This is a genomic window from Candidatus Njordibacter sp. Uisw_039, from assembly GCF_047730075.1.
Classification (GTDB): Bacteria; Pseudomonadota; Gammaproteobacteria; order Pseudomonadales; family Balneatricaceae; genus Njordibacter.
This window is the reverse complement of record NZ_CP159831.1, coordinates 1764729-1821661: the sequence shown is the minus strand read 5'-3', so window position 1 is coordinate 1821661 and position 56933 is coordinate 1764729. Positions and strand designations below refer to the sequence as shown.

General features: G+C 44.8%; 54 protein-coding genes and 3 tRNA genes (1 of these 57 only partly in view). 38 read left to right on the top strand and 19 right to left on the bottom strand.

The features are described 5' to 3' along the window. Window positions 1–214: the beginning of a creatininase gene (locus ABXT70_RS08640; RefSeq protein WP_443640089.1), read on the bottom strand. The gene continues 590 nt to the left of window position 1, outside the view; 214 of the gene's 804 nt are visible here — the first part of the coding sequence; the start codon lies at window positions 212–214; its stop codon lies off the left edge, out of view. A 173-nt stretch (window positions 215–387) separates the two neighbouring features. Here ABXT70_RS08640 and ABXT70_RS08635 point away from each other — a divergent pair, with 173 nt between their 5' ends. From ABXT70_RS08635 to ABXT70_RS08605, 7 genes are all read left to right on the top strand, one after another. Next, on the top strand, window positions 388–1296 hold the full coding sequence (locus ABXT70_RS08635) for a LysR family transcriptional regulator (protein ID WP_443640088.1): 909 nt from the start codon (window positions 388–390) through the stop codon (window positions 1294–1296). A 417-nt stretch (window positions 1297–1713) separates the two neighbouring features. Next, a complete protein-coding gene (locus tag ABXT70_RS08630; RefSeq protein ID WP_443640087.1) occupies window positions 1714–3120 on the top strand; it encodes an amidohydrolase family protein in 1407 nt (468 codons plus the stop codon). A gap of 18 nt (window positions 3121–3138) precedes the next feature. Beyond that, on the top strand, window positions 3139–3771 hold the full coding sequence (locus ABXT70_RS08625; protein WP_443640086.1) for a glutathione S-transferase family protein: 633 nt from the start codon (window positions 3139–3141) through the stop codon (window positions 3769–3771). A gap of 18 nt (window positions 3772–3789) precedes the next feature. Beyond that, window positions 3790–4782 (top strand): dipeptidase, encoded by a 993-nt coding sequence (locus ABXT70_RS08620; protein WP_443640085.1) that lies wholly within the window; start codon window positions 3790–3792, stop codon window positions 4780–4782. A gap of 262 nt (window positions 4783–5044) precedes the next feature. Continuing rightward, window positions 5045–6643: a choline dehydrogenase gene (locus ABXT70_RS08615; protein ID WP_443640084.1), complete on the top strand. Its 1599-nt coding sequence runs from the start codon at window positions 5045–5047 to the stop codon at window positions 6641–6643. Between the two features lie 559 nt (window positions 6644–7202). Beyond that, window positions 7203–7697, top strand: a complete 495-nt coding sequence (locus ABXT70_RS08610; protein ID WP_443640083.1) for a hypothetical protein — start codon at window positions 7203–7205, stop codon at window positions 7695–7697. Between the two features lie 101 nt (window positions 7698–7798). Next, complete coding sequence (locus ABXT70_RS08605) at window positions 7799–8101, top strand: hypothetical protein (RefSeq protein WP_443640082.1); 303 nt, start codon at window positions 7799–7801, stop codon at window positions 8099–8101. Between the two features lie 46 nt (window positions 8102–8147). On the opposite strand, the gene ABXT70_RS08600 is transcribed toward ABXT70_RS08605, so the two are convergent. Further along, on the bottom strand, window positions 8148–8768 hold the full coding sequence (locus ABXT70_RS08600; protein WP_443640081.1) for an alpha-ketoglutarate-dependent dioxygenase AlkB family protein: 621 nt from the start codon (window positions 8766–8768) through the stop codon (window positions 8148–8150). 585 nt (window positions 8769–9353) lie between these two features. Between ABXT70_RS08600 and ABXT70_RS08595 the strand changes: the two genes are divergently transcribed. Continuing rightward, the gene (locus tag ABXT70_RS08595; RefSeq protein WP_443640080.1) at window positions 9354–9722 is read left to right on the top strand and encodes a glutaredoxin family protein; all 369 of its coding nucleotides are present in this window, start codon (window positions 9354–9356) and stop codon (window positions 9720–9722) included. 49 nt (window positions 9723–9771) lie between these two features. Further along, entirely contained in the window at window positions 9772–10308 is a 537-nt protein-coding gene (locus ABXT70_RS08590) for a DUF1643 domain-containing protein (RefSeq protein ID WP_443640079.1), read from the top strand. Between the two features lie 154 nt (window positions 10309–10462). Here ABXT70_RS08590 and ABXT70_RS08585 read toward each other — a convergent pair whose 3' ends face one another. Next, window positions 10463–10690, bottom strand: coding sequence for a hypothetical protein (locus ABXT70_RS08585; protein WP_443640078.1), 228 nt, complete (start codon window positions 10688–10690; stop codon window positions 10463–10465). A 268-nt stretch (window positions 10691–10958) separates the two neighbouring features. On the opposite strand from ABXT70_RS08585, the gene ABXT70_RS08580 reads away from it, so the two are divergent. From ABXT70_RS08580 to ABXT70_RS08560, 5 genes are all read left to right on the top strand, one after another. After that, complete coding sequence (locus ABXT70_RS08580; RefSeq protein ID WP_443640077.1) at window positions 10959–12263, top strand: phenylacetate--CoA ligase family protein; 1305 nt, start codon at window positions 10959–10961, stop codon at window positions 12261–12263. Continuing rightward, window positions 12260–13024, top strand: a complete 765-nt coding sequence (locus ABXT70_RS08575) for an enoyl-CoA hydratase/isomerase family protein (RefSeq protein WP_443640076.1) — start codon at window positions 12260–12262, stop codon at window positions 13022–13024. Before ABXT70_RS08580 ends, ABXT70_RS08575 begins: the two co-directional genes overlap by 4 nt. Before the next feature lie 128 nt (window positions 13025–13152). Further along, complete coding sequence (locus ABXT70_RS08570; protein ID WP_443640075.1) at window positions 13153–14097, top strand: carbohydrate kinase family protein; 945 nt, start codon at window positions 13153–13155, stop codon at window positions 14095–14097. 190 nt (window positions 14098–14287) lie between these two features. Then, complete coding sequence (locus tag ABXT70_RS08565) at window positions 14288–16855, top strand: tetratricopeptide repeat protein (protein ID WP_443640074.1); 2568 nt, start codon at window positions 14288–14290, stop codon at window positions 16853–16855. Between the two features lie 151 nt (window positions 16856–17006). Next, window positions 17007–19367: a tetratricopeptide repeat protein gene (locus tag ABXT70_RS08560; RefSeq protein ID WP_443640073.1), complete on the top strand. Its 2361-nt coding sequence runs from the start codon at window positions 17007–17009 to the stop codon at window positions 19365–19367. Between the two features lie 60 nt (window positions 19368–19427). Here the strand turns inward: ABXT70_RS08560 and ABXT70_RS08555 are convergent, their stop codons facing one another. After that, a complete protein-coding gene (locus ABXT70_RS08555) occupies window positions 19428–19814 on the bottom strand; it encodes a helix-turn-helix domain-containing protein (protein ID WP_443640072.1) in 387 nt (128 codons plus the stop codon). A 221-nt stretch (window positions 19815–20035) separates the two neighbouring features. On the opposite strand from ABXT70_RS08555, the gene ABXT70_RS08550 reads away from it, so the two are divergent. Next, window positions 20036–21211, top strand: coding sequence for a Gfo/Idh/MocA family protein (locus ABXT70_RS08550; RefSeq protein ID WP_443640071.1), 1176 nt, complete (start codon window positions 20036–20038; stop codon window positions 21209–21211). On the opposite strand, the gene ABXT70_RS08545 is transcribed toward ABXT70_RS08550, so the two are convergent. The 4 genes from ABXT70_RS08545 to ABXT70_RS08530 all read right to left on the bottom strand — a co-directional run bounded on the left by ABXT70_RS08545 (window position 21208) and on the right by ABXT70_RS08530 (window position 25725). Next, window positions 21208–21825, bottom strand: coding sequence for an SOUL family heme-binding protein (locus ABXT70_RS08545; RefSeq protein ID WP_443640070.1), 618 nt, complete (start codon window positions 21823–21825; stop codon window positions 21208–21210). The two genes, ABXT70_RS08550 and ABXT70_RS08545, sit on opposite strands and share 4 nt — an antisense overlap. A gap of 45 nt (window positions 21826–21870) precedes the next feature. Then, window positions 21871–23001, bottom strand: a complete 1131-nt coding sequence (locus ABXT70_RS08540) for a DUF1501 domain-containing protein (protein WP_443640069.1) — start codon at window positions 22999–23001, stop codon at window positions 21871–21873. Between the two features lie 2 nt (window positions 23002–23003). Continuing rightward, window positions 23004–24473: a DUF1800 family protein gene (locus tag ABXT70_RS08535; protein ID WP_443640068.1), complete on the bottom strand. Its 1470-nt coding sequence runs from the start codon at window positions 24471–24473 to the stop codon at window positions 23004–23006. 127 nt (window positions 24474–24600) lie between these two features. Then, on the bottom strand, window positions 24601–25725 hold the full coding sequence (locus ABXT70_RS08530) for a putative bifunctional diguanylate cyclase/phosphodiesterase (RefSeq protein WP_443640067.1): 1125 nt from the start codon (window positions 25723–25725) through the stop codon (window positions 24601–24603). Window positions 25726–26078: 353 nt separating this feature from the next. On the opposite strand from ABXT70_RS08530, the gene rpsA reads away from it, so the two are divergent. The 6 genes from rpsA (at window position 26079) to ABXT70_RS08500 (ending at window position 31130) form a co-directional block, all read left to right on the top strand. Then, on the top strand, window positions 26079–27755 hold the full coding sequence (rpsA, locus tag ABXT70_RS08525; protein ID WP_443640066.1) for a 30S ribosomal protein S1: 1677 nt from the start codon (window positions 26079–26081) through the stop codon (window positions 27753–27755). 128 nt (window positions 27756–27883) lie between these two features. Further along, the gene (locus ABXT70_RS08520) at window positions 27884–28516 is read left to right on the top strand and encodes a hypothetical protein (RefSeq protein ID WP_443640065.1); all 633 of its coding nucleotides are present in this window, start codon (window positions 27884–27886) and stop codon (window positions 28514–28516) included. 45 nt (window positions 28517–28561) lie between these two features. After that, on the top strand, window positions 28562–28951 hold the full coding sequence (locus tag ABXT70_RS08515; RefSeq protein WP_443640064.1) for a hypothetical protein: 390 nt from the start codon (window positions 28562–28564) through the stop codon (window positions 28949–28951). Window positions 28952–28955: 4 nt separating this feature from the next. Beyond that, window positions 28956–30353 (top strand): DNA recombination protein RmuC, encoded by a 1398-nt coding sequence (locus ABXT70_RS08510; protein ID WP_443640063.1) that lies wholly within the window; start codon window positions 28956–28958, stop codon window positions 30351–30353. Further along, window positions 30343–30891 (top strand): cupin domain-containing protein, encoded by a 549-nt coding sequence (locus ABXT70_RS08505; RefSeq protein WP_443640062.1) that lies wholly within the window; start codon window positions 30343–30345, stop codon window positions 30889–30891. Before ABXT70_RS08510 ends, ABXT70_RS08505 begins: the two co-directional genes overlap by 11 nt. Window positions 30892–30893: 2 nt before the next feature. After that, window positions 30894–31130: a glutaredoxin family protein gene (locus ABXT70_RS08500; RefSeq protein WP_443640061.1), complete on the top strand. Its 237-nt coding sequence runs from the start codon at window positions 30894–30896 to the stop codon at window positions 31128–31130. Here ABXT70_RS08500 and ABXT70_RS08495 read toward each other — a convergent pair. Further along, complete coding sequence (locus ABXT70_RS08495; protein WP_443640060.1) at window positions 31127–31975, bottom strand: TatD family hydrolase; 849 nt, start codon at window positions 31973–31975, stop codon at window positions 31127–31129. The genes ABXT70_RS08500 and ABXT70_RS08495 overlap by 4 nt on opposite strands. Then, on the bottom strand, window positions 31917–32489 hold the full coding sequence (locus ABXT70_RS08490; RefSeq protein ID WP_443640059.1) for a hypothetical protein: 573 nt from the start codon (window positions 32487–32489) through the stop codon (window positions 31917–31919). Before ABXT70_RS08490 ends, ABXT70_RS08495 begins: the two co-directional genes overlap by 59 nt. Before the next feature lie 232 nt (window positions 32490–32721). Between ABXT70_RS08490 and ABXT70_RS08485 the strand changes: the two genes are divergently transcribed. Further along, window positions 32722–34623, top strand: coding sequence for an ATP-binding cassette domain-containing protein (locus ABXT70_RS08485; protein ID WP_443640058.1), 1902 nt, complete (start codon window positions 32722–32724; stop codon window positions 34621–34623). Here ABXT70_RS08485 and ABXT70_RS08480 read toward each other — a convergent pair. Further along, complete coding sequence (locus ABXT70_RS08480) at window positions 34620–35048, bottom strand: universal stress protein (RefSeq protein ID WP_443640057.1); 429 nt, start codon at window positions 35046–35048, stop codon at window positions 34620–34622. The genes ABXT70_RS08485 and ABXT70_RS08480 overlap by 4 nt on opposite strands. Window positions 35049–35249: 201 nt before the next feature. Here ABXT70_RS08480 and ABXT70_RS08475 point away from each other — a divergent pair, with 201 nt between their 5' ends. From ABXT70_RS08475 to ABXT70_RS08455, 5 genes are all read left to right on the top strand, one after another. Continuing rightward, window positions 35250–35708, top strand: a complete 459-nt coding sequence (locus ABXT70_RS08475; RefSeq protein ID WP_443640056.1) for a hypothetical protein — start codon at window positions 35250–35252, stop codon at window positions 35706–35708. A gap of 146 nt (window positions 35709–35854) precedes the next feature. Further along, window positions 35855–38020, top strand: a complete 2166-nt coding sequence (gene fadB, locus ABXT70_RS08470) for a fatty acid oxidation complex subunit alpha FadB (RefSeq protein ID WP_443640055.1) — start codon at window positions 35855–35857, stop codon at window positions 38018–38020. A 14-nt stretch (window positions 38021–38034) separates the two neighbouring features. Then, a complete protein-coding gene (gene fadA / locus ABXT70_RS08465) occupies window positions 38035–39210 on the top strand; it encodes an acetyl-CoA C-acyltransferase FadA (RefSeq protein ID WP_443640054.1) in 1176 nt (391 codons plus the stop codon). 219 nt (window positions 39211–39429) lie between these two features. Beyond that, the gene (gene topA, locus ABXT70_RS08460) at window positions 39430–42126 is read left to right on the top strand and encodes a type I DNA topoisomerase (protein WP_443640053.1); all 2697 of its coding nucleotides are present in this window, start codon (window positions 39430–39432) and stop codon (window positions 42124–42126) included. 1 nt (window position 42127) lies between these two features. Further along, the gene (locus tag ABXT70_RS08455) at window positions 42128–42655 is read left to right on the top strand and encodes a hypothetical protein (protein ID WP_443640052.1); all 528 of its coding nucleotides are present in this window, start codon (window positions 42128–42130) and stop codon (window positions 42653–42655) included. Between the two features lie 23 nt (window positions 42656–42678). Here ABXT70_RS08455 and ABXT70_RS08450 read toward each other — a convergent pair whose 3' ends face one another. Next, window positions 42679–43380, bottom strand: coding sequence for a hypothetical protein (locus ABXT70_RS08450; protein ID WP_443640051.1), 702 nt, complete (start codon window positions 43378–43380; stop codon window positions 42679–42681). A 274-nt stretch (window positions 43381–43654) separates the two neighbouring features. Continuing rightward, window positions 43655–43783 carry a hypothetical protein gene (locus ABXT70_RS08445; protein WP_443640050.1) on the bottom strand — a complete coding sequence of 43 codons (129 nt, stop codon included), beginning with the start codon at window positions 43781–43783 and terminating at the stop codon, window positions 43655–43657. Window positions 43784–43789: 6 nt separating this feature from the next. Here ABXT70_RS08445 and ABXT70_RS08440 point away from each other — a divergent pair, with 6 nt between their 5' ends. After that, on the top strand, window positions 43790–44419 hold the full coding sequence (locus ABXT70_RS08440) for a ProQ/FINO family protein (protein WP_443640049.1): 630 nt from the start codon (window positions 43790–43792) through the stop codon (window positions 44417–44419). Between the two features lie 75 nt (window positions 44420–44494). On the opposite strand, the gene trxA is transcribed toward ABXT70_RS08440, so the two are convergent. Further along, window positions 44495–44821, bottom strand: a complete 327-nt coding sequence (trxA, locus tag ABXT70_RS08435) for a thioredoxin (RefSeq protein ID WP_443640048.1) — start codon at window positions 44819–44821, stop codon at window positions 44495–44497. A gap of 133 nt (window positions 44822–44954) precedes the next feature. Continuing rightward, window positions 44955–46340 (bottom strand): MATE family efflux transporter, encoded by a 1386-nt coding sequence (locus tag ABXT70_RS08430; protein ID WP_443640047.1) that lies wholly within the window; start codon window positions 46338–46340, stop codon window positions 44955–44957. A 77-nt stretch (window positions 46341–46417) separates the two neighbouring features. Here ABXT70_RS08430 and ABXT70_RS08425 point away from each other — a divergent pair, with 77 nt between their 5' ends. Next, window positions 46418–47005 carry an elongation factor P hydroxylase gene (locus tag ABXT70_RS08425; RefSeq protein WP_443640046.1) on the top strand — a complete coding sequence of 196 codons (588 nt, stop codon included), beginning with the start codon at window positions 46418–46420 and terminating at the stop codon, window positions 47003–47005. On the opposite strand, the gene ABXT70_RS08420 is transcribed toward ABXT70_RS08425, so the two are convergent. Together ABXT70_RS08420 and ABXT70_RS08415 are read right to left on the bottom strand one after the other, a co-directional pair. Beyond that, window positions 47000–47599, bottom strand: a complete 600-nt coding sequence (locus ABXT70_RS08420) for an SCO family protein (protein ID WP_443640045.1) — start codon at window positions 47597–47599, stop codon at window positions 47000–47002. The two genes, ABXT70_RS08425 and ABXT70_RS08420, sit on opposite strands and share 6 nt — an antisense overlap. A 159-nt stretch (window positions 47600–47758) precedes the next feature. Further along, window positions 47759–48619 (bottom strand): prephenate dehydratase, encoded by an 861-nt coding sequence (locus ABXT70_RS08415; RefSeq protein ID WP_443640044.1) that lies wholly within the window; start codon window positions 48617–48619, stop codon window positions 47759–47761. Window positions 48620–48731: 112 nt separating this feature from the next. On the opposite strand from ABXT70_RS08415, the gene trmH reads away from it, so the two are divergent. Genes trmH through ABXT70_RS08400 form a run of 3 tightly spaced genes read left to right on the top strand, consistent with a single transcriptional unit; the run spans window position 48732 to window position 51760 of the window. Then, entirely contained in the window at window positions 48732–49469 is a 738-nt protein-coding gene (trmH, locus tag ABXT70_RS08410; RefSeq protein WP_443640043.1) for a tRNA (guanosine(18)-2'-O)-methyltransferase TrmH, read from the top strand. Beyond that, on the top strand, window positions 49469–50602 hold the full coding sequence (locus tag ABXT70_RS08405) for a 4-phosphoerythronate dehydrogenase (RefSeq protein WP_443640042.1): 1134 nt from the start codon (window positions 49469–49471) through the stop codon (window positions 50600–50602). The genes trmH and ABXT70_RS08405 overlap by 1 nt, the downstream gene beginning before the upstream one ends. Then, window positions 50603–51760 carry an ATP-NAD kinase family protein gene (locus ABXT70_RS08400; RefSeq protein WP_443640041.1) on the top strand — a complete coding sequence of 386 codons (1158 nt, stop codon included), beginning with the start codon at window positions 50603–50605 and terminating at the stop codon, window positions 51758–51760. It abuts the gene before it with no gap. A gap of 68 nt (window positions 51761–51828) precedes the next feature. On the opposite strand, the gene ABXT70_RS08395 is transcribed toward ABXT70_RS08400, so the two are convergent. Then, window positions 51829–53043, bottom strand: a complete 1215-nt coding sequence (locus tag ABXT70_RS08395) for a pyridoxal phosphate-dependent aminotransferase (protein ID WP_443640040.1) — start codon at window positions 53041–53043, stop codon at window positions 51829–51831. Window positions 53044–53192: 149 nt separating this feature from the next. On the opposite strand from ABXT70_RS08395, the gene msrB reads away from it, so the two are divergent. Continuing rightward, complete coding sequence (gene msrB, locus ABXT70_RS08390) at window positions 53193–53609, top strand: peptide-methionine (R)-S-oxide reductase MsrB (RefSeq protein WP_443640039.1); 417 nt, start codon at window positions 53193–53195, stop codon at window positions 53607–53609. Window positions 53610–53652: 43 nt separating this feature from the next. Here msrB and ABXT70_RS08385 read toward each other — a convergent pair whose 3' ends face one another. Further along, window positions 53653–54228, bottom strand: coding sequence for a YajG family lipoprotein (locus ABXT70_RS08385; protein ID WP_443640038.1), 576 nt, complete (start codon window positions 54226–54228; stop codon window positions 53653–53655). 246 nt (window positions 54229–54474) lie between these two features. Between ABXT70_RS08385 and ABXT70_RS08380 the strand changes: the two genes are divergently transcribed. From ABXT70_RS08380 to msrP, 5 genes are all read left to right on the top strand, one after another. Continuing rightward, a tRNA-Asp gene (locus tag ABXT70_RS08380) sits at window positions 54475–54551 on the top strand. A 65-nt stretch (window positions 54552–54616) separates the two neighbouring features. After that, a tRNA-Val gene (locus ABXT70_RS08375) sits at window positions 54617–54692 on the top strand. Window positions 54693–54721: 29 nt separating this feature from the next. Then, window positions 54722–54798: transfer RNA gene (locus ABXT70_RS08370), tRNA-Asp, on the top strand. A gap of 178 nt (window positions 54799–54976) precedes the next feature. Continuing rightward, entirely contained in the window at window positions 54977–55840 is an 864-nt protein-coding gene (locus ABXT70_RS08365; RefSeq protein ID WP_443640037.1) for a TauD/TfdA dioxygenase family protein, read from the top strand. Between the two features lie 154 nt (window positions 55841–55994). Continuing rightward, window positions 55995–56891 (top strand): protein-methionine-sulfoxide reductase catalytic subunit MsrP, encoded by an 897-nt coding sequence (gene msrP, locus ABXT70_RS08360; protein ID WP_443640036.1) that lies wholly within the window; start codon window positions 55995–55997, stop codon window positions 56889–56891. Window positions 56892–56933 lie beyond the last annotated feature (42 nt).

Sequence of the window (56933 nt, the reverse complement as noted above, 5' to 3'; positions counted from 1 at the left end):
ATTTGTATCCATAAGCAATGGGTGGAGCAACCATTGCATTGCTGAGTCTATGGGCCACTGCCTCAGATATAGCTGTGGGAATCAATACGTCAGGATTCATTGACATGTGTGGGCCATGTTGTTCAAGCGCGCCGATAGGTAAAAAGATTATAGAGTTACCTTCAGACACAGATTTTTGATAGGTTACCCAATCAAGATCCGCCATAGAAACCATGTTGCCATCCCACTTTTATTGATACGATAAATCATCTTAACTAAAGGGAATATTAAAAATAAAATGGTATTTTTAGTTTTTAAGACACAGTTTTTCTGTGGTCTAAATATTTTAAGATGGATTTCTGTGGTCTATTGCTACAATATAGACGTTTATAACTAGGAGAAAGTCATGTGAATAGCTCACTCACTCTACGTCATTTACGCTATTTTATTGCCACTGCAGAGACGGGAAAAATTCAGTTAGCCGCAGAAAAAGTTCATATGAGTCCCTCAGCAGTAGCTGATGCGATAAAAAATCTTGAAAGCATATTAGGGATCGATCTTTTTGATCGTCATCGATACGGGGTGATTTTGACTTATGATGGGCATCGGTTTTTGAATAGTGCGCAGAGAATCTTAAATATGGTGGATGAATCGATATTCGCGTTTCATAATCAAAAGAAAAATACTGAAGGTCGATTTATCTTAGGCGCCTCTGTATCTGTAGTGGGTTATTTTTTACCAATCCCTTTAGGGCAGTTTGAAAAGATTTATCCAAAGGTTAAAGTTAATATTGTAGAAAATTCACGAGATGCTTTGGAGGAAAAACTACGGGCAAGAGAAATAGACATTGCGTTTATGATCACCTCTAATATTAAGACTGCCGAAGGTCTTGAGGTGGAAACTCTTTTTCGTTCAACCCGCACTCTTTGGTGCGCTGAAAGCCATCGATTTGCAAAAATGGATAAGGTACCTCTTGCTGAGATAGCAAAAGAATCTTATATAATGCTTGCAAGTGATGAGGCTGAATCAAATACTAACCAATTTTGGAAAATGTTCGCTCTTAAGCCTAATGTTAGAATAAAAACGCAATCAGTAGAAGCCGTCAGAAGTTTTATAGCAAGAGAAAGTGGAGTAGCTATTTTATCCAATATTCTCTACCGCCCCTGGTCACTTGATGGTACAAGAATTTTGTCAAAACAGATTGAAGAGCCTATACCAACAATGAATTTGGGTGTTGTCTGGAATAGTAATAAGCGTTTGCCCTTAATTCAACAACAGTTCATAGACTTTCTCAAGCAGGATTCCTGGCGTTTTTAACCCTGCGTTTTACAATTTTACTAATATAAATCAACGATTTGTGTTTTGTCCGCGCAACACTGGCAGTGTTGAGGTCAGCGGTTCGATCCCGCTAGGCCCACCAATTATTTAGCCTTAAGTTTTATAAACTAGGGCTTTTTTGTGCCTGACAGTTAAGTGTGTTTTTCATATTTTGCAACGAGATCATCACTTGTAGTGTAATTGGTCAATTGGCTAAAGATATTCGATTTGGGTACTATGAATCTTGAAGTTAGGAAGTAGATGCCTAATCCAAACGGCCTTAATTCATAAGAATAAAGCTTAGCGCTAATTGGTGTAGTGGGTTTCAACATAGATATTTGATCGCGTAAAGTGAATAAAGATGTGGAACAGTCTTTGATCGATAAACCTAGTCTAACAAACTAGGAGGAAGCACAAATGACGAAAATAATAGCTGACTATCTCGTTAAGAATACCTTTGTAATTTCCATGAACGAAGAACGAACGTGTTTTGAGCGTGGTGCAATCGCCATCCATGGAAAACGAATTGTGCTGGTGGGGGACGAAGTGGATGTGCTGCCCAAGGTGAGAGCAGCTAAGGTTATTGATGCAGGTGGTGCAGTCACTCACCCGGGGTTTGTTGATGCGCATGTCCATTTTATGAATACTGCGCGAGGAGCCTTCTCTGATGTCCTCGATACGAGCACGATGATGAACACACTACGTCGTTGGTGGGATGCAGTTGAGGAAGAAGATGAGCGAGCTGCCACCTTTCTCAATTGCCTTGAAATGTTATCAAATGGTACTACCTGCTTTCTCGAGGCCGGTACACTGCAATTTCCTGATGCTTCGGCTGAGGCTGCAGAGGCTGTTGGAATACGAGGATTTATTGGTGATCCATTCCTATGGGATTTACCTGCATCCCAAGGCACACAAGACATGACAAGAGCGCCACGAGATCTTGATCGAAGCCTTAATCTTCTGGGTGGGCAGCTCAAACGTAACAAAGAAGATGCATTGATTAAAGGTTGCGTGGTCTTGTTTGGGCTCGGCAGTGCCTCGAATGATCTTATGCGTGCCGCTAAGGAAAGGGCCGATCAAAGCGGTGTAATTTTTAGCCAACATCAATCTTTTGACCATCATGATACCGCGGTGGACGAAGAGCGTCTGGGGTCTCGCCCTATGCGCCATTACGCTGATTGCGACCTTATCGGCGAAAACTGCACCTTCAGCCACATGAACGATCTCGATCCTGATGAGGTTGGCATTGTTCAACAAGCAAAGATGTCGGTAGTTTGGTGTCCGGTTACCTCAATGAATCTTGGTGCTAAAGCTGCGCGAAACGCAAAGCATCTAGAGGTTTCTCGTGGAGGTGGGAATGTCGCCTTAGCCAGTGATGGGGTTTCATCGGGGTGTCGCTATGATGTCGGTTTGCAGGGACTTATGGCGCTTTTGTCAACACGTGCCAAGGCTGATAGCCGGACAACGATGACAGCGTTAGATGTACTTGAGCTCGCTACTATTGGTGGCGCAAAGGCAGTGGGGATGGAACGTGACATAGGTTCAATAGAAGTTGGCAAATATGCCGACATCGTTATCCGAAGATCTGATTTGCCTGAAGCACAACCCTTTTCTGATCCGATTCAATCTCTAGTCTATAACACTGGTTCGAAATCTATTTGGAAAGTGATCGTGAACGGGGAACTCGTTTGGGATGAAGGAAAGCCAGTGCGTGTGGAAGCTGGGTCTATTTACAGTGAGGCACAGCAATCTCATTGGCGCATGATGGATAAGTTAGGTTTGACGTCGCGCTATCATCGCCGTCCGATGCCTGACACAAAATGAATTAAGGACCACATAGAAATGTACAAACTCTATTACTCTCAAGGTCTGGCAAGTATAGTGCCCCATTTTGTCCTTCAAGAAATTGGAGCAGAATTTGATCTGGTGGAGATTGATCGTAGTAAAGGAGAACATCAAACCCCTGAGTATCTTGCCTTGAACCCTAACGGACGGATTCCAACGTTTAAGGATGGAGATAAGGTCTTGTTTGAAACTGCGGCGATATGTTTACATTTAGCAGACCATCATCCAGAAGCAAAGTTGATTCCCCTCCTAGGTACCTATGAAAGGTCTGAGGTTTATCAATGGATCACCTTTTTAACTAATTCGCTGCAGGTGGATTTCTGGCAGTTTTACCGACCAGAATTCTATGTCACTGCAGAACACTATGCTGATTACAAAACTGTGATGGCTGGGCATGTTGTGCGCCACCTCGAGGTCCTTGATGTACATTTGAAAGGCCGGGACTTTATGGTTGGCAATCAGCTTACCATTGTTGATTTCTACTTACTGATGCTTGGCCGCTGGTCACGTCACATAACCCCACCCACGCGCAGTTTTCCACATATTACACGAGTGCTTGAGTCACTGTGTAATCGAACGTCAGTTATCAGGACATTCGACCGAGAAGGCATTAGCTTGCCATATTTCTAACTAATGAGGATTAGGTAAATGACTAAACCAACAACGGCTAAGCGCAGGTTTATTATTGATGGGATGCAAGCAGATGAGTGTGACTCAGAAGTGTTTGAGGAATGGAGTAAAGGAGGTATCTCATGCGTTCATATAACCTGTATGAACTACACATTTGATAACACGCGAGAGGCTATATCAGCATTGTCCCGATGGCGACGTGCCTTTAATGATTACAGTAATTTGATTGCACCAGCCTGGGGTGTCGGTGACGTTGAACGTATTGCTGCTGAAGGAAAAACTGCAGTAATCCTAGGTTTTCAAAATACTCTTCCACTTGAGGATGACCTATCTCTTGTGGAGATATTCTATGATCTGGGTATTCGGTGTATCCAGATGTCCTATAACCATCAGGGTCAGGCAGGATCTGGTTGCCTGGAGCCAAATGACTCAGGTTTATCGCTTTATGGGAAGCGCATTGTCGGTGAAATGAACAGACTTGGAATGATTGTAGATGTATCTCACTGCGGTATCAAAACATCGATGGACTGTGTTGAAAATTCAACTATGCCGATTGCTGTGACCCACTCAAACTCCCTGAGTTTTTCCGCAAATGCTGAGTTGCCACATCGACTAAAATCTAATGAACTGATGCGTGCCGTAGCCGAAAGAGGGGGTATGTTCGGTATGGTGCTGTTTCCAGCGATGCTGCCGGGTGGCACCAGCTGTACCCTCGAGGGCTTTGTTGACTTGGTCGAACACACTGCACAGATCGTTGGTTCTGAGGGTCTTGGCCTCGGTACCGATTTTGTTTGGCGCAGGCCTTTGTCCTACATCCGTCAGGTGCGCACAGGTCGGAGTACCTTTGACTCGGCACCGGTTATTCCACCCGCATGGCCAGAGTGGATGAAGACGCCAGCTGATATCCCACGAATAGCAGACGAGCTTGCCCGCCGTAATTGGTCAGAGCATGATATTGATAATTTTATGGGTAAAAACTGGCTTCGATATTACCAACGTGTAATTGGCTGATGCTAGGGTGTAGTATCAATTGAACCAGCAGCTATTTACAAAATGTGTGGGTTGTCGCTAATTGCTGGAATCGGGCTTTTTGAACACTGCGTTTTCCCGTTTTCCTTATATAAATCAACGACTATAGTTTGTCCACCCCACCAAGCCCACCAAGCCCAGCATGTCGGTTTGGGCCAAGCGGGTAGATACCAACAAAAAACGAAGTGTAACCAAAAAGGGCCGGGGCGCGTATCCGGGTTTGATAATTAATGGAACGAAACTGATGACATCTCAGAACAGTTACGACTACATCATTGTGGGTGCTGGTTCCGCCGGGTGCGTGTTGGCGAACAGGCTTACGGAAGATGCGTCCGTCCGTGTATTGCTGGTGGAAGCCGGCGGCAGCGACCAAAACGTACTTGTTCAGATGCCCGTGGCCTGTGCGCTGGCGGCTCGTGATCCGCGCTTTGATTGGGGTTATCTGGGTGATCCGGAACCCCATTGTGATGGCCGGCAAATTCTGGAACATCGCGGCCGGATTTTGGGTGGATCGTCTTCTATCAATGGTATGGTCGCCAACCGGGGTAACCGGCGGGACTATGATGGCTGGGCAGCGGATGGTTTACCCGACTGGTCATTCGATAAGTGCTTGCCCTATTTTCGCAAAATGGAAACCTCTGATAAGGGGGCCAGTGAATGGCGTGGCGGTGATGGGCCACAGACAATTGAAACCTGTAAAGCCACGCATCCGCTGCACCAGGCATTTCTGAAAGCCGGTGAGCAGGCGGGTTATGCCATTACGCTGGATCAGAACGGTGCCCAGCACGAAGGCTTTCACGTGGCCCAGAGCTTCACGCGGAATGGCAATCGGTGCAGTACGGCGCGCGCTTATCTGCGTCCAGTGATGGGTCGCTCTAACCTGACCGTCGTCACCAACACGCTAACCCACAAGGTGTTCTTCGTTGGCAAACGCGCCACCGGAATTCGTGCCGACCGAAATGGTGAGCAAATCACCTATGAGGCCAGCCAGGAAGTAATCGTGTGCGGTGGCACTATTAATTCACCTCAGCTGTTGTTGTTGTCAGGTGTGGGTGATCCGTCTCATCTGGCCGATCATAATATCGCGTCTGTGGCCAGTGTGCCCGCCGTGGGACAGAATCTAGAAAATCACCCGATCGTGGCCATCACCTACGCGACGCCCAAGGGTGTTTCGCTGGCGGGCCAGTTCAGGGGCCTCGGTAAATATCGCATTGGCCTTCAATGGCTGTTTCTGAAATCCGGCTTGGGTGCCTCCACCATTTGTGAGACCGGGTGCTTTTTCAAAAGCTCTGACGATGTCGACTATGCCGATTTGCAGCACGAGTTCTATCCTATTGCTGCTGATATGGGTGATGCGGAATCGAACTTCGATGACGGCTTCATGTTCTCCATGGGCCTGATGCGCCCCGAAAGCCGGGGGCACGTGATGCTGAAATCCGCCGACCCGACGCAACACCCGTCAATCCAGTATAATTTCTTTGCCGCGGAAAGTGATCTGCGAGCCATGATCAATGGCGTCCGGCGGACCCGCGAGATGGCCGCCCAAAAAGCCTTTGACGGTTTACGCTTGGACGAAACAGCCCCCGGCAAAGACGTGCAAAGCGACGCCGAAATCCTCGCCTGGCTTCGCACTGCCGCCACTACGGAATTCCACCCCAGTTCAACCTGTCGCATGGGAACGGGTGATGATTCGGTCACTGATGCAGAGGGCCGGGTTCACGATACCGAAGGCCTGCGTGTGGTTGACGCATCCATCATGCCGCACAGTGTCACGGCCAATCTTAACGCGCCGGTCATCATGATGGCCGAGAAAATCGCTGACATAATTAAAACCACTCCATAATCTGGTGGGTGTTCATGCCCCATGTGCGGGCCAGTTGGTGGACGGTCTTGTTCACGGGCACGGCCCTTTGAGGAATAGAGGCGATCATATCGACGAACATCTGTGGTGGGACTTGGCAGATATGATCTTTAGTCCTACTTAACTTTTTGAGCTTTGATCCGGTTACTGTGAAGCGGATATTGTCATCAGTGGTCCAATCCAGAGATAAATCTGACCCAGTCACAAGGTCAAGAATTTCAGAAATATTCCTCTATCTATAATGAGCTTATGACAGTAGTATTTACTACTTATCGTATCCTTGTGTTTGTTGTTGTGAATTGAGCAAATAAACACATAGGTGGCTCATTATATTACTTATTCTTCAAGCGATAGGGATATGGTTATCTGCCAAAGCTAGGGCTTATGCAAGGTAAAGTTGATTCTGTTGTTAGCCATGGTTTAGCCTACTCAGTGACTGTATGAATATTTATGTTGTGTATGTTGTGTATGTTCTGTGTGTTTTTTGAGATAGTTTGTGCCCATGGTGCTTCGGTTGTTCAAAATATATAGGAGTGGTGCCATGAAGAATTTAGTTTACACATTGTTAGCTATAACCTTGGCGATACCTGGTGTGGCCTTTTGTTCAAGTTACTACGCACCACCAGAACAAAATTTATATAAGGAACCTTCATCTGATGCACTAATCACGCACTATAAAGGGAAAATTGTCGCAGCAACTTATCAGAATCAATGGCGAGGTGTGATCCTCAAATGCATTCAGGGAACAGTCCTAATCAGTACTATGGAATGGCCCCAAGAGGGCAAAGTATCTGCAATGTTTACCTATGCGGGTAAATCGACCAATATAATGGGGACGCTGTATAAAGGCTCGAATAGTTTTGAAGGTTATCAGAAACTAAATGAGAAGGTTACACTTCATTTAAAGGGAGCTTTTAAGAAAGGCAGTGCAGGTGGGTCAATTTGGTTTGAGCTTAATGTTAGTGGCCAAAGTGCTAATGGTTTATGTGTTTCCAATTTCACAGTGTACCCAGGCAGTCAGTTTTTAGGATCCTGATAACGCGATAGACCTATAATTAGCATACTCTGGAGGCTAGCTAAGTTGCTCACGACTAACAAATATTCATCATATCAAGCATGCCCTTCTTGCTAGATTAATTGTGTATCCACAGACTTGCCAATCTATATATCAGTGATAAGGAAGCTGCAAAGCAGTATACCTTGGCTGCTGAGCAAGGGTATGCTCTGGATCAATATGCTTTGGGGTTTATGTACAGTTCAGGAAACGCTGCTATCAGAGACTATAAACGAGCATATATGTGGTACGACATATCTGCCTCCAACGGTGTTGCGAAGGGTAGTCAACATAAAGAAATCATCGCTAAGAAAATGACTCCCGCTCAAATAACAAAGGCACAAGAAATGTCCATTAAGTGCTTGAGGAATGAGTATGCTGATTAATAAGAGTTGAGTAAAACCATTTTTTAAACTGGATAAACCTCAATGTTTACTCAATAGTATTTGTCTCAATAGTCCTAAAAGTTAAATTAATTCTTGGGAAGTGTATGTTCTTCATTGGTGGTAAGCGATGCATCCAGTGGGTTTGAGTTATGCCTTTCATAATTAGCAAGCTACCATGTTGCAAAACTGAACCATGCGTCTCTTTGGTTTTTTTATGTTTAAAAATAAACTGACGTTCTGCACCTAGACTCACAGAAGCAATTGCTCCGTTTTGTTTTAACTGCTTTTCGCTATCACTATGCCAAGACATACCGTCATCTCCGCTATGATATAAGTTGAGCAGGCAAGAGTTAAATGTTTCCCCACTGATGGTCTCCACTCTATTTTTTAAATCAAGCAGTTCACTCGTCCATGGTAATGCTGATCGGGTTATTTTCGAATAGGTATAGTCAAATGGTTGGCTGGCATACCAGGCAACCTTACGTTTCGTTATCACCTTTTTATTAAAAATAATGGCCTCATCACTTTTCCATTCAATATTAATAAGCAAACATGCCAAAAAGTAATCTGCAACATCAGCGTTTAAAACAACACCGTGATAATTGGCCTCGCCATCTCTGGGAAGCAAATTGATTGGGGGGTCTAACAATTGAGAAAAAAGGTTCATATCAAACGGCTCTAGATCCAGATTGTTTTTGAGATCATATCAGTCAATAGAAATCGAGTGAGCCTACTTAACTTAAGCTGCATGTAATTTATGAACCCGATATCGATGCCACGTAAATAACATAATGATACAAGCCGCGATACTTAACACAAGGATAGTGTAATGATTTAAAGCTGCCTAACCAAATTTATAATGAAAATAACCAGAAGTAAATGCAGTTAAAGTTGTGGCTGAGAACATCATAAGATCGTTAATAACTTTTAGATCTTTCTTTGGAGAGCTGATCCACAATAGAAGGATGACTGTCGTTTCTATTTGCTGTGCCGTTGGAGTGACGGTATTTAAGCTACTCACAAAATGGCTACGTATTCTATTCGCACGTTATGGCGATATTGTCACAAATAAAGAGGGCTGGCTTTGGTTAAACCCTGTAAGCTATAGCCCGTTATGATTGCCTTATAAATGGTTCCTAGTCACCAACAACCACTAGTGAATCAATCATATTTTACAAAAATAGCAATGGCTGTGATTGTGCATTGTATGTTGATGCCTATTTAAATTTATTAATCGTGGTGGAACGAACCAATGACAGTTATTCGATGGATCTTGGGACAAATTATTTTGGTTCTTGATTTTCTTACCTCACCTAAATCTTTGGTTAGAGAGGTAACAGCGCAAAAAGCCATTGATGATGAGACTGCTACTCTATCGATGTATCAGTTTAAGGCCTGTCCTTTTTGTGTAAAAGTTCGCCGCGAATTAAAGCGTCACGCACTGCATATTGAGTTGCGGGATGCTAAGAATGATAGTGCACTTAAGGCAGAACTGGTGCGTGAGGGTGGCCTCCACCGGGTGCCGTGCCTAAGAATCGCAAAACCAGATTGTTCTGTGGAATGGCTCTATGAGTCCAATGATATTATTGCCTACCTTAAAACCCAATTTAACCTGACATAATCTCTACACTTAACATCGGCTGTGATCAATCGCACAGCTTGAATACTGTATGGACCACGATGTGAAAACTGATGCAAAATTGTCAAACTGCAGAAAGTATCGGTATGCACTTTGGCGTACTTGGGATGAGACTAAACCATCCGCAATGATAGTTGGATTAAACCCATCCACTGCTAATGAAACAGATGACGACCCAACACTCATTAGATGTATAAATTTCGCAAAATCTTGGGGTTACGGTGGTGTCTGTATGGCAAACCTATTTGCATTTCGCGCTACTGCTCCAAGTGACATGATGGCAGCAAGTGATCCAGTTGGATTAGAGAACGATGTTTGGCTTTCCAAACTTTCTGCGGATGCTGGTATTGTTGTGGCTGCCTGGGGGAATGATGGGATTTATCTAGGCAGATCAACTGAGGTGAGGGTAGCGCTGACAAACCTGTATTGTATAAAAATGAATATATCAGGTGAGCCAGCACACCCGTTATATCTGAAGAGCGACTTGGTCCCTCTACCTATGGCATTTAACAAGCAAGTAAAACCCGAACTTTGGGCTAAAGCCAATGCAGGTTCAGGGCGGGTCTAATAGGGTTCGCAACCTCAAGGAAGGCTTTGTCTCGTATATGGATAATCAGGATTTTTTAACGCTGCGTTCTCCATTTTTATTTATACAAATCAAAATTTTAGTTATTGTGCGCTCACTGGCACAGTGCTCAGGTCAGCGGGTTGCAGCTACCCTGCTATATCCACTTAGCATCTCCCGTTAAGATAATGGCGTTGCCTGTAATTGGCACGCCGCATAGCTCAGTAGCTTCGTTGTTTAACTTCAGACTTTTCATCAACCCTTCCTCATCTGCTAACACCTGCATGTCTCCCTGTTCAAAAACTAAGGTGACGGAGCCACCTATTAATGCTTCTGCTTGGGCAAGAGTGGGCCTTAGCATCGGTTTATGTATTGTTGGTTTCATGTCGCTTTTACTCATTAAGTAGTTGTTGCAGCGCAAATAACTGCAGGTTCTTAAAATTACATATTTACCAATGGGAATGTGGTTTTTGGTAAGTTTATAGTTTGTGATTGACTGTGACTAGGCTACAGAAAGCTGACATATTTCCTAACCATTGTTGTGGTAATCTACCTAAGTAAGCACTGATATATCTTAAACGTCAAAATATATCACAAGATAAAGAACAAGTGATTGATACACTCTCATTCATTTGCCAGCAGTGGGTGGGATTATGACATTACTAAAAAATGCAATGGAATTATCACAAGACCAGTTGTTCTCTCATCAGCAAACGGCCTGGCAAAAACAAAGCCATTATGTCTTAACTAGTTCGCCTTTCTACCAAAACCTATGGAATGGTATATTACCGCCAAAAGATTTAAAAGATCTCCAAAACTTACCTTTGTCTGATAAATCCCAATTGCGTATTTCTCAGGAAAAACACCCCCCCTATGGTGATTATTTAGCAGCATTACGCACTTCAGTGACACGGCATCATCGTACCTCTGGCACCACGGGCCAGGCAATGAACTTGGCACTATCGGCGCTTGATTGCGAAATTACTGAAATTGTTGGCGGTCGCAGTCAGCAGTCAGCGGGCTTGACCCCAGATCATACAGTTGTGCATTGCTTGAACTATCAAATGTGGATGGGTGGCCTAACAGATCATTTAACCCTAGAACGTACAGGTGCAACTGTTGTGCCGTATGGGGTAGGGGAAACTGAAAAGTTAATAGAAACAATCCTTGCGATTGGCATTAATGCAATATCCTGCACACCGTCTTATCCAGCCGTTTTAGAAAGCGTTCTCAAAGATAAGTACCCAAACCTATCACCTAAGGACTTAGGACTAAAGTTGGGCCTGTTTGGTGGCGAAGCTGGCCTTGATGATCCACTTTTAAGGGAAAAGTTTCGTAGCACATGGGGTATGGAACCGCGTAATGCTAATTATGGAGTATCTGATGTGCTTTCAAATTTTGCGGCCCAATGTAAACATGACACCAGGCTCCATTTTTTAGCCGGTGATGTGTTATATCCTGAATTAATTAATCCAGACAGTGGCGCGCATATAGCACTAAAGGCAGGCAATGAAGGAGAGCTTGTGCTCACCCATTTAAGGCGGGATTGCCAACCCCTAGTGCGATTTAAATCGGGTGATATTATTACTATCGATGAAACAGATCCATGTAAGTGTGGTCGTACTGGGTTTCGCTTTAGGGTGGTGGGACGCAGCGACGATATGATTGTTGTGCGTGGCCTTAATGTATTTCCAACAATGGTTGCTGCTGTTGTTAATGGCTTTGACGAATTATCTGGGGACTACCGAATTGTGCTGGATAAAAAGCCTCCATATGATATTTTGCCAGTACAAGTGGAACTTTCAGAAATTGGGCAAGCGTCATTAGGCTTGGTTGAACGTGTTGAGACAGCAATTAAAACCAAACTTGGGGCAAGTGCAAAAATTACTATTTTGGCGTCGAAAAGTTTGCCTGTAACAGAGGGTAAAACCAAACGAGTTATGAGGACATATAAATGAAGAGTTTTGCTTATGAGTGCATTAAGTCCACGTTAAGTGACAAGGGAGTTCGCACTATTGCTCTAAATCGGCCAGATAGCTTAAATGCAATGAACTGGCAATTGATTGAAGATGTATCGGCAGCATTTAATGATGCAAATGCTGATCCTGATACCTTGGTCATTATCTTTACCGGTGAGGGACGGGCATTTTGTGCTGGAGATGATCGTCATCAACATGTGCACCCAGAAAACGAGGCACAGGCTCGCAGTTTAGTGGATGCCATTCAACGCGCTACTGAGGCAATTACATTTGGTGCTAAACCTGTAGTTGGGGCGATAAATGGATGGGCAGTAGGTGGTGGCTTTGAGTGGGCGATCAATTGTGACTTCCCAATTTGGGGTGAAAGTGCTAAGGCATTCTTTCCAGAGGTCTCTTTAAATTTATTTGTTACAGGTGGAGTGACATCTTTGTTACCTGCTTTAGTGGGGTTAAATAAAGCCCGCGAAATGTTAATGCTTGGAGAGCGATATAATGCAGATGAACTTCTTAAAGCTGGCGTTGCATGGCGGGTGTCAGCAGATGATCAATTGTTAACTGACGCTAATAAAGTTGCAGAAAAGCTAGCTTTGCTGCCGTCATTGTCGTTACACGCCATGAAGCGTGTTTTAAATCAAACAGCATCAACTGATGTTAATACCGCAATTTCACTGGAACGTGAAGCAACAATCAGTGGCTTTATGGACCCTGAAACAACTAAGCTGCTTAAACTTTTTTCATGAGTTAAATACCACCGTCAGCACAGATTCCGGCCACAGCGTCTGCAATATTACTATTGCAAAAACGGGTTTTAGTGAGGGCGCAGTAGTCTAGTAAATTTATTAGAGACGTTAAAAAACGAGGATTAATCTTGATTATTTGTTGTGGTGAAGCCCTTATTGACATGGTACCAGTATTGTCAGAATCTGGGCAAACCAGCTTTACACCCTTAGTGGGCGGAGCGATTTTTAATACGGCTATCGGCTTGGGACGTTTAGGTACTCAAGTTGGCATGTTGTCGGGGGTTTCAAATGACCTCTTTGGTCAGCAACTGCAGCAAGCGTTAGTTGATAGCAAGGTGGATACGTCCTATCTAATCCGCTCAAACTCACCTACCACCTTAGCTTTTGTGACCCTTAACGAAGGTCATGCAAGCTACACGTTTTATGATGAAAATAGTGCTGGCAGGTCTGTAGAGTGTGCTGATTTGCCCAACTTATCTAATCTCAAAGGTAACAGTAACTCGTCGAATAGCTTGTATTTTGGGGGTATTAGCTTAATTAATGAACCTGCTGCTGATGCTTATTGTGCTTTGGCACAGAAGTATTCGGCAGATATGGTAATTGTGTTAGATCCCAATATACGCGCAAATTTTATCAGCAATGAACAAAGCTATCGTCAACGCTTGCAAAATATTATTAATGTGGCGGATATTATTAAAGTGTCTGATGAAGATTTAGATTGGTTGGTGGGAAGCACTCATGATGAACAGCAACAAGTTGCCTTATTGCGCGGTACCAATAAGGCTATTGTCGTGGTAACTAAAGGAGGTAATGGTGTAACAGCTTATTTAAGCACTGGCCAAACTGTGCATCAATATGTGCCTAAAGTATGTGTGGTAGATACTGTTGGTGCGGGTGATACGTTTAATGCGGGTTTGCTGGCCAAACTGGTTGACCTAGAGCTTTTGTCTAAAACTGCATTAGTAAACATTAGCTCTGCAGAACTATTGCAGTCATTGGCTTATGCGACTCAGGTTGCGGGTATAAATGTCTCTCGACAAGGCGCTAACCCACCTTGGCTCAGTGAACTGTAAATGGTTGTGTAATTACGGTCCTAAATTGAAGTGATAAAGTCATAAGATCGGTTTTAGGATTAGAACGTAGACAGGCTTTAACGATTTAGTAGTCTTGTGGTTAATTACAGTTTGTTGTTTGGATAAGTTATTCAAATAGGTCTACTTCATATGGTAGTCTCATACCAACGAATACATCATGGACTGAGTTGTGGAACTGACATTAGACGAAGCTCTTAAGAAGGGCATTGAAGCGCATAAAGCTGGACAGGTTCAAGAAGCGTTGCCGTTCTTTAAAACAGCTTTAGATACTAAGCCGAGCGTTGCCCGATTCTGGCTGAATTATATTGATACTTTGATTAAGCTAGACCGAGTAGCTGATGCGAAAGCTGTATTTGATCAGGCAAAGAACAAGGGTGCTAAAGGTGAGGGTTTCGATCAATTAGAGAAACAGTTTTCAGAACCAAGTACTAATCCACAAGATCCTCCCTCAGACCAATTGCAGGCTATTATCAGCGTCTTCACCCAAGGCCAACTGAAGCAAGCTTTGTCTGATGCAAGTCAAATGCTAGAGAAATTTCCGAATTCAGCCGTTCTCTATAATATTGCTGGGGCTTCCAATGCGGGTTTAATGCAGTTTGACGCTGCTATAGACAAATACAAGCAGTCTTTAAAGATTAAACCTGACTATGCTAAGGCCTATAACAATATGGCTGTTGCCTTGAATGCTAAGGGTGATCCAAAGGCAGCCGTAGATAGCTGCAAACAGGCACTAAAGCTTGAGCCTGACTATGCTGATGCATATAATAATATGGGTATTGCCCTGAATGATAATGGTGATCCAGAGGCAGCTGTAGACAGCTACAAACAGGCTCTAAAGATTAATCCTCATGATCCTGAAGTCCACAATAATATGGGTATTGCCCTCAAGGATAAGGGTGATCTAGTGGCAGCGATAGAAAGCTACCAGCAGGCTCTCAAAATTAAGCCTAGTTATGCTGAGGTCTATAATAATATTGGCAATGCTTTGAATGCTAAGGGTGATCCAGAGGCAGCGATAGGCAGCTATAAAAGGGCTCTAGAAATTAAGCCTGACTATGCCGAGGCGTATAGTAATATGGGGGGTGTCACCTTGGAGGGTATGGACGGGCAAGAGGCAGCTATAGAAAGCTGTAAACAGGCTTTAAAAATCAAGCCTGACTATGCTGAGGCCTACAACAATATGGGAATTGCCCTCAATGCTAAAGGTGAATTAGAGGCGGCTATAGACTGCTACAAACAGGCTGTTCTGATTAAGCCTGACTATGCTGATGCCTACTATAATAAAGGGAATGCCCTAATGGAGAACGGTGCATTAGTTGCCAGCATAAAAAGTTATGAAATGGCTTTAAAAATCAAGCCCGACTATCAGGCCGCTCGTGCTAACAAGTTGGGTCAGCAAGCACATATTTGTGATTGGGCAGCAGTTGAGCAGGACCGAGACTTCATTGCCATATTGGGAACCTCAACTGAGCCCATCCCCCCTTTCGTATTTCAGTCCCTCGAAGATGCGCCAGAGCGTCATCGAGTTCGATCGGAAACCTACACGAAGAAATTATATAGCTCTAACACTCCTTTGCCTCTCGCAGATCGACCGTCGCAAAAACCGCAGCACTTGCGCATTGGGTATTTTTCTGCAGATTTTCACGAACACCCCGTTGCCTATTTAATGGCCAAAGTCCTTGAGACGCATGATCGGGGGCGTTTTGAGGTGTATGGCTATTCTATTGGACCTGCCAAAAATGACGACATGCGGCAGCGTCTTATCAAGGCGTTTGATGTCTTTACTGATGTCAGCGACATGAATGGTAAAGAGGTGGCCCTCTTAGCTCGGCATCACAAGATTGACATTGCAATTGACTTAACTGGATACACAAAAAATAGCCGCCCAGGCATTTTCGCCTGTCGCGCCGCCCCGATACAGATTAATTACCTCGGGTATTCTGGCACCATGGGGGCTGATTTTATTGACTATATTATTGCTGATCCAGTAGTTATTCCAAACGGTTATGAGCAGTATTATAGTGAACGCATACTAAGGTTGCCAAACACCTTTCTGCCCACTGACAATTCCCGACTAATGTCCACACGCCAGATGACCCGCTCCGAAGTGGGTCTGCCCGAGGCTGGCTTTGTAATTTGCTGTTTTAATAATAACTATAAGATATCACCCCGTGAATTTGATATCTGGATGCGGGTCCTTGTTAAGGTCGAGGGCAGCGTGCTTTGGCTGCGCAATTCAAACGCATGGTCTGAAGATAATTTGCGCAGGCATGCCGAGATCCGTGGTGTCGACCCATCCCGCCTGGTTTTTGCGGGCTGGGCACCGATGGAAGAGCATTTGACGCGACAAAAATTGGCTGATATTTTTCTCGATACGTTTGCCTATAATGCCCATACCACAGCGTCTGAAGCCCTTTGGGCTGAGCTGCCGGTGGTCACAAAAGCTGGCAAAGGATTTTCTGCACGGGCTGCAGCAAGCCTGCTGACAGCAGTTGGCCTACCCGAGTTAATCACAGAAACCGAGCAGGAGTACGAGGCGTTGATACTCAATTTGGCGACAAACCCAGAGCGTCTAGCGCAGATCCGAAAAACACTTGCAGACAAACGGCTATCAGCACCTTTATTTGACACTGCGCTTTTTACCAAACATCTAGAAGATGGCTATCAGCAAGTGTACCAACGCTATTATGATGGCAAACTGCCCGATGACATTTTTGTTCTTGAGCTCTCATACTGATGAAAATCACAATACATACGCTAGCGCTGAGTCATCTTATTACCCCTATAAGTCATTTGGACAGTAAACTAGGTGTTCATCATAAAGCAGATATTTTCCTAACCAACAACATGTATAATCTTACATAAAGTAATGCATCATGGACTGATTTGTGGAACTGACATTAAACGAAAGCCTAAAGAAAGGCATTGAAGCGCATAAAACTGGCCAGGTTCAAGAAGCACATAGGCTCTATACTTCTATCCTAAAGGCACAGCCCAAACATCCTGACGCTAACCATAACATGGGTGTGCTATCTGTGGGTGTGGGTAAAATACAAGAGGCACTGCATTTCTTAAAAACAGCTTTAGATGCTAATCCCGGCATAGGTCAATTCTGGCTAAGCTACATTGATGCTTTAATAAAGTTAGGCCGTATAACAGATGCGAAAGCTGTATTTTCTCAGGCAAAGGAGAAGGGCGCAAAAAGTGAGGCTTTTGATCAGTTAGAGAAACGGCTTTCTAAGCCAAGTGCCAATCCGCAAGACCCTCCCGTAGACCAGCTTCAGTCTATCATTAACCTCTATACTCAAGGACGATTACAACAGGCTTTGTCTGATGCCAATCAGATGCTGGAGAGATTCCCAAATTCAGTTGTCCTCTATAATATTGCTGGGGCTTCTAGTGCAGGATTAATGCAATTCGATGCAGCCATAGACAGCTTTAAACAGGCTCTAAAAATCAACCCTAAAAATGCTGAGGTCTATAATAATATTGGCAATGCTTTGAATGCTAAGGGTGATCCAGAGGCAGCGATAGGCAGCTATAAAAGGGCTCTAGAAATTAAGCCTGACTATGCCGAGGCGTATAGTAATATGGGGGGTGTCGCCTTGGAGGGTAAGGACGGGCAAGAGGCAGCTATAGAAAGCTGTAAACAGGCTTTAAAAATCAAGCCTGACTATGCTGAGGCCTACAACAATATGGGAATTGCCCTCAATGCTAAAGGTGAATTAGAGGCGGCTATAGACTGCTACAAACAGGCTGTTCTGATTAAGCCTGACTATGCTGATGCCTACTATAATAAAGGGAATGCCCTAGTGGAGAACGGTGCATTAGTTGCCAGCATAAAAAGTTATGAAATGGCTTTAAAAATCAAGCCCGACTATCAGGCCGCTCGTGCTAACAAGTTGGATCAGCAAGCACATATTTGTGATTGGGCAGCAGTTGAGCAGGACCGAGACTTCATTGCCATATTGGGAACCTCAACTGAGCCCATCCCCCCTTTCGTATTTCAGTCCCTCGAAGACGCGCCAGAGCGTCATCGAGTTCGATCGGAAACCTACACGAAGAAATTATATAGCTCTAACACTCCTTTGCCTCTCGCAGATCGACCGTCGCAAAAACCGCAGCACTTGCGCATTGGGTATTTTTCTGCAGATTTTCACGAACACCCCGTTGCCTATTTAATGGCCAAAGTCCTTGAGACGCATGATCGGGGGCGTTTTGAGGTGTATGGCTATTCTATTGGACCTGCCAAAAATGACGACATGCGGCAGCGTCTTATCAAGGCGTTTGATGTCTTTACTGATGTCAGCGACATGAATGGTAAAGAGGTGGCCCTCTTAGCTCGGCATCACAAGATTGACATTGCAATTGACTTAACTGGATACACAAAAAATAGCCGCCCAGGCATTTTCGCCTGTCGCGCCGCCCCGATACAGATTAATTACCTCGGGTATTCTGGCACCATGGGGGCTGATTTTATTGACTATATTATTGCTGATCCAGTAGTTATTCCAAACGGTTATGAGCAGTATTATAGTGAACGCATACTAAGGTTGCCAAACACCTTTCTGCCCACTGACAATTCCCGACTAATGTCCACACGCCAGATGACCCGCTCCGAAGTGGGTCTGCCCGAGGCTGGCTTTGTAATTTGCTGTTTTAATAATAACTATAAGATATCACCCCGTGAATTTGATATCTGGATGCGGGTCCTTGTTAAGGTCGAGGGCAGCGTGCTTTGGCTGCGCAATTCAAACGCATGGTCTGAAGATAATTTGCGCAGGCATGCCGAGATCCGTGGTGTCGACCCATCCCGCCTGGTTTTTGCGGGCTGGGCACCGATGGAAGAGCATTTGACGCGACAAAAATTGGCTGATATTTTTCTCGATACGTTTGCCTATAATGCCCATACCACAGCGTCTGAAGCCCTTTGGGCTGAGCTGCCGGTGGTCACAAAAGCTGGCAAAGGATTTTCTGCACGGGCTGCAGCAAGCCTGCTGACAGCAGTTGGCCTACCCGAGTTAATCACAGAAACCGAGCAGGAGTACGAGGCGTTGATACTCAATTTGGCGACAAACCCAGAGCGTCTAGCGCAGATCCGAAAAACACTTGCAGACAAACGGCTATCAGCACCTTTATTTGACACTGCGCTTTTTACCAAACACCTTGAAAATGGTTTTGAGCAAGTGTACCAGCGCTATTATGATGGCAAACCGCCCGATGACATTTTTGTGCCTGAACACTGCTAGTAGGGCCGGTATTATTGATTACTTTTGCTATAAAATTTTTTTGGTAAAGAGATATTTGGGTCAGTAGCTTTCGTCTATATCCCTTTGTACCCGTCGTGTATGTCCGCGAAGGTCGGAAACGAGGGCGGATAGTTCATTAACTAGCGAGTCAGCTTTATCTAACTTTTGCTCCAGCATTAATGTTTCAGTTAGGTCGGGTGCAGTGATCTCGGGTGGTGCATCAGAGCCAGCAATTAGCCACAACACGGGTACGTTTAAGATGCCTGCTAGTTCTATCAATCTATTGGCTCTAGGGCTTGAGCGACTGCTCTCCCAGTTTACAAGAGTGCTTTTTTTAACACCTATTCGCATAGCCAGTTGTGCTTGTGTAAAGCCACACGCTTGGCGAGCATTAATAATTCGAGTACTTAAAATAAGGGCGGGGGTATTCGGTTTGCTGTTAGGCATGAAATCTCGTAGGGTTATGAATGAACCTTTACCATACTATGTTAAAGGTTCAAAATCAAAAGGATAGCATTGTCCAGCTTGGCTCAGCTTGGTCGGTTAACATTAAATGGCCCTTGGCTCTAAAAGTATAACGGCACTTTGAAACTGCTGCTGATAAACATAGACTCCAATAAATCGATCGACTAAATACAACCCTTTAGGAAACTGCTATGGACATTAAAATGAATGAATTTCCGCTCCCCTCAAGGCGCTTACGACTTGGTTTTGTTGGTGGTGGGCAGGGGGCTTTGATTGGTGAAGTACATGCAAACGGAGCACGTCTTTCCAATCGCTGGGATATCGTCGCAGGGGCGCTATCATCAAACCCAGAACGCGCTAAAGCGTCAGGCAAGGCGTGGTTGCTGGCGGACGATCGAATCTATCTCGACTACCGTGAAATGGCGAGAACAGAGGCTGCTCGTAAAGACGGCATTGAAGCGGTTAGTATTGTTACCCCTAACCATTTGCACGCCCCCATTGCCAAAGCTTTTATGGAAGTAGGTATCGACGTTATTTCTGATAAGCCCCTCACCACCACCCTAGACGAGGCATTGAGTCTAGCCAAGGTGCACAGTGAAGCGGGTGTGGTTTTTGGTGTGACATACGCATATACGGCACATGTAATGGTTAGGCAAGCCCGAGAAATGGTGCGCCAGGGTGACCTTGGGCACATACGTCAAATCCATGTGGAGTATTTCCAAGATTGGGCGATGGAGATAACTGACCAAGGTGATAACGCTCCTTGGCGGCTCGATACTGCTCAAAATGGACCATCATTTACTGTGGGGGATATCGGCACTCATGCTGAACATTTGGCTCGCTTTGTATCGGGTTTGCAGATTGAGGCATTACGTGCAGATTTCTATGTCACTGGTAAACCCAAGGTATTGGAAGATACCGCGTTTATGCAACTTCGTTTTGAAGGTGGGGTGCCAGGTACTTTAATGGTCAGCCAAACTATGGCGGGCAGTCAATGTGGCTTACGCCTGCGAATATGCGGCTCCAAAGCCACGCTAGAGTGGAATCAAGAACAGCCTGAATTCCTGAACTTGCGTTCTGTAGGGGCACCTGAGAAAATTATTTCTCGTGGCTATGGATCAGGCATGAGTCCGGCAACAGAGCGCTTGTTGCGCATGCCTCGTGGGCATCCTGAAGCTTTAACGGATGCATGGGCAAACCTCTATCTAGAGTTTGCTGTGGCAATTCAGGCGCGCCGAGAGGGTGCTGTGTTAGCAGATGGTTTACTGGCCTACCCAACGATTGCAGACGGCGTCGATGGCGTGCGCTTTGTTGAAGCTTCGATTGAATCTAACCGCACTGGCGCATGGGTATCGTGTGCATTAAAAAATGTTAATTAATATCTCACCATAATTTCGTTGCGACGCATAAAGGGTAATGACCAAGGTGCATTGTAGCGTGCCATTTCTGGCTCGCTAATGGGTTTGATGCCCTTATCCCTTAACCATGTCATTAGTTCGGTGATTTTTTTGTCAACCTTAATGGCACCGGTAAACCCCGAAAAGCGGATAACTGCATAATTATGTGCAGGTAGTTCTCTTAACTTTACAGCTGGATTGTTAGGAGTAGGTAAGGTGTCCAGGGTATATTTTTCAGGCATCACAAAATGCACAAGCCATTGCCCATCGTTTTGTTGCATACTCACCGGCGCGGTCATATTAATTTTTTCTGCCTGCAGTTGCATGCTCACAGGAGCCGTCATGCTAATTTTATCATTCACACTAGAACTCGACGTATTATCACCAAAAATGTAACCTGCAATAATTTTAAATCCTGCCCTAGATGCTTCGTCCAGGGTGCCTGAAACGCGTGTTTCTGCCACAATCATTGGCTCGTATGCCCGCAATTCAAATGCTTCAGTGGCTTCGATAACAGTGTATGTAGGTTCTTCAATGGCCATAGAATACTCAGTCAACAATACGGTGATCAGTCCCAACAATAGACGCTTTACCATGTAATTAAATCCTCCTTAATGAGTTACATGCAAATGGTACATGCATTATCCCCATATATCCAAATTTAAGTTTTGCTGTGTCCCTGGAAAAACACTTTCTTTGATCTTTTGTTTTGATATATTAAATGCGTGATGTATGACATCACCATAAACATCCCTCGCATCAGTAGTTTGGCGTAGATCACGCTGTTCAAAGAGCTCTTTTTTATTAAGCCCTGGCCAGTCGGCAATAACCTTCGATGACTTAATTAGCCCCCCTGCAAGGAAAATGGCCGAAGCGGCGCCATGGTCTGTGCCTTTTGTGCCATTTTCTTTTGCCGTGCGCCCAAACTCAGTCACAGTGATTACAATTGAGTTGTTCCAAACTTCTTTTGAGTACGAAGCAAATGAGTGGATAATTTTATCAAGTTTCTTAAGGTGGCGTGCATGATTACCATGCTCTCCCCCTTGGCTGGAGTGAGTGTCAAACCCAGAATATTCTACGAATCCAACCTTTGGGCCACCAACTTGACTCATTTGCTTGGCTACTTCTTTAGCAAGCCACTCAGGTTGATTATTTCTATCATAACGGCCGTAAGACTTTAAGGTGCTTTTGATATGTTTTGAGAGCGCCATATCGCCCTTCCATATGCCTTCAAGTAGCGTCTCATTATCCGTCATAATGTCTTTTTTAAAATTGGAAGGGTAAAGGCTTTCAGTGATTGCTGTAGACTTGCAAATTAAAGGGGTAGGTAAAGTAAGGGCTAAGCTTGATAAGCTTGAGACTTCCATGGCCCTGCCAAGCCAGCCTGTGCTGGTTGCATAGGGGGCCCCACCACCGCCCTCCATTACGTTCTGGCCTTCAAAATGTGACCGTCCATAATAATTAAACCCTGTTGCATGGACAATGCTGGCGTTGCCTGCGTTCCACTGATCAGAAAAATTCTTCATAATAGGGTGTAAGCCAAAGTCACCATCAAGTTGCTGTGTGTTTTCTACGATACAGCTGCTTCTAATATCAAATATCGTTTTGTCCTGGAGGGGCTGCACAGCCGATAGCCCGTCCATGCCCCCACGCAGTAGAATGACAAAAATGTTACCTATGTTTGAGTCTGATGCGCTAGAGAAAACACTATGGCCCATGGTGTAAGCGACTGCCGAGGCTGCAGAAGTTTTAATAAAGTCTCTTCTATTCATGATTAGCTCCTTAGAAAACCTGGTGAGCACAGTAGGGTGACAAATTGACTTTGAAAAGGCCTTGAGTCACTAACGAATGCTTGAGAATATTGGGATAAATTGAACCGTTCAAGATCAGTTACACTAAAACCACTTTTTTTAATTGACATGCACGTGTCAGATTTATAACTAGGATTAACACCAAATAAAGCACTAAAACTAACCCGGCGATCTAAATATTCGTTAGACAGCCAATCATCTTCTACCTCTGCCCAGCCATTAGGTTGGCTAGCTTTACCATGCAACAGCCCAAGCTCCTTCAAAATACTATCGATGTTTTTTATTTTAAATCGCCCAAAGCTAGGCACCAGAGGCACTCCAGTGGGTGGGCCTACATTTAAGGTCTTGAGGCTCTGATAGGCCCAGACCTCTGGGTTTAAGAACTTATCCTGCTCGTGTTCAAGGGTTTGTAATATGTCTAAAAGCCCAAGGTAGACGGCTGTTAGCTTACCTTTGTTCTTGATATAAATAGCAGTAAGTTGTTCAACATGCTTTGGATTAGGTTCATCACTAATAAAATGCTGGCAAAGTCTAAAAGAAACATGCCTTGCCGTGTCTTCTAGTGCGGTAAGGTCCTCAACCACATCCTTTAACTGACGGGTTCCTTTTTTTGTACTCTTGTACTTCTTGCCTAACACTTTGTGAGTGCCTGGCTCGTGATAATCGTTCACAAATTGAGCCTTATATACATTATCCCAACTTTTTACCTTCCAGCCCGTGAGGATGTTGGTCATGCCATTCACATCGTCTTGGGTGTAGCCATTACCTGGGGTCACTGTGTATAGCTCTAGCGTCTCACGGGCCAAGTTCTCATTAGTGCCATCGGTCGTCCATTTTTCTTTGCGAGCTTTTGAATTTTCTCCGGTAGAGTTGTTATTATCCAAATACAAAATCATGGCCGAATGGGAAATGACTTTAAAAACAAGGCCTGACATGTTGCCAAACATATTCTTTCTGATCATTTCATGAAAGTGAGGTATGCAAGGCCCGTTGCTGTTCGCCTGTGACACGGTAAAGTAGTTTAGCCAGAACAGCCACAGCCTGTTGGCAAAATCTTCTTTAGTGTTCAGGCACAGGTCAGCCCTTCGTATTGCTGACAACCATATTGGCCTTCTTGCTTTTAAAGTGTAGACACGATCAGGGTCTTCTTGTGCTTTTTCCGCACGTTTTTCTTCTTTCTCCAATTGATTTCGATAAACAATAGCTGCAGTTTGGTTTAATGTAATACCTGAGTATATTTTGCGCTCTTCATCTTTGAGTCCACGTTTTATGGACTTTAAGAGAGGCTTGATGCGATTGTTGGAGATGTAACTTTTACTGTTTTCGACGGAGTTTCTAGCATTAGTGAACCATTGTTTTTCACTGATGGGGTCTTCACTTAAGCGAAAGCCAAAACCGGCCCTGCGACTAATCCAATCGGCTGTATTCTCCATCTCCTTACCTCTGTATGTTAGTTTAGTGGCACTATATCAGTTTGAAACTGCTAGTTTAATGGTCCACCATTAAAAAGTAATTTAATACTAGACCATGACCGCCTGCAAGTATGAGCGCTGCCGTTAATTAATTCGCCGCAGCCGTGGTAATGTGCTTGTTGTGTTGTAGCCATTGTTCAAGCTTAGTGACAGACATTGGTTTTGCCAAGTAATACCCCTGAATCAGTGGGCAGTCCATCTCTTTAAGTAGCTGTGCCTGTTGGGCATTCTCAACACCTTCTGCAACCACTTCAAGGCCCATAGTTTTACCTAAATCTAACGTTGATTTAACAATGGCCATGTGCTTTTTGTTGTGTTCCATACCATGCACAAAAGAGCGGTCAATTTTAATCTGGCTCAGCGGTAGCTGATTGAGTAGAGTCATTGAGGAGTAGCCAGTGCCAAAATCATCTAAGCTGATACCAATTCCTAATTCTCTAAGCTGCTGTAATATTTTAGAGGCGTTGACTTGGTTGCTAATGACTAAATTTTCAGTGATTTCTAGGGTTAAGTAGCTGGGGTTTATGCGATTTTTCTGTATATGTTGCTCAACGTAGTTAACTAATTCAACTGCTAAGTCACGTGTTGATATATTTATTTGCAGCGTTAGTTTGTGGCCTGATAAGTGCCATTGGCCGAGTTGTTGTAAGCTGGTGCGGATCACCCAACGAGTAATTTCAACAATTACATCAGTCTGTTCTGCCAGCTTTATGAAGTCGGAGGTTGCCGTGGCACTGCCGTCAGTGTGTGGCCAACGTATTAAACATTCGACACCCTCTATGGTGTTATTTTGAGTAGCCATCAGCGGTTGATAATGAAGCTCAAATTCTTGTTCAGCTACGGCGGTGGGTAAACGCGCTAACAGTTCGCGGTTGCGCTCGTTTAGCAGGGCGTGGTGATGCTCTTGGCGGGTGATGTCTCTAATTTGATTGATACTGCGTAAACTAAATTTCATTACCAATGCTACAAAAATACTACCGCCAAAGAGAATGCTCGCTACTACTAGATCAAACACATCTGCCTGGGTTGATTGATAGAGTGCTGTAGCCAAAATTAAATAGCCAAGAATAAACAGGCTGATGAGGATAACAAGTGAACCCCAGCCCCAGTTTAGCTCTCGTTTGCAAATGATGTAGGCAGGCTTCAGTGCTTGAGCCAACAATACAATGCCCACAATAGTAAGGGTGATGGATATGGTTTTAATCATGCTCATATACACACATATAACGGTTTGGAAGAAGCGCTATATAACGCCTAATAACAGTATATTAGCACTTATCTAATGATCATTTTTATACAAATAGGCTGTCGTATTATTAACGTTTAAACCTTATAACCTCAATTTAGTGTAGGTGTTGCGTAAGCGTTACAATCTAATGTCCCCTAGTATTGATGTAAATCAAGCTGCGGTGTACAATACCGCGCGCGCAAAATTCGTTAGTGCCATTTTAGGCGTCAGTTCCTGGCACATCGCGTCCATTTAACTTCCCTGTTGCAGCTGACCTTCAGGCTAAACGAGCGTTGTTCCGCGAGCACTTTCGACTTGCACAACGTCTGGTATAAAACATGAGCGAAAGCTTTGCAGATCTATTTGAAGAATCCATAATTGCTGTTGAAATGCGTCCTGGTGCTGTTGTTATGGGCACCGTATTAGACATCGACGGCGACTGGGTAACAGTACACGCAGGCCTTAAGTCTGAAGCTATCATTCCTATTGAAGAATTCTATAACGATTCTCGTGAAATAGAAGTGAAGATAGGCGATCAAATTAAAGTGTCTCTTGAAAGTGTTGATGATGGCATTGGCGAGACTAAACTTTCACGTGAAAAGGCCAAGCGTTCCGAAGCGTGGGATGTATTACAGACTGCCTTTGACGAAGAAGCGACCATCACTGGCGTGATCAACGGCAAGGTTAAGGGTGGCTTTACTGTTGCCATCAACAATATCCAGGGTTTCTTACCTGGTTCCTTAGTAGACGTTCGTCCTGTTCGTGACGTTGACCACTTGGAAGGCCAGGAACTTGAATTCAAGCTTATTAAGCTGGATCAAAAGCGCAACAACGTGGTGGTATCACGCCGCGCAGTAATGCAAGAAGCGAACAGCGCACAGCGTGACGAATTGTTGGCTAGCATTGAAGAAGGCATGGACGTTAAGGGTTACGTTAAGAACCTAACCAACTATGGTGCTTTCGTAGACCTAGGTGGCGTCGACGGCTTACTACACATTACTGACATGGCTTGGAAGCGTATTGCACACCCAAGTGACATGTTGAACCCAGGTGACGAAATCACTGTTCGAGTTATCAAGTTTGATAAGGACAGCGGTCGTTTATCTTTGGGCCTTAAGCAACTGCAAGAAGATCCATGGGCGTCTATCAAGGCACGTTACCCTAATGGGCATCGCGTTCAAGCTACCGTAACTAACTTAACTGACTACGGTTGCTTTGCTTCTATAGAAGACGGCGTTGAAGGTTTAGTACACGTTTCTGAAATGTCTTGGACGAACAAGAATATCCACCCATCTAAAGTCGTTAACGTTGGCGACGCTATGGAAGTAATGATCTTGGATGTAGACCAAGAGCGCCGTCGTATTTCTCTAGGCATTAAGCAATGTGTGGGCAACCCATGGGCTGAATTCGCTGAGAAGTACGCAGCTGGTGACAAGGTTGTTGGTAACATCAAGACCATCACTGATTTCGGTATTTTTGTTGGCCTAGAAGGCGACCTAGATGGCTTAGTACACATGTCTGACATCTCTTGGGAAGTAGAAGGCGAAGCCGCTCTGCGTGACTACAAGAAGGGCGACGAAGTGAGTGCCGTTATCTTGTCGGTAGATTCTGAGAAAGAGCGTATCTCTCTTGGTATCAAGCAGCAAGAAAACGATCCATTTGGCGAGTACGTTGCAGCTAACGACCGTGGCACTATAGTTAACGGTACTGTTAAATCTGTTGAAGCTAAGGAAGCTGTAATTGAGCTTGCTGAAGGCATCGATGCAGTACTTAAAGCTTCTGAAATCAGCATTGATCGTATTGAAGACGCACGTAACGAGCTTAAGGTTGGTGACAGTGTTGAAGCTAAGATCGTGGCTGTTGATCGTCGTAACCGTTCTATCAACTTGTCCATCAAGGCCAAGGACGTAGCAGATGAGAAGCAAGCTGTTCGTGATGTTCGTGATATGGAAGTGCCTGCTGATGGTCCAACTACCATTGGTGACTTGATCAAGGCGCAGATGGGCAAGCAATAAGCTGCTAAAACCTGCACTTTAAAAAGGGAGTGCTTCGGCACTCCCTTTTACGTTATGTGTAGGATGTAAGTCTGCCGTGGTGGCATGGCTGCCAAACAATGGCGTGTTTCAGTATTTGAAGAATTGTTATGAATAACTCCCCCATACAAAACTTTTGGCAACTCGTGGGCGACAACGCAGATCAGCTTCGTAGTTTAGTGGATGAAGAATCTGTATTGGCGCAAGAGTTACTCGAAGAAGTGCAGGATCAGCTATCGGATATAGATCCTCATCTCACGGTATTTTGTGCCCGTGATGAAGCTGGAACAGGCATTGAACTTGTGTTTGGTTGCGATGGGTATAGTCAGAGTATTGATACAGTTTTATTTCTGGTAGCTGCGGCGCCTGAAATAAATCACATTAAGGTGCTGGCTTTTAATCCACGGGTAGAACACATTCCAGAAGCCATAGAAATTGGTGATGCAGTACTAGAGTTGGATGACTTGTTCTTTGGTTTACGCAATATAGGCGAAGAGCTACATTTAGATTTATACCTAGAAGATCTACCAATACTTGAGGATGCCCCTCAAACCGATGCGGCGCTTATGTTTTTAGACGCAATCGTTGGGGAATATGACCTCATGACTCGCATTCACAGCGTTAACTGGTTAGATTTGCCAGAAGACCCCCTAGATCACGGACTCAAGCCACTAGTTGAGTTGCGCCAACAATTTGATTTGCTACGGCCAAAACGTCCCGTGTTGGGTGAAGCGCTGCATTAATTTTGTTACCATTGTACCTGACCTTATTTACATGGAAAGATGCACATGGAACCCATCTATATTTTTACTCTCACTGGTGCTTTTGCCATGGGTGCCGCGCTTAGCGCGCGCCAAGTTAGCCATGACGTTTTAACTCACAACCAACACGCGCTTGATGTGGCTGATAACAGCGAGGCTAATATCGAGACTAAGGTCGAGGTGCCAGTGATTTATCTAGCAGCTGGAAATTTAGCGGTAATCTTGCTCATTACTAGTTTAGTTTATGGTGGCCAGAACTTTGCTTGGTGGATTCCCGTGAGCTTTTTGGTAGTGAGCTTTCCTGCTATTTACTATATATTCCTGCGTCGTATGCTTAAGCCAAGGCTTGGCAGCTTGGTATACAGCCTTTTTGCTCTGATGGGACTGGTGCCCATGGTGCAAGGCTGGATGGCTTAAAGAGATGTTAGATTATATGCTGTGGGCTTTTGCTGGTGTGATGACGCTGGCTACTATTTATTTTGCGAGCCGCCGTGGTGTTGGTGACAATGTAGCCAATGAGTTAAACAGTGGTTTAAAAGAAGCTGCGGCAGAGAAGTCCCTTGGCCAGCAACTGGCTTTAGCACAGCTTGAAGTTAAGCTGGAACAAGTTCAAGACCAGTCAATATCCTTGCAAAACCAACTGCAAGAGTCTCAACAGCAGCACGTTCAACTGCAGGCACAGTTAAGCCAGGCAGCAGCAACAAATGCGAGTTTACAAACTAAGCTCGACGCACAGCAAGATGCACATCAAATGCAATTACAGCAACAACAGCAGACGCAAGAAACCTTTGATACCTACCTTAAACAATTTGCTGAGTCTTCGTTAAAACAGCAAGCTAATCAGCTTTCTAGCCAAAATCAAGATCAACTGGGTCATTTACTTAACCCCTTAAAACAGCAGCTAGGTGATTTTCGCAAAAAAGTTGATGATGTGTATGATAAAGATGCACGAGATCGAGCTGGCTTAACACAGCAAATTAATAGCTTGTTAGAGTTGAATAACAAGCTCAGTAGCGATGCCATTAACCTTACCAAAGCCCTTAAAGGTGACAATAAAGCCCAAGGTAATTGGGGGGAAATGGTATTGGAGCAAGTTTTGGAACAATCTGGCCTGCGCAAGGGTCATGAATACCACAGTCAAGTTAACTTGACTCAAACTGATGGCAAACGCTTGCAGCCAGACGTTGTCGTGCACATGCCAGAAAATAAAGACGTAGTGGTGGATTCAAAAGTAACCTTGGTCGCCTACGAGCGTTATCAAAGTGCAGAAGATGACACTGAGCGCAATGCTGCGTTGGCTGAGCACCTAGCTTCAGTGAAAGCGCACATTAAAGGCCTCAGCGGTAAATCCTATGAAAGTGCTGAAGGTGTGTCTAGTTTAGACTACGTGTTGTTATTTATTCCTATAGAATCGGCATACATGCTCGCCCTTCAAGCAGATCCTGATTTATTTGTTAGTGCTATGAAAAGCAATATTATGTTGGTAAGCCCCGCAACTTTGTTAATGGTGTTGCGAACCATTCATAACATTTGGCGCTACGAACACCAAAGTCAAAATGCAAAAGAAATCTCTCGCCAAGCTGAAGAAATGCATAAAAAATTGGTTGACTTTGTAACCTCTATGGACAGCGTTGGTAGCCACCTTGTCCGTGCTCAAGATGCTTATGACACCGCCCATAAACGTTTATCTTCGGGTCGTGGCAACCTTATTAATCGTGCTCAAAGCATCGTTAAGTTAGGTGGTATTCAACCCAAAAAAGCCTTGCCAGAAGCGATGATTGAACAGGCCAGTGAAGAGGACTCTGCCAATGAGCCTTGATGTGGGTGCCCGCCTTAAAGTAGTTCGTAAAAAGCGTGGCTTATCACAGCGAGAATTGGCTAAACGGGCAGGGGTGACCAATAGCACTATTTCTCTGATTGAACAGAATCGAGTCAGCCCATCGGTGAGCTCTTTAAAAAAAGTGTTGGATGGTGTGCCTATGTCACTGCAAGCTTTTTTTGTTGAAGAAGTGCCTGTGCAACAACAGGTTTTTTACAAAAGTAATGAATTGCCAGACATGGGCTCAGGCAAAGTTGCCATGCGTTTGGTGGGCTACAACCATGACCCGCGTAGTTTGTCCCTGTTGCATGAAACCTATCCGCCGGGTGCAGACACAGGTGTGGAAATGTTGCTGCATGAAGGTGAGGAGGCTGGCGTTGTGATTAGCGGTTGTTTGGAAGTTACCGTGTCGGAACAGGTGGAAATATTACATGTAGGCGATGGCTATTACTTCAGCAGCTCCCAGCCCCACCGTTTCCGAAATGTAGGCGACCAGCCCTGTGTCTTGGTTAGTGCTAATAACCCAGCTAGTGTATAACCATGCCTAAGCGCCAGCTGCAGTTGCTGGGTACATCTGGATGTCACTTGTGTGACTTAGCCGAAGCTTTGCTTGTTCACTGTTTAGATTTGTCGCAAGTGGAAGTAGAGTTGATTGATATCGCAGATAACGATGAGCTGATAGAGCTTTATGGCGTTAAAATTCCTGTTTTGCGCTGCCCTGAGAGCCAAAAAGTACTTTGTTGGCCGTTTGATGAGCTTGCAGTTAATAGCTTCTAACCAAAGTTAAAAAAGTCATTCACTGTAGCCTCAGTTTGCTGCGCAAGGTCGGCTACGTTCTGGCCCCGAAAATGAGCCACACGTTGTAAAATGTGAGGCAGATAAGCGGGCTCGTTGCGGCTAGATTTTGGTTTGGGGCGCATGTCTCTAGGCAAAAGATAGGGGGAGTCGGTTTCTAACATGAGTCGGTTGTTAGGAATCCACTTCACAGCACTTTGAAGGTGTTCTCCACGACGTTCATCGCAAATCCATCCGGTAATACCAATATGTATATCAAGGTCTAGCAGCTGCTTAAGGAACGCTTCGGTGCCTGTGAAGCAGTGTACAACAGCTTTACTAAAGCCAGACCGATATTGGCTAATGAGTTGCAAAAACTCATCTGCCGCATCGCGTTCGTGTAAGAACAGTGGCAGTTGCAGATCAACGGCGGCTTGTAAATGCTGCTCAAAGCTATGGAGCTGTTGTTTTGGGGTAGAAAAATTACGGTTAAAGTCTAATCCAGTTTCACCAATAGCCACTACCTTGGGGTGTTGCCAAAGCTGGGCTAGCTGTTGCCAAGATTCAGGGTTGTTTTCACTAGCGTTATGGGGGTGGAAGCCAGCCGTTGCATAGCGCTCACAGGGTAAAGTGTCATCTAAACTTAGTTCAAGCGCGTGTTGGCTAGTGTGTACAGAAGTGCCGGTAATGATATGACGGTGAACCCCAGCGTCAAGACCACGTTGTAAGGTATCTGCAAGGTCTTTAGTGAATCGATCACTGGTTAAATTGACACCGATATCGGTGATGTTAGAACATTTCAACGTCGTCAGCTTCAGTTTCTTCTGCTTTATCTGGCGTGTGGGCATGATAGATTGCAATGGCTTCTTCAATGCTAGAGCCTCCCATAATAGAAGCAAACATTAAACGTTCAGATTCCATTGAATATGAGTCGTGCAGATTAGATTGCAGCTCCATCCATGCCATAGGGTCTTGCAGGCGATCTGGATTTTGAATTAAAGCCGACATGTCGTCTAGGCTTTTAATGACGTGGCTAAGGCGCTGATCTAGGCGATCGAAAAATTGAAAATCAACAACCGCTTGGCCAACCTTAGCTTTTGCAGCGGAAGATGCTGCCTGAATTAGCTCCAGTTCCATTTGATCTTTTGGTTCAACACAGGAGATAGAAACGGCGGAATCATGGATGGTGAGAACGTTGTCGGCAATTTGTGCAAAAGTGCTACTCAAGGTATCAACATTGGTGTTGCTGTCGCTTAAGCTGGTACGGATTTGAGCGATGGTTATACCCAGCATGGTCAAAGTATTTTTGATATGGCTGAAGTTGGTTAGGCTGGCGCTTTTATTCAAGTTGGAAGTTGTCATCCAATAAATCCGTGCTTCTTAAATAGCTTGGTTATTTCACTTATTTCACTAAACTCCATTATCAACTTATTATTTAACTAGTTGCAACTTTAATAGTCATCCTTTTGTGTCGTTTTGTAACCTTTAAGTATCTGAAAGCCTAGAAGAAACGTTATAATTACACAAATTAAGTTAATAAGTCACCCAAGCGAAGTGCTAATGGTGAATCTTGCCCTATCATTTAGGTCCTTTAATGAATTTAATACGGTTACAACAAGTCCATCTTGCTTTTGGCGATGTGGCGATACTTGACGATGTCAATTTACAGATTGATGCGGGTGATAGAGTGTGTCTTATCGGCCGCAATGGGGCTGGTAAATCTAGCCTTATTAAATTGTTGGTAGGAGAGCAACTGCCAGATAGTGGCAATATTTGGCGGAGTCCTTCATGTAGGATTGGTTATTTACAACAAGACCTGCCAGATCGCGAAGATTTGTGTGTCAACGAGTTAGTCGCTATGGGTATGGGCGAGGTTTACGACTTACGTAAACGCCATGAAGAAATTGCTATGGGTGAGTTAGACGACAAGGCCATGAAACAGCTAGAAGTTGTGAGTCATCGAATTGATGAATTAGATGGTTGGCAAATGGAACCTAAGGTCGAACGCATATTGACCCGCCTTAAGTTAGATGGCACGCAAATTCTTAGCCAGCTGTCAGGCGGTTGGAGAAGGCGTGTAGCCTTAGCCAGAGCCTTGGTCTCTGAACCCACCTTGTTGTTATTAGATGAGCCTACCAACCACTTGGATATATTGGCCATAGAATGGTTAGAGAAACAGTTACTGGACTTTAATGGTGCCATCATTTTTATCACTCACGACCGTAGTTTCTTGCAAGTATTGGCCAACAAAATTGTAGAGCTAGACCGTGGCCACTTAAACTACTTTCCAGGTGGTTACGAACGATTCTTAGCCTACCGTGATCAGCAATTGATGGAGGAAGATCGTCATAATGCTTTGTTCGACAAAAAGCTAGCCCAAGAGGAAGTGTGGATTCGCCAAGGTATCAAGGCCCGTCGTACCCGTAATGAAGGCCGCGTGCGGGCGCTAGAATCACTGCGTAAAGAGCGTGGCGATCGCCGAGAGCGCCAGGGCAATGTGAAATTACAACATGCTCAAGCTGCTAAATCTGGTCAGCTTGTGTGTGAACTAGAAAATGTCAGTCATGGTTATGGTGAGCAAAAGCTGATCAAGAATTTTGACTTAAACCTGCTTAAACTAGACCGTATTGGTCTTGTGGGTGCCAACGGCGTGGGTAAATCTACCTTACTTAAAGTAATTCTGGGTCAGCTAGAACCCAATTCAGGTACGGTCAAGCGCGGCACCAAGTTAGAAGTCGCCTATTTTGACCAATTACGCGATCAGTTAGACCTTACTAAAACCGTAATGGATAACCTTGCTGAAGGTCGAGAAAGTATCAACATTAACGGCAAAGAACGCCACGTCATGAGCTACTTGGGTGATTTTTTGTTTTCTCCTAAACGTGTGCGTAGTCCAGTGAGTAGCCTTTCTGGTGGTGAACGTAATCGTTTGTTGCTGGCTCGCTTATTTAGTAAACCGTCAAATATGTTGGTATTGGACGAACCGACTAACGATCTCGATATTGAAACCTTAGAATTATTGGAAGAAATGTTGGCTAATTACCCAGGCACTGTGCTGCTAGTAAGCCATGATCGTGCGTTCTTGGATCGTGTGGTGACTTCGTGTTTAGTATTTGATGGTCAAGGTCATATCACCGATTCCGTAGGTGGATATAGTGATTGGGTTAGGCGTGGTGGCAAGCTACAAGCCCCTACTGTGCAAGGGCATAGCAAACCAACAGGAATGGCGGCAACGCCACTCAAGGCTAAAGATAAAGTGAAGCCGGTCGTTAAGCTAAGCTATAAAATTCAGCGTGAGCTAGATTTATTGCCAGCCCAAGTTGAAGCGTTAGAATTAGACCTTGAAACCTTGCAGAATGAAATTGGCCATGCCAACTTCTATAATAAGGGTCAGGATCATGTGAGTGCACGCCTAGCACAGTTAGAAACTCAGGAGGCCGACCTAGAGAAGGCTATGGATAGGTGGTTAGAAATCGAGGCCACCCTAGAGGGCTAAACCCTTACTGCTAACACATCACAAGTTGCACCGTGTAAAATGCCATTAGGGGTAGAGCCTAGCAATAGGGCTAGACCATGACGGCCATGGCTTCCCACTAAAATGAGGTCTGTATTGAGCTCATTAGCTACCCGGTGCACTTCTGTTTCAATATGGCCAGACACCAGTAATTGATTTGCATCACTTAGGTTATGTTTTTGCACAAAAGCACTCATGCGTTGTTCAGCGTGTTCATGCAATTGTTTTTGTATGGCAGATAAATCCATTGGTATATCACCGCCATAGGCGTAACTTAATGGATCTGTGACATGGATTAGGGTGAGCTTTGCGTCGTTTTGTAAAGCTATTTGATGGGCTTTTTCAACTACCTTATCAGCCTCTTCGTTAAGGTCTATGGCGGCTAAAATATTTTGATAAATACTCATCTTGGGGTCTCCTAAGTGGTTTAAAAAAGTTTACCACAGTTATTTTTTGTTTATGATTTTACCAATAATGGGTTGATATGTTCAAACCTCTGTTAAACATTAGCTGATATTTTTTATTTAGTGTGTGGAGTTGTCGTGGAAATAAAGTCGATTATCGTGATCTTGGTATGCTTGTCCCTAATTGGATCTGTGGCGTGGGTCATGCCGACACCGTTACAACGAGCCCAAGCAAAGATACGCCATCTAGCCATGGCTAAAGGCTTACAGATTAAAGTGGGTAAGCTGCAAGGGCCAAGGGAACAGGGTGAAGTTGCCCCACAAAGTCATTTGGCTACCAGTTACGGCCTACCACGACCGAACAGCCGCAACAGGGTTGGTGGTATTAATGCTATCAAAAAAGCAACGTGGGAAATATTTAAAGCAGGGGGGCTTGATACCAAAGGTTTGCCCCAGGGTTGGTGCTGGAATCGTGGCGAAGGCGTCCTAAAGTCTGAACAGTTAAGCTATTTATCCAAACTGATCGAGCAGTTACCTAGCGATGTTTACGCTCTTGGTGTTACACCCATTACGGCACAGGCTTATTGGTACGAAAAAGCTACGCCAGAACAACTAGACGACTTAGAAAAAGTATTAAAAGAGTTGGCTTTGGACAACTTTTAAAACCTCAGCCTTGCTTTGTGGTTCTAGAGTCATGGTTGACTTTGCCTCAGGCTAGTTTAAAGTGCTATCACTGTTTCAAACAAGCGTATGAAATTGCCCCTTTAGTGGTATCATAAGCCCGTTAAATTCACCCAAGGAGTCCATGCATGATCTATGCAGGTAACGCCATTCAGGTAGAGATGCACGACCATCAGCTAGCTAAACTAACCTTTGACCTTAAACACCAGTCAGTAAATAAGCTTAATGCTGCAACATTAAGTGAGTTGCAACAAGCCATTGCTGCCATTGCTGGTGCCAGTAGTGTGAAAGGTCTAATGCTAATCAGTGACAAATCCACCTTCATTGTAGGTGCAGACATTACTGAGTTCTTGCACTTCTTTGGTATCGAAGAGCAAGATTTAATCGATGCTAATATGAAGGTAAATGAGACCTTTAGTGCCCTAGAAGATCTACCGATGCCCACTGTGTCACTTATTAATGGTTTGGCATTAGGTGGTGGTTTTGAAGTGTGTTTAAGCACTGATTACCGCATTATGACTGCCGACGCCAAAGTAGGCTTGCCAGAAGTAAAGCTAGGCATCTTTCCAGGTTGGGGCGGTACCGTGCGTTTGCCCCGACTCATTGGTTTAGATAATGCCATTGAATGGATCTGTGGTGCTAACGAAAAGAAATCGGCAGCTGCCCTTAAAGATGGAGCAGTAGATGCCGTTGTAGCAAGTGATCAGTTATTAGAAGCTGGTGTGCACTTGCTTAACCAATGCATTGCTGGCGATCTGGATTATCAAACCAAGCGTGCTGCTAAAATTGCTAAGCTGCCTTTAGCTCCTTTGGAACAGATGATGGCCTTCGAAACCTCCAAAGGTTTTGTAGCAGGTAAGGCAGGCCCCCATTACCCAAGCCCGCTAACAGCCATTAAAACCATGCAAAAGCATGCAGGTATGACTCGTGATAAGGCACTAGCTGTGGAAGCTAAGAGTTTTGCAAAAATGGCACAAACACCAGTGGCTGCCAACCTAGTGGGCATTTTTCTTGCCGACCAGTACCTTAAGCGCACAGTTAAAGCTTTAGCACCTAAAGCGACTAAAGTTGAGCAAGCAGCGGTATTAGGTGCCGGCATTATGGGTGGTGGAATTGCCTACCAGTCAGCCTATAAAGGTATCCCTATCGTCATGAAAGACATCGCTGAGCCAGCTATTCAATTGGGCTTGGATGAAGCCACAGGTATTTTAGAGAAACGTGTTAGCCGTGGCCAGATGAAGCCTGCTCAAATGGCTAAAGTACTTAATAACATTCGCCCAACGTTAAATTATGCAGATGTTGCTAACGTTGATTTGGTGGTAGAAGCCGTAGTGGAAAATCCCATGGTAAAGGGCATTGTGTTAGCTGAAATAGAAGACCAAGTAAAAGACAGTGCTGTGATCACCTCTAACACCTCTACTATTTCAATTAATCTCCTAGCTAAGAGCCTAAAAGACCCAACCCGTTTTTGTGGTATGCACTTTTTTAACCCAGTTCACAAAATGCCCTTGGTTGAAGTGATCCGTGGCAGTCAAACCACTGATGAAACCATTGCTACAACAGTGGCTTACGCCAATGCTATGGGCAAAAAACCTATTGTTGTGAAAGACTGTCCAGGTTTTTTTGTAAACCGTGTATTGTTCCCTTATTTTGGTGGCTTTGGTATCTTGTTAGAGCAGGGCATCGATTTTATCCGCGTTGATAAGTTGATGGAGCGTTTTGGCTGGCCTATGGGCCCAGCCTATTTACTTGATGTGGTGGGTATTGATACGGCTCACCATGCCCAAGCTGTCATGGCAGAAGGTTTTCCAGAGCGTATGGCGGGGCAAGGTGAGGCTGCGATCGATTTAATGTTCAAAGAGCAGCGTTTTGGCCAAAAAAACAAGCTTGGTTTTTACGCTTATGAAAAAGACAAAAAAGGTCGTTTACAAAAACAAGTAGATAAATCCTTGGTCGAAAAACTTGCTGGTTTATGTGCTAATCCGGTGGAGCTAATTGACGAAAAAATCATTGATCATTTGATGATTCCATTATGTCTAGAAGTAGCCCGTTGTCTAGAAGAGGGTATTGTGGCCACTCCTGCTGAAGCAGATTTGGCTCTAGTTTATGGTATTGGCTTTCCTCCATTCTTGGGTGGTGCGCTAAAGTACATGGACACCATTGGGTTACAAGCCTTTTGTGATAAGGCTGATGCCATGGCTGCAGTAAGTCCACTGTATTTAGTACCCACACAAATGCGTGAAATGGCTGCCCAAGGTGAAACATTTTATGGCAAGCTACAACCTGCTCATTAAATTCGGAGAGAAACATGCAATTACAAGCCAATGATATTGTTGTGGTAGATGGTGCGCGTTCTGCTATGGGCCGCTGCAAAGGTGGTGCATTTAGAAATGTACGTGCGGAGAACTTATCTGCCGCAGTGATTGACGGTCTTTTTGCCCGCAACCCAGAGCTTAACCCTGCTCACGTAGAAGACGTGATCTGGGGTTGTGTAAACCAAACCTTAGAGCAAGGCTTTAACGTCGCCCGTAACGCCGCTTTATTAAGTGTTATTCCTCATACTGTAGCCGCTCAAACTGTGAACCGTTTGTGTGGTTCTTCTATGGCCGCGTTACATACAGCAGCGCAAGCTATTGCCACAGACAATGGAGATTTCTTTGTTGTGGGGGGTGTAGAACACATGGGCCATGTGGCTATGAACCACGGTGTTGATATTAACCCTGCCGGCAGTAAACATGCAGCAAAAGCTGCAATGATGATGGGCTTGACGGCTGAATTATTAGGTAAAATGCATGGCATTAGCCGCGAGATGCAAGATGAGTTTGCGGTACGTTCACATCGCCTAGCCCATGAAGCTGCAGAAAATGGTGACTTCGACCGTGAAATTATTGCAATTGAAGGTCACGATGCTGAAGGTCGGCTTATTAAAGTAGATCGTGACGAAGTTATTCGTGCGGATACAAACCTCGAGTCTTTATCAAAGTTACGCCCTGTGTTTGACCCTAAGAACGGTACCGTTACTGCAGCTACGTCTTCAGCCCTTTCGGATGGTGCTTCGGCCATGTTGTTAATGTCTGGTGCCAAAGCTTTGGAGCTAGGTCTTAAGCCTTTAGCTCGTATTAAATCGATGGCTGTGGCAGGGTGTGACCCTTCAATTATGGGGTATGGCCCAGTGCCAGCCACTAAAAAAGCCCTAAAACGTGCAGGTTTAACCATTGAAGATATTGAGGTGATAGAGCTTAACGAAGCCTTCGCAGCTCAAGCATTACCGGTATTAAAAGACCTTAAGCTGATCGACAAAGTTGAAGAAAAAGTCAACTTGCACGGTGGTGCTATTGCGCTGGGCCACCCTTTAGGTTGTTCTGGTACACGAATTGCTGTGAGCTGCTTAACGCGTATGCAAAAACAGGATTCGCAGTTTGGTTTAGCCACTATGTGTATTGGTATGGGCCAAGGTATTGCGACGGTATTTGAACGTTTGTAAACATTAGTTCCACAAACCCCAATAAATTCAAAAGGCTGGTTATCTAGCCTTTTGTGATTTTGTTATGTGATATTGCTTGCTTTTTGCACCAAAAAATGGAATTTTAAAGAATAGCCCCCTCAACAAAGGCTTGACCTTCTCAGATATGTGCCTAAACTTAGGCGCCTTAAAGCTGCCGCGATGGATGCGGTGAATACGTACTTATTGGAATAAAACTGCATGGGTAAGTCCCTCGTTATTGTCGAATCACCAGCCAAAGCTAAAACTATCAATAAATACCTGGGTTCAGATTTTATTGTAAAGTCGAGTGTTGGCCATATACGGGATTTGCCAACTAGTTCTCCTCCAGGCAGTGCAGACCCTAAAGCGCGCGCCGCTGAGGCTGCCAAGGTTCGTAATATGGACCCTGATGATAAGGTCATTTACAAGCAAGCCAGATCCCGCAAACAGCTCGTTAGGCGCATGGGTATCGATCCGGAAAACGATTGGCGGGCCGATTACCAGATACTCCCTGGTAAAGAAAAAGTAGTAGAAGAATTACGTCGTCTTGCCAAAGACGCTGACATTATTTACCTTGCGACGGATTTGGATAGAGAAGGAGAAGCCATTGCATGGCACCTTCGTGAAGCTATTGGTGGAGATCAAAGCCGCTATCAGCGGGTAGTATTTAACGAAATCACTAAAACGGCGATCCAGGCCGCCTTTGCTGATCCTGGCGAATTAGACATGGATCACGTCAACGCCCAACAAGCACGACGATTTTTAGATCGAGTTGTGGGCTTTATGGTGTCGCCTCTACTGTGGGCAAAACTTGCCCGTGGATTATCAGCCGGTCGGGTTCAATCTGTTGCTGTGAAGTTGGTAGTAGAACGAGAGCGCATAATTCGTGCCTTTGTGCCCGACGAATATTGGGAGCTAAAAGCGGATGTTACCAATAACGAAAACAAACCTCTGTTATTGCAAGTTCATAAACAACAAGGTGACGAGTACAAACCTGTTAACCAACAACAAAGTGAAGCCGCCGTTACTTTGTTGGAAAAACAAAAATTTATAGTACAGCAGCGCCAGGATAAACCGACTTCGAGCAAACCATCGGCGCCTTACATTACTTCCACACTGCAACAAGCGGCGAGCACGCGCTTAGGTTTTGGTGTGAAAAAGACCATGATGTTGGCTCAGCGACTTTATGAAGCGGGTTATATTACATACATGCGCACGGACTCGACTAGCTTGGGTAAAGAAGCGGTAGGTAATTGTCGTGATTATATCGAAAAAAGTTTCGGTAAAGAGTATTTACCAGCTGCCCCAATAGGGTATTCAAGTAAAGGTGGTGCGCAGGAGGCTCACGAGGCTATACGGCCGTCTGTGGTGGCGCTGAAGTCAACTCAGCTGACTGGCATGGAGCGTGATTCGGAACGTCTGTATGAGCTTATTTGGCGTCAATTTGTGGCCTGTCAAATGGTGGCTGCCCAATTCACCAGTACCAGCATCTTCGTGGAAGCGGGTGACTTTAGTTTACGCACACGTGGCCGCATTATGCGTTTTGATGGTTATTCCAGAGTTCAGCCTAGTGCTAGTAAGAAAGATGAAGATTTGATCTTACCTGATGTGAATAAAGGCGATGTGCTAACACTTAAACAGCTAACGCCCAGCCAGCACTTTACCAAGTCTGCCCCAAGATTCTCCGAGGCTAGTCTCGTTAAAGAGCTTGAGAAGCAAGGTATTGGCCGACCCTCAACCTATGCCAGTATTATTTCTACCATCCAAGACCGTGGCTATGTGATGGTTCAAAATCGTCGTTTTTATGCGGAAAAGATGGGTGATATTGTTACTGATCGGTTAGAAGAAAACTTCTCTGACTTAATGGATTATTCATTTACCGCCAACATGGAGCAGCGCTTAGATAGTGTGGCTAAGGGCGAGACCGAGTGGAAACGTCTGCTTAATGCCTTTTATAAGGCCTTTACTCGTAAGTTGAGTATTGCTGAAGCAGAAGATGGTATGCGTGCTAACACGCCAACGCTAACAGACATAGAATGCCCTAGCTGTAGCAAAGTAATGAATATTCGTACGGCGTCTACGGGCGTATTTCTGGGTTGTTCTGGCTATGCTTTACCGCCCAAAGAGCGCTGTAAAGAAACCATAAATCTGGTATCTGGTGATGAAGTGGTTGCCGTGGATGCTGATGATGAAGCAGAATCACGGTTACTCATTAAAAAACATCGCTGCAAAATTTGTGATACTGCAATGGATGGCTACTTAATAGATGCTAAGCGCAAACTGCATGTCTGCGGTAATAATCCAGATTGTAGTGGTTTTGAAATAGAAGCTGGAGAGTACCGCATTAAAGGTTACGATGGCCCGCTAATTCAATGTGATAAATGCACAGCCGACATGCACCTAAAAACGGGGCGTTTTGGTAAATACTTCGATTGTTCCAATAGTGAATGTAAAAATACCCGAAAACTGTTGCGTAGTGGTGAAGCTGCGCCGCCAAAAATGGATCCAATTCCTATGCCAGAATTGGCCTGTGAAAAAGTGGATGACCATTACATTTTGCGTGATGGTGCCGCAGGTCTATTCTTAGCAGCCAGTAAATTCCCTAAAAACCGTGAAACTCGTGCGCCTTTATTGGCGGAAATTTTGCCCCATAAAGAAGAACTAGATCCTAAGTACGCCTTTTTACTCAAAGCACCAGTAAAAGACCATGAAGGTAATCCTTCCATCGTTCGATACAGTCGCAAGACAAAAGAGCAGTATGTCATGTCAGAAGTAGACAAGAAGGCTTCTGGATGGCGTGCAATGTATGTGAGTGGCAAGTGGGTGGAAGAAGTGCCAGTTAAAAAAGTAGCTAAAAAGGCGGTGAAAAAACCGGCTAAAAAAGCATCTGCCAAAACAGCTGACTCAAAAAAATAGCATGGCAGTTCAAGACCAGTGGTTAAGGGCCAGTCAACACCGGCTGGCGTTTAGCACAAGCTTATGGCAAAACCTATTATCTAGCTATGGCGACATAGAAAATCCCCATTACTGGCGCCAGCGTCCCGAGCGTATGGCCTACCAATATGCCATTGTTGATCACCTTTTAAGTGCAGCAAAACACCTTGTTCAGGCTATTTTAAAGCAATTAGCTAATACTCGTTTTGATGATATTTCCTCACTCACATGGGTGGAAATTGAAGATTTGTTAGTTAAACAAGAATTCCTATCCCCAGAAGCTCAGCAAATATTGTTATTGATGCAAGAGGGTGATTGGGCGGCTTGGATTCAGCTGCAGCAGCAAACCGATTTTAGCGTTATGACTAGGCCAGAAGAGCAGTCTGAACAATTGATTATGAGCCACTCAGAAGGTGATTTAACTAATCCAGATTATTGGCCAGTAGCGCGCTGGTTAAAGGATTTAGATAACTTACAGATCTCTATAAGGGACTCTATGGAGGAGTGTTAACCTAGTAGCCTATCTGAAAGTGGTTATATGTCAGATTTGAGCTGGTCTAATACGGCCATCGTGTCTGCATCCTGTTCTTTTATGTTAATGGCAACTCGGTATTGGAAAAAGTTTACAAAGTCTGGTACCTCATTACAGGCCACCAAACAGTCATCACCAACGAGTACTGGCCAGCGCGCCACCCGTTCAAGATTAATCATTTGCGCTTGAATACAGCCATCGCTATACAAACGCCAGCTAAATACCTCGGACATCGAAAAACTATCAAAGTTATCGGCGGTAAATACGGCGTGGCTGCCACATGTGTCAGGCAGTTCTTGCACCACAAATACCGTATCATCTTCTTCAAAATCAAAGTAATCTGCTGCAGTAATTAGCTCAATACATTTGTGCTCTGGAACTTGTGGCACAGTTTGATCAAGGCCAGGGTCATAGTAACCCTGAAAGAAGCCTTTGTTAGGACTGTTTAGATCAGCACAGATAATGAGTTCATCAAACCAGGGAATCATGCCAGCAAAGGAGCCGTCATCTAATAGCGCCCAAAATAAGATATTAACAGAAAATAACTCTTGGCCTGGCGTAGGGTGGCCATGCTCGTTGGAGTAGAGCACTTCAAAGCCATCAAGCTCAGGTGCTAATCGCACCACCTTAGGGTGGGATTGAGTTTGATGTTCTTGGCCGCTAAAAAGATCTATAACCTTGGCGGTGGGTGCTACAGTGGACATGATAATATCCTCTAAGAAAACCGATTATAACGATATATTAGTACGATAATGCTTAACTTAGGTACATGGATTATAGGCAAGGATAGCCGTTTTCTGCAACCCTAAGACTCAAGTTTGTGTAAAAAGCTCAAATATATAGCCCTTGAGTCAATCAATAGGTACAATGTCCAACGCAATGAAAAGACTCAGCTTTAATAGTATAGGATAACAGTGACTGATTCTAAGCTAACCAATGTAGGGACATTAAAGCTAACTCAGAAGCTTTCAGAGCGTATTAAAAATCAACAAAAATTTCTGGCACAGGCGCAACGGCAGGTTGAAGTTCTAAGGCAAGAACATCAACAGCTGCAGCAGCTTCTTGAGCAACACTGAAACCAGACGTTTTATAGGTAATCAAATTCAAGATATTATGACCAGCACAAGTGAACTACCTACCACAGAAATATCTCCTGCCCCAGCGCAAGCCGCGCTTTCAGAAACAGCAAAGTCAACGGTATCTGAGCCCATTACGACAGAGCCAGTTACACCTGAACTAACTGCAGCTGAACGTAAAAAAGCTAAAAGCCGTGCTGCAAACCGTGCAGCTGTTGAGTTATTAAGTGAAACGTACCCACAAACATTTTCTTTTGCCCAGCCTAGGCCGCTTAAAATTGGTATTCAGGAAGATTTGGTTGCTGATGGCAAACTAAGCCAAACTAAGATTAAGCGTGGCTTGGCTAGTTATGTGCGGGCTTTTGGTTATTTAAAATCGCAAACGGATGCGGCGCCACGTATCAACTTGTTAGGTGAAGCTGAAGGTGCTGTAACAGCTGATGAAGCGGCCCACGCAATAACTAAGCTGCCGCCACCTCGTAAGCCACGGCCGAGTGCTAAAAAGCGGCCTACGCAGGCTCATAATAAGCCCAAGCAGAATACCCAGCCTAAAGGTCATAAAGCTGAAGCCAAGATTGAAAAAGCCCCAAGCCCGTTTGATGGTTTGAATGAAGGGCAGCGCATGGCGAGTAAGTTAGATTTATTGCTCAATAAGAATAAGCATTAGTCGTTAGCTTACACTAGGCCTTAAAAAACCGAGCATTGCTCGGTTTTTTTATATGGTAGATAAACTGATGGCGGATTAGGTGTTGTCGGAAATAAACGCCAACAAATCAGATTTAGCTAAAGCGCCTACTTTTGTACCTGCAACTTCACCATTGTTAAATAACATTAAAGTGGGGATACCACGTACGCCGAAGCGAGCTGCAATTTCACTGTTTTCGTCAACGTTGATCTTGCATACCTTAATGCTACCTTCAAATTCAGCTGCAACATCTTCTAAAATAGGTGCAATCATTTTGCATGGGCCACACCAAGGTGCCCAAAAGTCGAGTAATACAGGGACATCTGCATTGGTTACGTCTAGGTCAAATGTGGCATCTGTTACAGCGTGAGTTAGTTCGCTCATGGTCTTCTCTTAATTAGGTTAGTTATGGTTATGATACGTGGTTTTGAAGTAAAACTCAGTAGCATTAAGCCGCCAAAGGGTAACTTTTTAATTCTGCTAAAGGGTATATAGTGGCGCTGAGAAATAATTCAACCTAGCTCGGCTGCGGCAAAGGTTTAGTTAGAACTCGCCATAGGCGCAGGCACAACAATAGTGCTGACACACTCAGGCCAAAAATGATGCCAATCCAAAAGCCTGATGCGCCCATTGCTGGATACATCAAATCAGTCATAGCCAATACGTAGCCAAGGGGCAAGCCAATTAACCAATATGAAATGAAAATAAATAATAATGGTTTAGCCGTGTCTTTGAAACCACGTAAGGCTCCGGTAGCGGCGATTTGTAATGCGTCTGACAACTGAAACAAAGCTGCAAAAATAAATAGGCTTGCCGCAATTTCTATAACTATAGGTTCGGTAGTGTAAATGCCAGATAAGGTGACTGGTAGCATGAGCATGAGCAAACAGGTAAAGCTCGATACACCTAAGGCTAGGCCAAAACCAACTAGCACAGAACGTTTTACTTGGTCTGGTAAGTTGCCACCAATGCCATGGCCCACACGTATGGTGAGGGCCATGCCAATGCTTAATGGGAGTATGAAACACATGCTGGTAAAGTTGAGCACCAGTTGGTGAGCGGCAACAATGTCAGCCCCTAGTGGGGCTAACATTAAAGCCCCTATGGCGAACATAGTCGCCTCTATAAAAATAGAAAAACCAATAGGTAAACCCACTTTTAGAATTTTAAGTTGAGTGTTGAGCTGTGGCCAATCAAATTGTGTAAACATGGCACATTGATGATAAGCAGGTTTAGCATACACATAGATCGCCATGCCAATAACGCTGGCCCATAGACTTATAGCGGTAGCCCAACCACAGCCTTCACCACCCATTTCCGGCACACCAAACTTTCCGTAAATAAAGATGTAGTTCAAAGGGATATTGATCATCAAACCCAACAAGCTAAAATACATCATGGGCTTAGTAATACCCAATCCTTCACTAAAGCTACGCAGGCTTTGCATAATGGCCACAGCAGGTAAACTTAAGGCCGCTGCATGTAAATAACGTAAACCTATACCTTTGATAGGGTCTTTAATATCTAACCAATCAAATATCGGATCTAAGGCGTATAACAATCCCACGGCTAAACAGCTTAGCATGGCAGCCAGCCATATGGATTGCTGTACAAAAGGGCCAATTAAGGAGAGTTTTTTGGCGCCAAAATATTGAGCCACTGTGGGGGTTGTTGCCATGATAGTCCCCATCATCAGTATCAACACGGGGAACAACAAGCTTGAGCCTACAGCCACAGCGGCTAAGTCTGCCGAGCTATAACGACCAGCCATAATAGTATCCACGAAGCTGGCACTCATGTGTAACGCTTCAGCAATGAGTATAGGGGTGCCCAAGCGCAAGAATTGGCGTAACTCTTGACCCATGGCTGTTGCGCTGTAGGTATGGCTCATTGTTTGATGCATCAGGAAAACCAAATTGTTGGCTGGAAAAAAGATGGGCTATAATAGCCCCTTTCGTCATATTCGGCCATGGTTAACTAATGCCTAAACACCCTCAATGCCAGTGTCACGAAATCATCACCCTGTTTGATGGGCTGTTTGCTGAATCTCACAATACACGTTTACTGTGTGCCTTGTGTGATGGGCGCTATGGAGAACTAGATGAGCCAGTTTATGAGCCGGCCAATGCGCAGCGAAGCTGTCATCGCATTGTATTTGCCCATGGCTATTTTGCCAGCGCCTTACACGAAATATCACATTGGTGTGTAGCAGGTTTGGAGCGCCGATTACTTGAAGACTTTGGTTATTGGTACCGACCAGATGGACGCAGTCAACAACAGCAAACAGCATTTGAAATGGTAGAAGTTAAACCTCAGGCCCTAGAGTGGTTGTTTAGCATGGCGAGTCGGCGAGTATTTGTTGCCAGCGCTGATAACCTAGCTTTTGAAGAAACTGATGATTTGGCCTTTAGGTTAGCCGTGTCAGCTCAGGCGCGGGCTTATTTTTCACATGGCTTGCCAACCCAGGCAGCATTATTGCTATCGCGGCTGCAGCAGACGTATGGTGGGCAGGTGGTGCTTGATCAATTGTATTGGCCTGAGGAAAAAGCCCGGAGGAAAAACCTATAAATGCTGCTTAAGTAATACCGTCACATCATCCACTGAAGTGCCGTGGGCAATGGTGCTAATGAGTTGACCTTGGCGGCCTATAAGGTACACCCGTGAAGTGTGATCTACGGTATAGCCTAAGACCGAATTTTCCAGTGTAATATGACGGTAGTATGCACCATAGTTCTTGACTAACTGGTCAAGTGCTTCGATGCTGCCCGTAACACCCAACATTCTAGGATGAAAATAGGCGCTGTATTTAGCTAAATTATCTAGCGTGTCACGGGCCGGATCTACGCTCACAAATAACGGTTGGATTTGTGCTTCTAGAGTCGGCGTTAACTGGCGCATGCTAGCGGCAATGGTAGAGAGCGCAGTTGGGCATACATCGGGGCATGAAGTAAAACCAAAATACATTAACACCAATTGGCCACGAAAGTCTTCAAGATTAACTGGGCCACCATCGCTGTCTAATATAAAGTCCCCACCTAAATTAGCATAACCTGCGTTGGCACCATTTTGTCCTTCCCAAGGTGCATATTTAGCTAATAGCAGGCCCGCCGAAAAAAGTATCACAAGCGCCAATGCATAAAGTGGTTTGGTGTATTTGGACATGTATTTGGCTCTCAGTGCTGGCTTAGTTAGTTTTGATTGTTACTAAAAAAAAGATGTTTGTTAACGTTAATTCTACAGTGTTGACGGCTTGGTCGGAAGCTACAAGATACGCTGTTGCATGCTGGCATAGCAGCTTAGTATTTCGTCTGCTCGAGCTTTTTAAGTGCTATGGTAACGATAGTCACTGGCAGCGTAGGTACCGAGCATACGAATATCCTTAGCGAAATATGCCAATTCGTCCATGGCTAAAATCATGTTGGCATCGTTTGGATGTGCTTCAGCATCAATGTGAAACTGAGTCGCCACCATGCGCCCGTCTGGGGTGTAGCTTTCTAGCTTGATTAGGTTAACGTTATTGGTGGCTAGGCCCCCCATGGCCTTGTATAGGGCCGAAGGAATGTTACGTACGGTAAACAAAAACGAAGTGATGTATTTTTGGCCTGTAATTTGAGTGGGAATTTTGTGCTCACGAGACAAGATTAAAAAACGGGTTGTATTGCCTTGAACGTCTTGAAAGTTCTCTTGTAAAATTTTCAAATCATACAGCTTTGCGGCTAAGCTAGATGCTATAGCACCATGGCTGAGGTCACCTCTTTGGCTCACTTCAAGGGCAGCGCCTGCTGTGTCTAATGTTGCCACAGGCAGTATTTTAAGCTGAGCGAGGTGCTCGTCACATTGAGCTAAAGCTTGTGGGTGAGAACCGACAGTTGTAATTTGCGCTATTGAACTGTTTTTTAAACCCAGTAAACAATGGTTAACGGGTTCATAATGCTCACCAATAACGTATAACGAAGTGTGAGGTAATTGGCGGTAGATTTCTTCCACCCGGCCTGCAGTAGAGTTTTCCACGGGTATCATGGCAATGTGTGCTTCGCCCCGTTCTACCATGGCCATAGCCGCGCTAAAGGTCATGCACGCATGGGTTTCAAAGTCTGGAAACACCCGTTGGCAGGATAAGTGAGAATAAGCACCTTGGTGGCCTTGGTAAGCAATAATAGGTGTTGTGTTGTTTTGTATCATTTATTGTGTAGTGAAGAGTTGGATAAACCGCAATAATGAATGTAGTGTAACAAATCTAATCAATAAATTGGTATCATTAGGGGTTGATAAATAACCCTTTGGCCGGAAATCTATGACCCCTGCTCGTTTGGCAAAATATAAAGCCACCTTGGCTTGCCGCCAGCTTGATTTGACCATTATTACCGACCAAGTAAATAAAACTCAAAATATTGCAGCGTTGATTCGTACCTGTGATGCGGTTGGTGTACACAGTGCCCATGTGGTCACCCCAGTAGAGGGGTTTCGAGAGCACAAGCGCACCGCCCGGGGTAGCCAGCAGTGGGTGAACCTGGTGGCCCATAACAACATTGTTAGTGCTTTAACTACGGCTAAACAACAAGGTATGCAGTTGGTTTCAGCCCACTTTAGCGACCAAGCTGTCGATTATCGTGAATTGGATTACACTTTACCTACGGCGCTGATATTAGGTGCAGAAAAACATGGTGTAAGTCCTGCAGCTGTAGCCGAATCAGACCACCAAGTGGTGATTCCTATGTTAGGGATGGTGCACTCGTTTAACGTGTCTGTGGCCGCTGCCATAATATTACTTGAAGCTCAACGTCAGCGTGATCTGCAAGGTAGTTATAACCGGCCGCAACTATTGGGCTTAGAATACCAACAAACCCTATTTCGTTGGTGCCACCCCAAAGTAGCTGATTTTTGTCATCGTCACAGTTTAGCTTATCCCACCATGGAAGTTGATGGTGGTATTGTAAATTTGAATCAATGGTATGCCAGTGCCAATCAAGACCAAGTCATCCTACAGGGCAGAGACCCCTCTCATATGATCACCAACCTAGGAGCGAATTAATGCCCCCAATTAACTTAGTAGCTGATGAAAATATTTTGCTGCTTGATGAATTTTTTGGTGACCTAGCGCAAATCACACGGGTCAACGGCCGTTCAATTGATTCAGAGCAAGTAGTCCATGCAGATGCCTTGGTATTGCGATCAACCGCTAAAGTGACCCCTGCTTTGCTAAAAGGTAGCAAGGTTCAGTTTGTGGGTACCTGCACTATTGGCACCGATCATTTGGCTACAGATTACATGGACACCAATAACATCGTTTGGCGCAATGCTCCTGGGTGCAACGCTGCAGGGGTAGGAGACTATGTGATTGCCTGCCTTAACCATGCTTGGCAAACGCTGGGTGTTGATCCTCGCCAACAAACGATTGGCATTGTAGGCGCTGGTAACGTAGGTGGTCGGTTGGCCCAGCGGTTACACAAAGCTGGCTTTAACCTGCTGCAATGTGACCCCCCCAAAGTAGATGCAGGGCATGAAGGCTATGTTGAACTAGACGAGTTGTTAGGGCGCTGCCAAATTGTCTGTTTGCATACGCCACTTACCAAAACCGGTGGCCATGCCACTGAAAATTTGCTAAATCAAACACGGGTTAAAAACCTAGCCAAAGGCACTGTGCTCATTAGTGCAGGGCGGGGCGAGGTAGTGGATCAACAGGCACTTTTAGAGCGCCAACAAAAACATAACGATCTTCATTTGTTTATGGATGTATGGCATCAAGAACCCGATATAGACAAGCGCCTATTTGACTACTGTCATTGTGTTACACCCCACATAGCAGGGCACTCTTTAGAAGGGAAAATGCGTGGTACATCGATGATATATCAATCCTTGTGTGAGCACTTTGGTCTGCCAGCTAGCCTCAGGGTAGAAGACTTAATTCCACAACCCGATCTTGCAAGGTTGCAAATTAATCCAGCTGCAACGGCCCAAGAAGTTATAGCTGCTGCATGCAGCAGTGTTTATCCGTTGATGGAAGATAATGCACGTATGCGCCAAAGCAATGATTTTGATCTGCTACGGAAAAACTATCCTGTTAGACGTGAATTTTCTAGCCTTCAATTGCAAGGCATAACTAACTCTGAGTGTGCAGCCATGATGGGTGGTTTGGGTTTTGGTATTGAGCATGAGACACATTAAATGACGTTTAATATTGGTTTAGTAGTCAATCCATTGGCTGGTCTAGGTGGCAGTGTGGCATTAAAAGGCAGCGATAATGTAGCAGACGAAGCACTGGCCCTTGGCGCCGTGCCAAAGGCTAACTTGCGCTGTCTGCAGGCATTAGCTGAGGTTGCAGGGCTTGATGTGTGTGTTTATGCCTTTGCAGGGAATATGGGTGCTGACTGTGCCCTAGCAGCAGGCTTAAAAACTCAGGTTTGTGGCCAAGCAAAAACCCAACCATCAAGCGCTGCCGACACCATGGCGGCTGCCCAAATACTGCTAAAAAAAGGTGTGGATCTGCTGGTGTTTGTAGGTGGCGATGGCACTGCAAGAGATCTCCTACAAGCTATTGGTGATCAAGTGCCTGTGGTGGGCATACCAGCGGGTGTGAAAATCCATTCGGGAGTGTATGGTATTACGCCCGCGGCGGCAGGTCAGGTTATCGCTCAGTTAGTGAGGGGTGAGTTGGTGAGTTTGCGCAGCCAAGAAGTACGTGATATCGATGAAGAAGAGTTTCGTGCAGGCCGAGTAAAAGCCCGCTATTACGGCGAGTTACAAGTGCCTGAGTCGCATCAGTACATGCAGGCCACCAAAGATGGAGCGAAAGAAGGATCCAAAGAAGTTGAAGCTTTGGTATTAGATGATATAGCAGCCCATGTGGAAGAACTTATGGAACCTGGCGTTAGGTATATCATGGGCTCTGGTTCTACCGTGGCAGCTGTGATGCATTACTTAGGCCTAGAGAATACGTTATTAGGTGTGGACGTTATCGAAGATGGGCACGTAATTGCTAGTGACGTAACAGCGCAACAGCTGCTCGATTTATGTGATCAGCAGGCGGCAGAGCTTTTTATTACTTTAATTGGTGGTCAGGGTCACGTGCTAGGACGTGGTAACCAACAACTTAGCCCAGAACTAATTAAGCAGTTAGGCTTAGGCAATATTCACATTGTAGCTACTAAAACCAAACTCAAAGAGCTGAAAGGCAGGCCGTTGTTAGTAGATTCAGGCGACCCACAATTGGATCAAGATTTGGCAGGCCTAGTGCCGGTGATCTGCGGTTTCCACGACGTGGTTTTGTATCCTTTAGGCAATCCTGTAGCAGCTGCAGGCACAGTAGGCATTAGCTCACTGTGAGCATTCAGCACAATTGAGCACATGAAGCCACACCAGAGACTAAGATGAAACAATTCAAGCGCACAGTATTACTTGCGCAAAGTGCCTAAGAAAGTGGCAATACGGCCTACGGCCTCGATGAGTTGCTCCTCATGGGGCAAAAATACAATGCGGAAGTGCTGGCTGTCAGGCATATTAAAACCACTACCTTGAACCACTAATACCTTCTGCTGCGACAGCAGATCAAAGGCAAACTTTTCATCATTTTCAACGTGGTAGATCTCAGGGTCTAAACGTGGGAATAAATACAATGCGCCTTCAGGTTTATGACAAGTCACGCCAGGTAGGGCATCTAACATTCGCCATGCCATATCGCGCTGGCGCTTTAAACGACCACCTTCACAAGTTAGTTCCTTAATGCTTTGGTAGCCACCTAATGCCGTTTGAATAGCGTACTGACTAGGTACGTTAGAGCACAAACGCATACTGGCTAACATGTCCAGACCTTGGATGTAGTCTTTAGCCTTATGTTTAGCCCCAGACAACACCACCCAGCCAGAACGGAAACCCGCAGCACGGTATGTTTTAGACAAGCCATTAAAACTCATAAATAACACATCATCAGCCAAGCTCGCCATGGGCGTAAACTTAGCGTCTTCGTAAAGAATCTTATCGTAAATTTCGTCGGCAAAGATAATAAGGCCATTTTTACGGGCCAGTTCAATAATCGCTTCAAGGGTTTCTTTAGAATAAACTGCCCCCGTGGGGTTGTTGGGATTGATCACCACAATTCCACGAGTACGGTCAGTAATTTTAGATGCCATATCTTCAAGATCTGGCTGCCAACCATTGTCTTCATCGCAACGGTAATGAACTGGTGTACCGCCGGATAAGGAGGTTGCGGCAGTCCAAAGGGGATAATCTGGCGCAGGGATAAGCATTTCATCGCCTTCATTCAAAAGGCCCTGCATGGCCATAACGATAAGCTCGCTAACGCCGTTACCAATGTAAATGTCTTCTATGGTGACGTGCTTTATGCTCTTACGCTGACATTCGTGCATAACGGCTTTACGAGCTGCAAATAGGCCTTTAGAATCGCAGTAACCTTGGGCATTAGGAAGGTTATGAATCACATCTTGGACGATTTCTTCTGGCGCTTCAAAACCAAAGGGAGCAGGGTTGCCAATATTAAGTTTAATGACACGGCTGCCTTCATCTTCTAGGCGTTTAGCTTCTTCAAGCACTGGGCCACGAATGTCGTAGCATACGTTTATCAATTTCTGCGATTTGCGTATCATATTCATAAACGTGATCTCATCGAACTTATAGATTTTATGTGATAATAATAACTTATCATACGTGCTAGAAAACTTTTATAAAACTATAAAAACGTCATCAAACAGTATTATTTAACCAATACTGACTATTTTTTACCGAAAAAAGGAGTACACAAATGGCTAAAACTAACAGTGGCAAGGCAAGCACCCCTAAATCTGAAGCACAATGGCGTGAGGAATTAAGCCCAGAAGCCTTTGCTGTGTGCCGTCAAAAAGGCACAGAAAGACCCCATACAGGCCAATATGATCAGCACTTTGAAAACGGCAAGTATCATTGTCACTGTTGTGGTGCAGAACTGTTTTCTAGCCAATCCAAGTTCGATGCAGGTTGCGGTTGGCCGAGTTTCAGCGCACCAGCAAATGGCCCTGCCGTTAAAGAAGAGCTAGACGTGACCCATGGCATGAGCCGAACTGAAGTAATGTGTGATGATTGTGGTGCTCATTTGGGCCATGTATTCCCCGATGGTCCCCCAGAAACGGGTCTGCGCTATTGCATTAACTCCGTTGCCCTAGATTTTAAAGAGGCCGACTAACCAACAGACAAGTCGCCATCACCTGCAAGTTTAGTTCATTAGGCTAGTTCTGGCCCAAGAAGTTGGCAAGACTGATGTCGCTAAAGCCGCGCTCTAGGCTCATGCTTAAGGCTTCGCTGATGATTTCCTGATTTTTTTGCGCATCAGGCAGTTGCGAGAACTCGTGGCTACGCTGAGTTCGATAATGTCCCGTGTGGCTGCTATCACCTACGGTAGTAGTTATGGTGATCTTAGCGTCAATACTTATGGTATTAACTAGACCTTTTGTTTTCGTGTCATAAGTTAGTTCTTCAAGGATTAACGTAAGCTGTGCCGGTGCTAAAGAGCTAGAGCCATCAAATCCAAGCTGGGCTGTAGATGCTTGAGCAGCAATCATCAGGGCGCCAGTAATATCGTTGGATATAGTAATGACACTTGAAGATTCGTAAACACCTCCACGACTGCCTAAAACGCTGCTGGAGCGACGGTCCTCTACCTTGATAGTAATTGCACGTCCTTGGCCATAACTAGGCCCCGTAGGGGTTGCTTGTGGTTGTAAGTAAACAGATTGGGGGCTAACAGCACAGCCACCCATTAACAAGCTCAAACTTAAACCTAAGGTAAAAAATAATGGTTTCATGTGCAAATCCTTAAATTAATCTTGTGTTGGCATAAATAAGTTTATAAAACTAAGACTATTACATCTACGGTTAGGTTCCAAGTGATGTGGCTTAAGTGTTGATTTTTTAATAAAGCTGTATGGTTTTTAACCAGTATGAAAAAATATTGGTCTTTTTTCGCCTAAACGTTTGACACGGCTGAGGAAATCTTTAAAATGCGCATCTCCTAAAGGCAACGCCTAACACGGTTAGCCAAAGGGAAATGCGGAGCGGTAGTTCAGCTGGTTAGAATACCGGCCTGTCACGCCGGGGGTCGCGGGTTCGAGTCCCGTCCGTTCCGCCATTTATTTTCTTTAAGTCACCCTTGAACTTGGCTTAAAATAGAAAATAAATGGCACTTAGTACGTTGGGTGATTAGCTCAGTTGGGAGAGCATCTGCTTTACACGCAGAGGGTCGGCGGTTCGAACCCGTCATCACCCACCAAGTGTACGCTGGAAGTAGTAATATAATGCGGAGCGGTAGTTCAGCTGGTTAGAATACCGGCCTGTCACGCCGGGGGTCGCGGGTTCGAGTCCCGTCCGTTCCGCCATTTACATTGCTGTTGGAAATGATTAGGCCGCTTAGATGCGGTTTTTTTGTGCCCGTAATTTATGTATTTTTTGCTAGCCTATCCTTGGCACTGCTGCTATCTTTGTCATCTAAAAGTTCTAATTTGCCATGCGCCAAAGTGAGCGCTTCTGCATTTGAGTTATCTAAGGCTGATTTCCATGGTAACACAATATAAACCAATCAAAGTGACCCCTTTAAGCCGCTTTGTTGGTGCTGAAGTAAGTGGTGTAGAGATTGCAAGGGGCCTAAGTGACCAACAATTTTTGGAACTTCGGCAGGCTTTTGTAAAGCACAGCGTAATTTTTATACGAAATCAAAACATAACGCCTGATGAGCATATTGAATTTGCAAAACGTTGGGGTGAGATAAGCGTCAATCGCTTTTTCCAGGCAGTAGATAGTCATCCAGTTATCGCAGAAGTGCGCAAAGAAGCGCATCAGAAATTGAACATTGGTTCTACCTGGCATACGGATCATAGTTATGATCAAGTTCCGGCAATGGGGTCAATTTTATACGCCCGTGTGGTTCCCAAACTGGGTGGTGATACATTATTTTCGAGTATGTACGCCGCCTACGAACACTTATCGGATGGCATGAAAAATACCCTGCTGCGAATGCGCGCTGAGCACTCTAGTCGCCATGCCTTTGGTGAGGCAGCCTATATCGGTTTGGATGAGGTGGAAGGCAGGCTAAGCAATGCCGAAGAGGCCACTCAAGATGCGGTCCACCCTGTGATAATCAAGCACCCACTATCTGGAAAGTCGGCGCTTTATGTCAATGGGGAATTCACAGTTAAGTTTGAAGGGTGGAGCAAGGAAGAGTCGCAGCCACTGTTAGATTATTTGTATTCACATGCTTACAAAAATGAATTTACGTGTCGCTTTAAATGGACGCAAGGTTCTCTGGCAATATGGGATAATCGAGCGACCCAGCACTGTGCGCTGAATGACTATGATGGTGAACAACGTCTGATGCACCGGATTACCATCAGTGGCGGCTGTTTGGAACCTAGTTGCTCTTAGTTAAAGTGTGGCTAAAGTGTAATTAAAGAGCATTGAAAAACGAACGTAGTTCTAAATTGCCACCGAGTGTTTAATTGGCTTTTTCTGAATCCATTGTGTTAACACTTAGGTAAGATTTATTAACCGAGTTAACTTCCATCGACAAGGCGGTATTGTGAAACCTATTGCTAACTCTATTATCACTTCTGAACAAGATTTTCGTAATCGCCGAAAGATTATAGCGGCGGGGTTGGCTGCTGTGGCTGCAGTTTCGTTGGCTGGTGGTGTATTGGCAGATGCCCACGATACCTCTGAACCCCTTAAACCTACACCCTTAAAAACCATCAATAGTTACAACAATTACTACGAATTTGGTTTTGACAAAAGCGATCCGTCTGAAGCTGATAAAACCTTGATAACCTCACCCTGGACCGTTGAAATTACAGGTGCAGGTGCCGACAAGAAAGGTGTTTATGATTTAGCCGATATCTACAGTGAGTTTGCTATAGAATCCCATGTGCGCCGTTTTAGGTGTGTTGAGGCATGGTCGATGGTGATCCCTTGGAACGGTATTCCTTTGCACAAACTTATCGCTTCTGCACAACCTAATAGCCGTGCAAAGTATGTCCGCTTTATCACGGCCAATGATGCTCAACAAATGCCTAATGCCGATTGGGCTGGTGGCCCTTATACTGAAGGCTTGACCATTGCCGAGGCCATGAATCCATTGGCCTTACTTGCAACGGGCATCTATGACAAGCCGTTGGAACAGCAAACTGGCGCGCCTATTCGTTTGGTTTTACCTTGGAAGTATGGTTTTAAATATGCAAAATCTATTGTGCGTATTGAGTTAGTGGAGCAGATGCCAAAAACTACTTGGTGGCAGCAAAACTCTAGAGAGTATGGCTTTTACGCCAATGTTAGTCCCCACCATAATCACCCGCGGTGGTCGCAGAAGTCGGAACGCGTTATTGGTGGCTTTGGCCGCCAGCGAACGCAACTTTACAACGGTTATGCCGATGAGGTAGCGCACTTGTATGGCGCTTTGTCAGATCGTCAGTATTTTTATTAAAAGTGCACTCAGTGGAATTGTTCGAGCCATTAATGAGAACCT

What these genes read in the sequence shown, in the direction of transcription:
- ABXT70_RS08385 (WP_443640038.1), bottom strand. Translation starts at nt 54,228, where the DNA reads ATGAAACCATTATTTTTTACCTTAGGTTTAAGTTTGAGCTTGTTAATG.
- ABXT70_RS08550 (WP_443640071.1), top strand. Translation starts at nt 20,036, where the DNA reads ATGAATGAATTTCCGCTCCCCTCAAGGCGCTTACGACTTGGTTTTGTT.
- ABXT70_RS08500 (WP_443640061.1), top strand. Translation starts at nt 30,894, where the DNA reads ATGCCTAAGCGCCAGCTGCAGTTGCTGGGTACATCTGGATGTCACTTG.
- ABXT70_RS08475 (WP_443640056.1), top strand. Translation starts at nt 35,250, where the DNA reads ATGCCGACACCGTTACAACGAGCCCAAGCAAAGATACGCCATCTAGCC.
- ABXT70_RS08575 (WP_443640076.1), top strand. Translation starts at nt 12,260, where the DNA reads ATGAAGAGTTTTGCTTATGAGTGCATTAAGTCCACGTTAAGTGACAAG.
- ABXT70_RS08450 (WP_443640051.1), bottom strand. Translation starts at nt 43,380, where the DNA reads ATGTCCACTGTAGCACCCACCGCCAAGGTTATAGATCTTTTTAGCGGC.
- ABXT70_RS08405 (WP_443640042.1), top strand. Translation starts at nt 49,469, where the DNA reads ATGCCCCCAATTAACTTAGTAGCTGATGAAAATATTTTGCTGCTTGAT.
- ABXT70_RS08505 (WP_443640062.1), top strand. Translation starts at nt 30,343, where the DNA reads ATGAGCCTTGATGTGGGTGCCCGCCTTAAAGTAGTTCGTAAAAAGCGT.
- ABXT70_RS08395 (WP_443640040.1), bottom strand. Translation starts at nt 53,043, where the DNA reads ATGAATATGATACGCAAATCGCAGAAATTGATAAACGTATGCTACGAC.
- ABXT70_RS08530 (WP_443640067.1), bottom strand. Translation starts at nt 25,725, where the DNA reads ATGAGCATGATTAAAACCATATCCATCACCCTTACTATTGTGGGCATT.
- trxA (WP_443640048.1), bottom strand. Translation starts at nt 44,821, where the DNA reads ATGAGCGAACTAACTCACGCTGTAACAGATGCCACATTTGACCTAGAC.
- ABXT70_RS08545 (WP_443640070.1), bottom strand. Translation starts at nt 21,825, where the DNA reads ATGGTAAAGCGTCTATTGTTGGGACTGATCACCGTATTGTTGACTGAG.
- rpsA (WP_443640066.1), top strand. Translation starts at nt 26,079, where the DNA reads ATGAGCGAAAGCTTTGCAGATCTATTTGAAGAATCCATAATTGCTGTT.
- topA (WP_443640053.1), top strand. Translation starts at nt 39,430, where the DNA reads ATGGGTAAGTCCCTCGTTATTGTCGAATCACCAGCCAAAGCTAAAACT.
- ABXT70_RS08440 (WP_443640049.1), top strand. Translation starts at nt 43,790, where the DNA reads ATGACCAGCACAAGTGAACTACCTACCACAGAAATATCTCCTGCCCCA.
- ABXT70_RS08595 (WP_443640080.1), top strand. Translation starts at nt 9,354, where the DNA reads ATGACAGTTATTCGATGGATCTTGGGACAAATTATTTTGGTTCTTGAT.
- ABXT70_RS08485 (WP_443640058.1), top strand. Translation starts at nt 32,722, where the DNA reads ATGAATTTAATACGGTTACAACAAGTCCATCTTGCTTTTGGCGATGTG.
- ABXT70_RS08625 (WP_443640086.1), top strand. Translation starts at nt 3,139, where the DNA reads ATGTACAAACTCTATTACTCTCAAGGTCTGGCAAGTATAGTGCCCCAT.
- fadB (WP_443640055.1), top strand. Translation starts at nt 35,855, where the DNA reads ATGATCTATGCAGGTAACGCCATTCAGGTAGAGATGCACGACCATCAG.
- ABXT70_RS08420 (WP_443640045.1), bottom strand. Translation starts at nt 47,599, where the DNA reads ATGTCCAAATACACCAAACCACTTTATGCATTGGCGCTTGTGATACTT.
- ABXT70_RS08365 (WP_443640037.1), top strand. Translation starts at nt 54,977, where the DNA reads ATGGTAACACAATATAAACCAATCAAAGTGACCCCTTTAAGCCGCTTT.
- ABXT70_RS08400 (WP_443640041.1), top strand. Translation starts at nt 50,603, where the DNA reads ATGACGTTTAATATTGGTTTAGTAGTCAATCCATTGGCTGGTCTAGGT.
- ABXT70_RS08455 (WP_443640052.1), top strand. Translation starts at nt 42,128, where the DNA reads ATGGCAGTTCAAGACCAGTGGTTAAGGGCCAGTCAACACCGGCTGGCG.
- ABXT70_RS08580 (WP_443640077.1), top strand. Translation starts at nt 10,959, where the DNA reads ATGACATTACTAAAAAATGCAATGGAATTATCACAAGACCAGTTGTTC.
- ABXT70_RS08415 (WP_443640044.1), bottom strand. Translation starts at nt 48,619, where the DNA reads ATGATACAAAACAACACAACACCTATTATTGCTTACCAAGGCCACCAA.
- ABXT70_RS08535 (WP_443640068.1), bottom strand. Translation starts at nt 24,473, where the DNA reads ATGGAGAATACAGCCGATTGGATTAGTCGCAGGGCCGGTTTTGGCTTT.
- ABXT70_RS08600 (WP_443640081.1), bottom strand. Translation starts at nt 8,768, where the DNA reads ATGAACCTTTTTTCTCAATTGTTAGACCCCCCAATCAATTTGCTTCCC.
- ABXT70_RS08540 (WP_443640069.1), bottom strand. Translation starts at nt 23,001, where the DNA reads ATGAATAGAAGAGACTTTATTAAAACTTCTGCAGCCTCGGCAGTCGCT.
- ABXT70_RS08480 (WP_443640057.1), bottom strand. Translation starts at nt 35,048, where the DNA reads ATGAGTATTTATCAAAATATTTTAGCCGCCATAGACCTTAACGAAGAG.
- ABXT70_RS08430 (WP_443640047.1), bottom strand. Translation starts at nt 46,340, where the DNA reads ATGCATCAAACAATGAGCCATACCTACAGCGCAACAGCCATGGGTCAA.
- msrB (WP_443640039.1), top strand. Translation starts at nt 53,193, where the DNA reads ATGGCTAAAACTAACAGTGGCAAGGCAAGCACCCCTAAATCTGAAGCA.
- ABXT70_RS08620 (WP_443640085.1), top strand. Translation starts at nt 3,790, where the DNA reads ATGACTAAACCAACAACGGCTAAGCGCAGGTTTATTATTGATGGGATG.
- ABXT70_RS08490 (WP_443640059.1), bottom strand. Translation starts at nt 32,489, where the DNA reads ATGACAACTTCCAACTTGAATAAAAGCGCCAGCCTAACCAACTTCAGC.
- ABXT70_RS08630 (WP_443640087.1), top strand. Translation starts at nt 1,714, where the DNA reads ATGACGAAAATAATAGCTGACTATCTCGTTAAGAATACCTTTGTAATT.
- ABXT70_RS08510 (WP_443640063.1), top strand. Translation starts at nt 28,956, where the DNA reads ATGTTAGATTATATGCTGTGGGCTTTTGCTGGTGTGATGACGCTGGCT.
- ABXT70_RS08495 (WP_443640060.1), bottom strand. Translation starts at nt 31,975, where the DNA reads ATGCCCACACGCCAGATAAAGCAGAAGAAACTGAAGCTGACGACGTTG.
- ABXT70_RS08590 (WP_443640079.1), top strand. Translation starts at nt 9,772, where the DNA reads ATGGACCACGATGTGAAAACTGATGCAAAATTGTCAAACTGCAGAAAG.
- ABXT70_RS08425 (WP_443640046.1), top strand. Translation starts at nt 46,418, where the DNA reads ATGCCTAAACACCCTCAATGCCAGTGTCACGAAATCATCACCCTGTTT.
- ABXT70_RS08615 (WP_443640084.1), top strand. Translation starts at nt 5,045, where the DNA reads ATGACATCTCAGAACAGTTACGACTACATCATTGTGGGTGCTGGTTCC.
- ABXT70_RS08610 (WP_443640083.1), top strand. Translation starts at nt 7,203, where the DNA reads ATGAAGAATTTAGTTTACACATTGTTAGCTATAACCTTGGCGATACCT.
- ABXT70_RS08520 (WP_443640065.1), top strand. Translation starts at nt 27,884, where the DNA reads ATGAATAACTCCCCCATACAAAACTTTTGGCAACTCGTGGGCGACAAC.
- ABXT70_RS08555 (WP_443640072.1), bottom strand. Translation starts at nt 19,814, where the DNA reads ATGCCTAACAGCAAACCGAATACCCCCGCCCTTATTTTAAGTACTCGA.
- fadA (WP_443640054.1), top strand. Translation starts at nt 38,035, where the DNA reads ATGCAATTACAAGCCAATGATATTGTTGTGGTAGATGGTGCGCGTTCT.
- ABXT70_RS08515 (WP_443640064.1), top strand. Translation starts at nt 28,562, where the DNA reads ATGGAACCCATCTATATTTTTACTCTCACTGGTGCTTTTGCCATGGGT.
- ABXT70_RS08585 (WP_443640078.1), bottom strand. Translation starts at nt 10,690, where the DNA reads ATGAAACCAACAATACATAAACCGATGCTAAGGCCCACTCTTGCCCAA.
- trmH (WP_443640043.1), top strand. Translation starts at nt 48,732, where the DNA reads ATGACCCCTGCTCGTTTGGCAAAATATAAAGCCACCTTGGCTTGCCGC.